The following is a 56,072-nucleotide window of genomic DNA, read 5'->3' as shown; positions in this document are numbered from 1 at the left end:
AGCTATCAAAATCATTGCAAAGTGTCTTTGAAGCCGTCTGGCACAGGCAGCGGCATGACGGCGATGCCTTCGTCCAAAAGCTCTTCCGTCTGCTGCGGCGTGGCATGCCCGCGGATACCGCGCGCCTCGCACTCACCGTAGTGCATTTTCCGCGCCTCTTCGGCGAAGCGCTGACCGACGTCCTCGGCGCTCGCCATCACGCGCCGCACCACGTGCAGCCACGCCGCCTGCAGCACCTGCGGAGGCAATGACGCCACGTTGTCGGCCGACCCTTCGCGCTGCACCGATGACCCAGTCGCCGCACCAGCCGATTCCGGTGTGCGCTCGCCGCTCTCGTGCCGCGTGCCCGCCGCACCCAGGTTGAGCCGCGGCGCGCTGGGAAGCTTGGTAACCGTGGGGTCGCCGCACATGGGGCAGGCCAAGAGCCCGCTGGAAAGCTGATGCTGGAAGTCGTCCTCGGACGAAAACCAGCCCTCGAACCCGTGGCCGTGCTGGCATTGAAGATTCAGGACCTTCATCTCACGCCGATGGCGGCCGTTGCCAGTCCAGCGCCCAAGCGCCGCTTTGCACGTTCTGTAGCCACAAGGCGCCAATAAGGGTCTTGGCGTCCGTCACCGTGCCGTCGCGGCACCAGCCCTGCAACTCGTCCAGCGTGGCCGCGAAGACATCCAGAAACTCGCCGGCATCAAGCTGCCGGGCACCCGCAGTCAAGCCGCGCGCAAACCAGATCTCGATGAACTCTGTGGAATAGGCAACCAAGGGATGCAGCACACCGGCGCGAGCCCATTGCGCCGCGGTGTAGCCCGTCTCTTCGCGCAGTTCGCGCTGTGCGCAAGCGAGGCCCGCTTCACCCGGGTCGAGCTTGCCTGCGGGAAACTCAATGATGGTCTGACCGACGGGGTAACGAAACTGCCTTTCCATCACCAGACGCAGGGGGCCCGCCCCGTCGTCGAGCAAGGGCACGATCATCACGGCGCCGGGGTGTACGACGTATTCGCGGGTGGTCACCGCGCCATCGGGCAATTCGACCTGGTCGCGGCAGACTTTGAGGAAATTGCCCTGCACCAGCGTTTGGCCGTCAAGACGGCGCTCCAGCAGCTTTCCGTCAGGCATTTCAACGCCCCTTGAGCAGCAGATAGCGGTAGACAAACCCCGGGAATGCGAAGGTCAGAAACAGCGCGCCGGTGACGGCGTAGAACTCCCAGCCCTGCACCTGGTTCTGCCCCAGAGCCCTTTCCATCGCCATGCCGATGGCACCGACAATGGCATACCAAAGGATGAGCTCCAGCGCGCGCCAGGCCAAGTTTTTGTGGCCGCCCGGCACCGGCAGCGCCAGCATCAGTCGCTGGCTGACGAAGGGCAAATTGGCTGCAATCAGCGCGAGCGCCAATAGAACGGCAATGGACAGACTTTGAGACACAACCGAGGCAGCGTCAGGTGCCCAGCATTTGGACGATGGCGCGGGCGCACAAAGTCATCAAGGCCCCGGGCAGGATGCCGAGCACCAACAGCATGGCGCCATTCACCGTCAACAGCGCGCGCATGTCCCAGGGTGCCTGGATTGGCGCCACCGTCGTGGGTTCGTCGAAGTACATCACCTTCACCACACGCAGGTAGGCGAAAGCGCCGATGAGCGACATGAGGACGGCAAACACCGCCAAGCCCAGATGGACCACATAGCCCGTGCTGATCAAGGCCTGCAGCACCGACAGCTTGGCCTGAAAGCCCACCAGCGGCGGAATACCCGCCAGTGAGAACAGGCAGACCGCCATGATGGCTGCAAAGAGTGGGCTGCGTTGGTTCAAGCCGGCCAGATCGCTGATTTCCTCGCTCTCGAAGCCTTCGCGCGACAGCAGCAAAATGATGCCGAAGCTGGCCAGCGTGGTCAGAACGTATGTCACCACATAGAACATCGCCGAGCTGTAGGCATTGGCCGCGCCCAGCGCTGTACCACCGGAAACGCCCGCCATCAACCCCAGGAAGATGAAGCCGACCTGCCCGATCGTCGAGTAGGCCAGCATGCGCTTCAGGTTGGCCTGGGCCACGGCAACCAGGTTACCAATCAGCAGGGAGGCGATCGCCAGCAAGCCGAACATCTGCTGCCAGTCGATGGCCAGCGGAAGCAGGCCTTCCACCAACAGGCGGATTGCCATGGCGAAGGCAGCCAACTTGGGCGCCGCGCCGATCATCAATGTGACGGAAGTCGGCGCGCCTTGGTACACATCCGGGATCCACATATGGAACGGCACAGCACCAAACTTGAACGCGACGCCGGCCACCACAAACACCAGGCCGAACACCAAAACCTGGTGCTTGATCTGGCCTGTGGCCACGGCGCGGAAAACCGCCGAGATGTCGAGCGTGCCCGTGGCGCCATAAAGCATGGACAGACCGTAGAGCAGGAAGCCGGATGCCATGGCGCCAAGCACGAAATACTTCATAGCGGCCTCGACCGAGGTCACGTGGTCACGGCGCAGCGCCACCATGGCGTAGCCGGCCAAGGTCATGCACTCCAGGCCCAGGTAGATCAGCAGGAAGTTGTTGGCCGAGATCATCACGAAGACCCCGAACAACGAGAACAAGCTGAGAACGTACCACTCACCGCCGCGAAGCATGCCACGCAGGCCAACATACGTGCGCCCGTAAACGAAGGCGACCGCCACAGCCACAGCAGAGAAGCATTTCAGCCAGTTGGCCATCTGGTCACTGACGACCAGACCGCCAAAGCCATAGATGGTCTGGCCGGCAGCGGCGTTCATCCCGGTCAGCGCAATCAACACGACCAAGGTCAACAAGGAAAGGACGTAGGCAACGATGCGCCCGCGGCTGCGGTCAAACAGGTCCAGCAAAGCGATGGCGCAAGCCATCACCAGAAGCACTACTTCTGGATAAATCGCCACCCAACTGAATTTGTCAATCATCTGCACACCCTCAATTCAGCTTGGAAACAGCGACCTGCTTGATCAGGTTATCGACCGAGGCCTGCATGACATCGGTGAACGGCTTGGGATAGATGCCCATCCAGAGCACGGCAACCGCCAGGACCGACAGCATGAAAAACTCACGCGCGTTGATGTCTTTCAGCTTGCGCACGTTGTCGTTGGTGACCGGGCCGAAGTACACGCGCTTGAACATCCACAGCGTGTAGGAAGCGCCCAGAATCAAGGCGGTAGCGGCCAGCAGGCCAATCCAGAAATTGAACTTTACGGCGCCCAGGATCACCATCCATTCGCCGACAAACCCAGCGGTGCCGGGCAGACCGCAGTTGGCCATAGCGAACAGCAGCGCGAAGGTGGTGAACCGGGGCATCTTGCTGACAACGCCGCCATACGCGGATATTTCACGCGAATGCACGCGGTCGTACAACACCCCAATGCTCAAGAACATGGCACCCGAGACGAAGCCGTGCGCAATCATCTGCACCAAGCCGCCGCTGATTCCGAGGTCGTTGAAGATGAAGAAGCCCAGGGTCACGAAACCCATGTGGGCAACGGACGAATACGCCACCAGCTTCTTCATGTCCTGCTGGACGAGCGCCACCAGGCCGACATAGATCACCGCCACCAGAGACAGACCGACCATCAGCCACGCCCATTCGCGCGACGCATCCGGGAGGATGGGCAGGGAGAAGCGAAGGAAACCGTAGGCACCGAGCTTCAGCATGATCGCCGCCAGCACGGCAGAACCACCTGTAGGCGCCTCGACGTGGACGTCAGGCAACCATGTGTGAACCGGCCACATCGGCACTTTTACAGCGAACGCGGCGAGCATGGCGAAGAACAACATCGTCTGCTCGGTGCCCGTCAGCGGCAGGGCGTGCCAGGTCAGGATGTCGAAACTACCGTCGGCACGCGCGTACAGGTAGATGAAGGCCACCAACATAAGCAGCGACCCCAGCAACGTGTACAGGAAAAACTTGAACGCGGCATAAATGCGGTTCGGACCACCCCAGACGCCGATGATGAGGTACATCGGGATCAGCGTCGCTTCGAAGAAGACGTAGAACAGGACGCCATCCAGTGCGCAGAACACGCCGATCATCAACCCCGACAGGATCAGGAAAGCGGCCATGTACTGGTTGACGCGCCGCTCGATCACCTGCCAGCCCGCGATCACCACGATCACGGTCATGAAAGCGGTCAAGAGCACGAACCAGAACGAAATGCCGTCCACACCCAGGTGGTAATTCACGTTGAAACGCGCTATCCACGAGTGATTCTCGACAAACTGCATCTCGGGCGTGCCGAGACGGAAGCCTCTGTAGAGCGGTAATGTGACCAGGAAGCTGACCAGCGACCCGATCAGCGCAATCCAGCGCACCAACTGCACTTGGCTTTCCCGGCCCAGCAGCAGCAGCAAGGCGCCGATCGCAATCGGCATCCAGATGGCAAGGCTCAACCAACCCATTGTCTTTCTCGCAATCCCTAATTAGTTGAGCACAACGAAGTACGTCATGAGCACGAAGATGCCCAGGATCATCAACAGCGCGTAGTGGTACAGGTAGCCGGACTGCATCCAGCGCACCACGCCCGCCATCCAGCCCACGAGCTTCCACGAACCGTTGACGACCAAGCCGTCAATCAGCGCGCGATCACCCACTTGCCAAAGCCCTGTACCCAGCATGCGCGCACCGCGGGCAATGATGTTCTCGTTGATCCAGTCGAGGTAGTACTTGCTTTCCAGCAACTTGTAGACCGGCTGGAAGGCCTGCTTGATCCGCGCCGGCAAGGCCGGGTTGATCATGTACATGTAGTACGACAGCGCCACACCCGACAGGGCCAGCCAGAACGGCATGGTGACAAAGCCGTGCAAGCCCATGGGCAGCCACCCATGAATCTCTTCAGCCAGATGCGCCATCGCCGGGTGACGGGCAGAGTCGATATGAATGACGCCCTTGAAGAAATCACCAAAGAGCATCGGCATCAGCGACATAGCACCGATGAAGACGGATGGAATTGCCAGCAAGACCAGCGGCAGCCAAACCACCCAGGGCGACTCGTGCGGCTTTTCGTCGTGGCCAGGACTATGCCCATGGTCGTCGTCGTGGTGTGCATCCGGGTTCTGGTCGTAACGCTCCTTGCCGTGAAAGACGAGGAAGTAGAGTCGGAACGAATAGAAGGCCGTCACGAAAACGCCAGCAATCACGGCAAAGTATGCAAAACCCGAGGCGGACTGGTGGCTGGCGTGCACGGCCTCAATGATGGAGTCTTTGGAGTAGAAGCCCGAAAAGAACGGCGTTCCGATCAATGCCAGCGAACCAAGCAGGAACGTGATCCAGGTGATGGGCATGTACTTGCGGACGTTGCCCATCCAGCGAATGTCCTGGTTGTGGTGCATACCCATGATGACCGAGCCCGCCGCCAAGAACAGCAGCGCCTTGAAGAACGCGTGGGTCATCAGATGGAACACCGCGGCCGAATAGGCAGAGGCGCCCAATGCCACTGTCATATACCCGAGCTGGGACAGTGTGGAATAGGCGATAACGCGTTTGATATCGTTCTGGATAATGCCCAGAAAGCCCATGAAAAGCGCCGTGATCCCGCCGATGATCAGGATGAAGTTCAGCGCAGTGTCGGAAAGCTCAAACAAAGGCGACATGCGCGCCACCATGAAGATGCCCGCAGTCACCATGGTCGCCGCGTGGATCAGCGCGGAAATCGGGGTCGGGCCTTCCATCGAATCGGGCAACCAGACATGCAGAGGAAACTGCGCCGATTTGCCCATAGCCCCGATGAACAAGCAGATGCAGATCACGGTGACAAGCATCCAGCTGGTGCCGGGCATTGTCATCGAGGCCAATTCGCCTGCCTTGGCAAAAGTCTGGTCGTAATTCAGCGTGCCGGCAAAAGCGACGATCAAGCCAATGCCCAGGATGAAGCCGAAATCGCCAACGCGGTTGACCAGGAACGCCTTCATGTTCGCGAAGATTGCGGTGGGGCGGTCGTACCAGAAGCCGATCAGCAGGTACGAAACCAAGCCCACCGCTTCCCAACCGAAGAACAGCTGGAGGAAGTTGTTGCTCATGACCAGCATGAGCATCGAGAAGGTGAACAACGAGATGTACGAGAAAAACCTGTCGTAACCATCGTCTTCCGCCATGTAGCCGATGGTGTAGATGTGCACCATCAACGACACGAAGGTCACCACGCACATCATCATCGCCGTGAGGCTATCGACAAGGAAGCCGACCTCCATCTTCAGCGAGCCGATGGTCATCCACTCGTAAAGCGTCTGGTTGAAGTGCGCACCGTCCACCATCACGCTCCAGAGCGTCATGGCAGAAATCAGGAACGCGACGAACACGCCCAGGATGGTGGCCGATTGCGAGGCGAAACGCCCAACGCGGTTGCCCCCGAAAGCGGTGCCGAGAATACCGGCGAGCAGTGAGCCAGCCAGTGGTGCCAAAGGCACCGCGATCAGGCTGGCGGCAGAAAGGGTCTGACTCATTGTTCTCGTTAACCCTTCAGCGAGTTGAGTTCGTCGACGTTGATGCTCGACTTGTTACGGAACAGCAGCATCAGGATCGCAAGGCCGATGGCGGACTCGGCAGCCGCCACGGTCAAAATGAAGAACACGAAGACTTGGCCGTGCATATCGCCCAGGTAATGGGAGAAGGCGACGAAGTTGAGGTTGATGGCCAGCAGCATGAGCTCGACCGCCATCAGCAGCACAATCAAATTCTTGCGGTTAAGGAAGATGCCGACAACGGACAGTGCGAACAGAATCGCGCCCAAGGTCAGGTAATGAGCCAGCGTCAAAGTCATTTCTTGGGCTCCTCAGCCACCACTGCCACCGCAACCGGCGCCTGAGTTGCCGCCAGCTTCACCACCTCCATTCGGTCGCGCGCACGTACGCGGACCTGGTCGGAAGGATCGATTTTCTTGGTGTCCTTGCGCTCACGCAACGTCAGGCCAATCGCGGTAATCATCGCTACCAGCAAAATCACCGCCGCAATTTCGATCGGGTACAGGTATTCCGTGTACAGAATTGAACCAAGCTCCTGGCTGTTCGAATACTGAACGACCTGACCAGCTGCATTCGTCACGGTTTCGGGAACGACAGGTGCGTCACCCGCACGGAAGCCGCCGAAAAGCACCACCGCCATTTCCAGCGAGATCAATGCCCCCATCGCCAGGGCCAGCGGGAAATGACGCCAAAAACCTTGCCGCAGCGTGTCAATGTGGATGTCCAGCATCATCACCACGAACAAGAACAGCACCATTACCGCGCCGAGGTAAACCAATACCAGCACGATCGCCAGGAACTCCGCCTTCAACAGCAGCCAGATACCTGCGGCTTGCGAAAACGTGAGCATCAAATAAAGCACGGCATGCACAGGGTTGCGCGCCGTGACCACCCGGAAAGCTGCGAACAGCATGACCAGGGCGAACAGATAAAAGAAACCAGTCTTAACGTCCATGGGTCGTATCTTCTTTGGTGCCCACCGACTCAGCGGTACTTGGCGTCTGCCGCCTTGGTTGCCGCGATTTCGGGTTCGTAGCGATCACCCACCGCCAGGAGCATGTCCTTGGTGAAGTAGAGGTCACCGCGCTTTTCGCCGTGGTATTCGAAGATCGGCGTTTCGACGATCGAATCGACGGGGCAGCTCTCTTCGCAGAAACCACAGAAGATGCACTTCGTCAGGTCGATGTCGTAGCGGCTGGTACGGCGCGAGCCATCAGAGCGCTCACCCGCTTCGATGGTGATGGCCACTGCGGGACACACCGCCTCACAGAGTTTGCAGGCAATGCAGCGCTCTTCGCCGTTTTCATAGCGACGCAGCGCGTGAAGACCACGAAAACGCGGCGACAAGGGCGTTTTCTCTTCCGGGTATTGCACCGTCACCTTGCGGCTGAAGGCGTAGCGCCCGGTCAGGGCCATGCCCTTGAACAATTCCACGAGCATGAAGCTCTTGAGGAAGTCCTTGATAGAAAAAGGTGAAGCAGCTAGGGAAGCCATGATGAAGTCCTGTGCCGTTCAATCAATGCCAGATGTTCCACGGGCTGTTGAGCCAGATGCCCACCAGCACCAGCCAAAACAGCGTGACCGGAATGAAGATCTTCCAGCCCAGACGCATGATCTGGTCGTAACGGAATCGAGGGAAAGTGGCACGAATCCAGATGAACATCGAGACCACCACGAAAGTCTTCAGCGCCAGCCAGATCCATCCGGGGATGAAATCCAATGCCGCTATCGGTGACAGCCAGCCGCCAAGGAACATGGTCACGGCAAGAATCGACACCAGCCACATGCTGGCGTATTCGGCCAGAAAGAACACTGCGAAGCCCATGCCCGAATACTCGACCATGTGACCGGCGACGATTTCAGCCTCGCCCTCCACCACGTCAAACGGGTGGCGGTTGGTTTCAGCAACGCCCGAGATCAGGTAGACCAGAAAAATGGGCAGCAGCGGCAGCCAGTTCCATGAGAGGAACCCCAGGCCCATGTCGGCGAAGCGCCCATCGCCCTGCGACAGCACGATTTGCGTCATGTTCATGCTGCCGGCCACCATGAGCACGACCAGGAAGCAGAAGCCCATGGCGATTTCATAGCTCACCATCTGGGCAGATGCTCGCAGCGCACCGAGAAAGGCGTACTTCGAGTTGGAAGCCCAGCCGGCGATGATCACGCCGTACACCTCGATGGATGTGATGGCCATCACCAACAACAAGCCTGCGTTGACGTTGGAAAGCGCCACTTCTGGGCCGAAGGGGATCACCACCCACGCGGCCAAGGCCGGCATGATCGCCAGCAGCGGCCCCAGGAAGAACAAGCCTTTCGCGGCAGCGGTGGGACGAATGATCTCCTTGGTCAGCAGCTTCACCGCATCGGCGATCGGCTGCAGCAAGCCCATAGGCCCCACGCGGTTGGGCCCGTGGCGCACCTGCATGAAGCCAAGCAGCTTACGTTCCCAGAGCGTCAGGTACGCCACGGCGCCCATCAAAGGCAGCAGCAACACGACGATCTTGAGCATGTTCCAGATCACGGGCCACGCAATGGCGGACCACCACGTCGCCCCGACCAGGTTCAGGCCGGCTTGATAGAGCGTATCGATCATGTCGAAGCTCCTTGACGCGCGTCGGCAGTCTCTTGCAGCGACGGTGCACGACGGACGATGCCGTCCAGTTGGTAAATGTTGACTGGTGCCAACGCCACGGCCTCACTGCGCAACTGAATCCCAGCGCCGGTTTGATTGCTCAGGCGCGAACGATCGACCTGCGACGAAGCACCCAATCCCCCCAGCGCCTGTCCAAGCACCTCTTGCGAGGATTCGTAGGGTGGCTGAACCACGCCCAGCATGTCACCCAGCACCCGCAACACCTTCCACGCGGGCCGGGTTTCGCCGAGCGGCCGCACCACTGCATGGAAACTCTGTGCACGCCCTTCAGCGTTGACGAAAGTGCCGGAAGTTTCGGTGAACGGGGCGATGGGCAACAGTACGTCGCTGATGTCCATATTGGCTTTGAAAGGACTGAGCGTGATCACCATGTCGCTGGCCTGCAGGGGCGCCGAGGTGTCGTAACCCGGCTCGCAATTCAGCAGCAGCACGGCTTTCAAGCCGCCAGCCAGCATCTGCCCGGCGTTTTGGCCGCCGCGCGCAGGCAAGGCCCCCACCAGCTGGGCGCCAACCGTGTTGCCAGCTTCTGTCAGGTAACCCACCGTGGCACCCGTCTGCCGACCGATCCACTGGCTGAGTGCCAGAAGCGACGATGCATTGGGGTGATGCGCAGCCATGTTGCCCAGCAAGATAGCCTTGCGCTCGCCAGACAGCAGCAGTTGGGCAATGGCCTGGCCTTCGGCCGTGGCCTCGCCCTCCACGGGCGCAGCCACACCTTGCGATTGAGCGACACTGGCGGCGACGTTGGCCAGCAGCGCCAACCATTCCCCCGCCTCGCCCAGAGACCGTACAGCCACAGGCATCGCCCAGGCATGTTCATCGCGTAGATTTGCTACCGAAGTGATAGCTGCCACCGCAGCACCACGGCGCGCTGCCTGGCGAATTCGCTGAGCAAACAGCGGATGGTCCTTGCGCAGATTACTGCCCACCACCAAGGCCGCCTGGAGATCGGACAACGATGCGATGGACGTACCCAACCAATGGGCGCCCTCGGTTTGCGCAAACTCAGTGTGGCGCAGACGGTAGTCGATGTTGTCGCTGCCCAGGCCGCGCACCAACTGGCCCGCCAGATACAGCTCTTCCACCGTGCTCTGCGGGCTGACCAGCGCGCCAATCGCACCTGCACCGTGCTCGGCCTTGATCTGGTTAAGGCCGTTGGCCACGTACTCCAACGCGGTCGCCCAATCCACTTCCTTCCATTGCCCGCCTTGCTTGAGCATGGGCTTGGTCAGACGCTGCTCGGTGTTGAGTGCCTCATAGGAAAAGCGATCGCGGTCGGCGATCCAGCACTCGTTCACGGCTTCGTTTTCGAGCGGTACCACACGCATGACCTGGTTGTTCTTCACCTGAACAATCAGGTTGGCGCCCGTGGAATCGTGAGGGCTGACGCTCTTGCGGCGCGACAGCTCCCAAGTGCGGGCGCTGTAGCGGAAGGGCTTGCTGGTCAGCGCACCGACCGGGCAAATGTCGATCATGTTGCCGGAGAGCTCTGAGTCGACGGTGTCGCCAACAAACGTCTCGATTTCGGCATGCTCGCCGCGGTTGGCCATGCCCAATTCCATGACGCCGGCGATCTCTTGACCGAAGCGTACGCAGCGGGTGCAGTGGATGCAGCGGCTCATCTCTTCCATGGAGATGAGCGGGCCCACATCCTTATGGAACACCACACGCTTTTCTTCGTGATAGCGCGATGCAGAGCCGCCGTAGCCCACCGCCAAGTCCTGCAGCTGGCATTCGCCGCCTTGGTCGCAGATGGGGCAATCCAGCGGGTGGTTGATCAGCAGAAACTCCATCACGGATTTCTGCGCCTCTACCGCCTTGGTGCTTTGCGTGCGGACGATCATGCCCTGCGTGACAGGGGTTGCGCACGCCGGCATCGGCTTGGGCGCCTTCTCCACATCCACCAGGCACATGCGGCAATTGGCCGCGATGGACAGTTTCTTGTGATAGCAGAAGTGCGGAATGTAGGTGCCCGCCTTGTCGGCCGCATGCATCACCATGCTGCCCTCAGGCACCTCTACCTTCTTGCCATCGATCTCGATTTCAACCATGTCGATTCTTTCGGACAGCCTCAGACGTAGGCCGGCACCACACAGCGCTTGTGCTCGATGTGGTGTTCAAACTCGTGTCGGAAATGCTTCAACATGCCGCGCACAGGCATGGCGGCCGCGTCACCCAGCGCGCAGATGGTGCGCCCCATGATGTTGCCGGCAACGGAATCCAGCAACTCCATGTCGCTCGGACGGCCCTCGCCTTTTTCAATACGTTCCACCAAGCGCCACAGCCAGCCCGTGCCTTCTCGGCAAGGGGTGCACTGTCCGCAGGATTCGTGCATGTAGAAGTAGGACAGGCGCAGCAACGACTTGACCATGCAACGCGTGTCGTCCAGCACGATCACCGCGCCGGAGCCGAGCATGGAGCCGGCCTTGGCGATGCTGTCGTAGTCCATCGTGCAATCCATCATGATGGATGCAGGCAGCACCGGCGACGACGAACCACCCGGGATCACCGCCTTAAGCTGCCGCCCATTGCGCACGCCACCTGCCAGCTCGAGCAAAGTGGAAAACGGCGTCCCCATCGGGATTTCGTAGTTCCCAGGACGCTCGACGTCGCCACTGATCGAGTAGATCTTGGTGCCGCCGTTGTTGGGCTTGCCACACTCGAGGTACGCTTGGCCGCCATTGCGAATGATCCACGGCACCGCGGCAAAGGTCTCGGTGTTGTTGATCGTGGTGGGCTTGCCGTACAGGCCAAAGCTGGCCGGGAAAGGCGGCTTGAAGCGCGGCTGGCCCTTTTTGCCTTCAAGCGATTCCAGCAGACCGGTTTCTTCGCCGCAAATATAGGCACCAAAACCATGGTGCGCATGCAGCTGAAAATTGAAGCCGCTGCCCATGATGCCGTTGCCCAGGTAGCCCGCAGCACGCGCTTCTTCCAAGGCGGCTTCGAAGCGTTCGTACACCTCGAAGATCTCGCCGTGGATGTAGTTGTAGCCCACGCTCGTGCCCATCGCGTAGGCGGCAATGGCCATGCCTTCGATCACGATGTGTGGGTTGAACATGAGGATATCGCGGTCCTTGCAGGTACCGGGCTCGCCCTCATCCGAGTTGCAGACCAAGTACTTCTGCCCTGGGAACTGGCGAGGCATGAAGCTCCACTTCAAACCCGTGGGGAAGCCCGCACCACCACGCCCGCGCAGCGCAGATTCCTTGACCGTGGCGATCACTTGATCTTGCGTCAAGCCGGCGCCCCCGTCCTGACCCAGAATCTTGCGCAGCGCTTGGTACCCGCCGCGCGCTTCGTAGTCCTTCAAATGCCAGTTGGTGCCGTCCAGATCGGCGTAGATCTGTGGATTGATGTGGCGCCCGTGAAAGCAGGTTTGCACACCGGTGGCGGCAAACTGCGAAAGCACTTGCGAGGCGTTCATTTGGCGCCCTCCGCCTGGTTGAGCTCGTCCACCAGCTGACGCAGCTTGTCGTCGCTCATGAAGCTGCACATGGTGCGGTCGTTGACCAGCATCACCGGCGCATCGGCGCAAGCGCCCAAACACTCGCACTGTTGCAGTGTGAAGCGGCCGTCGGGCGTGGTTTCGCCCGCATGAATCGAGAGCTTGTTCTCGAGATACTCCAGCGCCGCCTGTCCACCCCGCAGCTGGCACGGCAGGTTCGTACAGACAGCGAACTTGTAGCGCCCCACCGGCTGCTGGTTGTACATGTTGTAGAACGTCGTGACTTCGTGCACGGCGATCGGCGGCATATCCAGATAGGCCGCAATAGCAACTTCGCTTTCAGGGCTGACCCAGCCCTGCTCCTGCTGCACGATCGACAGACAGGCCATCACGGCCGACTGCTTCTGGTCGGCCGGGTACTTAGCGACCTCGCGCGCAAAGCGCTCGCGCGTCGCATCCGACAGCGGCGCGGCGGCCGTGGTAGAGGCGTTGGCGCTCATCGATCAATTTCTCCAAACACAATGTCCAATGTGCCAATGATGGCCACAGCGTCGGCCAGCATGTGCCCACGCGACAGCTCATCCAATGCAGCCAAGTGCGCAAAGCCCGGCGCGCGAATGCGCATGCGGTAAGGCTTGTTGGCGCCGTCGCTCACCATGTAGATGCCGAACTCGCCCTTGGGATGCTCGACCGCGGCATACGACTCGCCCGCAGGAACGTGCATGCCCTCCGTGAAGAGCTTGAAGTGGTGGATCAGCTCCTCCATGTTGCTCTTCATCGCTTCGCGCGAAGGCGGCGCCACCTTGTGGTTCTCCACGATGACAGGCCCCGGGTTCGCACGCAGCCAGGTAACGCACTGCTGGATGATGCGGTTCGACTCCCGCATTTCCTGCACCCGCACCAGGTAGCGGTCGTAGCTGTCACCCGTCTTGCCGACCGGGATGTCGAAGTCCATCTTGTCATAGACCTCGTAGGGCTGCTTCTTGCGCAAGTCCCACGCAATGCCAGAGCCACGCAACATGGGCCCGGTCAGTCCCAAATTGAGAGCACGCTCCGGCGTCAGCACGCCGATACCCACCGTTCTTTGCTTCCAGATCCGGTTGTCGGTGAGCAGGGTCTCATACTCATCCACCAAGCGGGGGAACCGTTTGGTGAAGTCTTCAATGAAGTCCAGCAGCGAACCCTTGCGGTTGCCGTTCAGCTCGTCCAGCGCCTTGGCGCTGCGGATCTTGCTGTACCGGTACTGTGGCATCGCGTCCGGGAGGTCGCGGTAAACGCCACCAGGGCGGAAATACGCGGCGTGCATGCGCGCGCCAGACACCGCCTCGTACACGTCGAACAAATCTTCGCGCTCACGGAACGTGTAGATCAGGATGGTGGACGAGCCACAGTCGTTGCCATGCGAACCCAGCCACATCAGGTGGTTCAAAAGGCGCGTGATCTCGGAGAACATCACACGGATGTACTGCGCTCGGATCGGCACCTCGATGCCCAGCAGACGCTCAACGGCCAGGCAGTAGGCGTGCTCATTGCACATCATCGACACGTAATCCAGCCGGTCCATGTAAGGCAGCGACTGGATGTAGGTCTTGTGCTCGGCCAGCTTTTCGGTAGCGCGGTGCAGCAGGCCGATATGGGGGTCGGCGCGTTGAAGCACCTCGCCATCCATCTCGAGAACCAGGCGCAGCACACCGTGCGCAGCCGGGTGCTGTGGCCCGAAGTTGAGGGTGTAGTTCTTGATCTCAGCCATGTCTGGAAAACCGACGCGCCGGCGGGCGGATCAGTGCAAGCCCCCGTAGTTTTCTTCGCGGATCACGCGGGGCGTGACTTCGCGCGGCTCGATCGACACCGGTTCGTAGACCACGCGCTGGCGTTCGGCGTCATAGCGCATCTCGACGTGGCCGGAAAGCGGGAAGTCCTTGCGGAACGGGTGGCCGATGAAACCGTAGTCGGTCAGGATGCGGCGCAGGTCGTCGTGGCCTTCGAACATGATGCCGTACAGGTCGAACGCCTCGCGCTCATACCAGTTGGCGCCGTTCCAAACATCCGTCACCGTCGGCAGAACCGGGAATTCGTCATCGGCGCAGAACACGCGCAAACGGACGCGCTGATTCAAGCTGACCGACAGCAACTGCAGCACTGCAGCGAAGCGAGGCCCTTCCCAGCGCCCGTCCCCGTATGCAGAAAAATCCAGTCCGCACAGGTCGATCATCTGCTCGAACTGGCAGCCCGGCGCGTCGCGCAGAATCAATGCGGCGGCGTGGTAATCGCTCGGGGATACGGTCAATACCACCTCACCCAGGGCGACTTCCACGTTCAGCGCCTTGGCGCCCAGCGCGGCGGCGATAGTGTCCCGAATGGCTTCTGGGGCAATTGCAACATCAGCCATGGTCATACCCGCGCAATCGTGTTGGTGCGGCGCACCTTCTGCTGGAGCTGGATAATCCCGTACAGCAGCGCTTCCGCTGTGGGCGGGCAGCCAGGGACGTACACATCCACCGGAACGATGCGGTCACAGCCACGCACAACGGAGTAGCTGTAGTGGTAGTAGCCACCGCCGTTGGCGCAAGAACCCATCGACAACACCCAGCGCGGCTCGGCCATCTGGTCGTAAACCTTGCGAAGCGCCGGCGCCATCTTGTTGCACAGCGTGCCGGCCACGATCATCAGATCGGACTGGCGTGGGCTGGCGCGAAACACTTCGGAGCCGAAGCGACCGATGTCGTAGCGCGCCGCAGCCGCATGCATCATCTCAACCGCGCAGCACGCCAGACCGAAGGTGACCGGCCACAAGGACCCGGTCTTGGCCCAGTTCACTGCCGCATCGACGCCAGTGAGCAGAAAGCCTTTTTGCTGAAGCTGTTCATTCATGAGCGAAATTCCTTGAGCAACACGCGCGGCGCTGCGTTACTCCCAATCCAGGGCGCCTTTTTTCCACTCGTAGACGAAGCCGACAAGCAGGATGCCGAGGAAGATCAAAACGGCAACAAAGCCGGTCATACCCACTTCGCGCAACGACACCGCCCAGGGGAAGAGGAAGGCGATTTCGAGATCGAAAAGAATGAAGAGGATAGCGACGAGGTAGTAGCGCACGTCGAACTTCATGCGCGCATCTTCAAAGGCCTCAAAGCCGCACTCGTAGGGTGAGTTTTTGGCGGGGTCGGCCTTGTGGGGCGTCAAAAAAGAGCCCATTGCCAAACACAGCGCCCCGACCGCCAATCCAACCAGAAGAAACAGGAGGACAGGAACGTATTCGGTGAGATTCATCGTAGGCTCTGTGTCGTTTGCGGCCCGCCCGGCAAGGCGTGACCGCAACTTGTGCTTGGTGCCGTCGGCGAGACTCGAACTCGCACAGCTTTCGCCACTACCCCCTCAAGATAGCGTGTCTACCAATTTCACCACGACGGCAATCGTGTCAACCAACCGCCCTGTTTTTGTCGATCGTCAATACGGCGATCACACAGGGCTTAGCAGCAACTAGGAGTTTACCCTGAAAACGCCCGGTTACAGAGCCCGCAGCATGGTTTTTCAGGGTTGTAAGCCACGGCTCAGCCGGGCTCAGTTGGTCGGGATCTGTGCGGCGCCCGTGCGCGACGCTGCTGGTACCGTCGACGACGCTGCGCCGCTGGCCGCAGGAACCGCACCCGTCGGGATGCCAGCTGCAGCGCCAGCGCCCGCTGCCGACGCCGCGCCAGAGGCTGGGGTGGCCGGCGCAGTCACCGCAGGACGGTCGAACACGCTGCTGCCGCCCGACGCAGGCGCCGTGCGCACGCTGAAGCCGAAATAGGCCAGCGCCAGCGTACATGCCAGAAAAACGCTGGCAAGCACTGCGGTCGCGCGCGACAAAAAGTTGGCGCTACCCGAGGCGCCGAACAAACTACCGGAAGCGCCGCTGCCGAAGGCTGCACCCATGTCGGCACCCTTGCCGTGCTGCATCAGGATCAGGCCGATCATGGCCAGCGCCGACAGGATCTGCACGACCAACACCAGGTTAAGGACAATGTTCATTCAATCACTCCAAATTCAATAGCAGGCCACGCAGCAGCATCAAGCGGCAGAGGCAATAATCTTCAGAAAATCAGGCGCCTTCAGCGAGGCACCGCCAATCAGGCCGCCGTCAATATCGGGCTGCGCGAGCAGTTCGGCCGCGTTGGCCGCATTCATGCTGCCGCCGTACAGGATCGGGATCCGCTCGCCATGCTCGGTCGCCGCCTTGAGCTGCGCACGGAGCACCGCGTGCACCGCCTGCGCTTCTGCCGGTGTGGCGGTCTTGCCAGTGCCGATGGCCCAGACAGGCTCGTACGCGACAACGATCTCGCTGATGCAGTGGCCGTTCAGGTGAATCACCGCCGACAGCTGGCGCTTGACGATGAATTCCGTCATGCCCTCCTCGCGCTCGCGCAGGGTTTCGCCCACGCAAACGATGGGGGTAATGCCGGCAGCCAGCGCCCGCTTGACCTTCAACGCCACGTGCACGTCGGTCTCGCCCTGGTACTGGCGGCGCTCGCTGTGGCCAGCGATGGCGTAGCGCACGCCAAAGTCGCGCAGCATGTTGGCCGATACCTCACCGGTGTAGGCACCGGCTTCGTGCATTGAAACGTCTTGCGCGCCCAGATCCAGCCGCGCGCGGCCGGAAGCATCTCGGCTGCGATCCTGGTAGGCCTGTACCTGCGCCAGATACGGCGCCGGCACGCACACGGCCACGTCGCAGCGCGGCGCAGCGGTTTGCATGCCCGCCAACACTTCGTCCAGCAACTGCTGGTTGGCCGCCAGCGAGCCGTTCATCTTCCAGTTGCCAGCGATCAATTGTTTGCGGGTCATGCTGCTCTCCAGGTCAGAACGATCTTGCCGACGTGGTCGCCGCTTTGCATCAGTGCGTGCGCACGCGCCGCGCCGCTGGGCAAACCGTCGCCCGCCTCATCGGCCGGAAACACGCTGTGGATGACCGGCTGCACGCGCCGGCTTTCCAGCCAAGGCCAGACCTTGAGCTTCAGCGCCTGCGCAATCGCGCCCTTGAACGCGACCGACCGCGCCCGCAGCGTGGAACCCGTGATGGTGAGGCGCCTGCGCAACACCAAGCCGGCGTTGAAGTCGGACTTGACGCCCCCTTGCACGGCGATGATGACCACACGGCCATCTTCAGCCAGGCATTCCACATCACGGCGGATGTAGTCGCCCGCGACCATGTCGAGGATGACGTTCACGCCCTGCCCGCCCGTCAGCTGCATGGCCTGCTCGACAAAGTCGGCAGTCCGGTAGTTGATGGCGTGGTCGGCGCCCAGCTTCAGGCACGCGGCGCACTTCTCGTCGCTGCCTGCCGTGACGATCACCGTGGCCCCAGCCGCCTTGGCCAGCTGGATGGCCGTGACGCCGATACCACTCGTGCCGCCATGCACCAGCAGCGTTTCGCCCGCTTGCAAACGCCCGCGGTCGAAAACGTTGCTCCACACCGTGAAGAAGGTCTCGGGCAGCGAGGCTGCTTCCACATCGCTCCAGCCGGCTGGCACGGGCAGGCACTGCGCAACAGGAGCCACGCAATACTGGGCGTAACCACCGCCCGCAACCAGGGCGCACACGCGGTCGCCCACGGCGAAGCCTGCCTGAGCCATGGCTTGCGCGTCACCCGATTCGATGACGCCCGCCACTTCAAGGCCAGGCAGGTCGGATGCACCGGGCGGCACCGGGTAGTGACCGGTTCGCTGCAGCACGTCCGGGCGATTCACGCCCGAAGCGCTGACGCGAATCAGCAACTCGCCCGCGCCGGGGACCGGCACGGGCCGCTCGGCCAGCACCAGCACCTCGGGGCCGCCGTACTCACGGATCTCAATACACTTCATAGTCAAATCGGCCGCCAGCGCTGGTGGCACCTGCGCCGGCAGCTATCAAAAACAAAGCGCCCTTATTGTTGCTGCTGTTGTTGCTGTTGCTGCGACTGGCCTTCGTCGGCACGCACCGCAGGAGCAAGCGCAGCGCCATCGGCCACGTCGCTGCGCGGCTCGCGCTCAGCACGGGGAGGACGATCGCCACGGTCTTCACGCGGGCCACGGTCACCACGCGGGGCGCGGTCACCTCGGTCGCCACGCGGCTCGCGGTATTCACGCGGCTCGCGCGGGGCGCGGTCTTCACCCTCTTCGCGCGCCGGGCGATCCAGCAGCGCTTTCATCGACAGCTTGATACGGCCCTTTTCGTCGGTCTCAAGCACTTTGACTTTCACGACCTGGCCTTCTTGCAGGTAGTCGCTGACTTTTTCGACGCGCTCGTGCGCGATCTGGCTGATGTGCAGCAGACCGTCTTTGCCAGGCAGGATGTTGACCAGCGCACCAAACTCCAGCAGCTTGGTGATCGGGCCTTCGTAGACCTTGCCGATCTCGGCCTCGGCCGTGATCTGCTCGATGCGGCGCTTGGCGTCGTCGGCCTTGGCGGCGTCGTTGCTGGCGATGGTGATGGTGCCGTCTTCGCCAATGTCGATCGTGGTGCCGGTTTCTTCCGTCAGCATGCGGATGGTGGCGCCGCCCTTGCCGATCACGTCGCGGATCTTCTCGGGGTTGATCTTCATCGTGTAAAGCTTAGGCGCGTAGCTGCTGATCTCGGCCTTGGCCTCGCCCATCGCTTCTTGCATCTTGCCCAGGATGTGCATGCGCGCTTCCTTGGCCTGCGCCAGGGCAACCTGCATGATCTCTTTGGTGATGCCCTGGATCTTGATGTCCATCTGCAGGGCGGTGATGCCGTTGGTGGTACCGGCCACCTTGAAGTCCATGTCGCCCAGGTGATCTTCATCGCCCAGGATGTCGGTCAGCACGGCAAAGCGGTTGTCTTCCTTGATCAGGCCCATGGCGATACCGGCCACGTGCGCCTTCATGGGCACGCCAGCGTCCATCAGCGACAGGCAGCCGCCGCACACCGAAGCCATCGACGAAGAGCCGTTCGACTCAGTGATCTCCGACACCACGCGGATGGTGTAGGGGAACTCGGCGCGATCCGGCAGCAGCGGGATCAGCGCGCGCTTGGCCAGGCGGCCGTGGCCGACTTCGCGGCGCTTGGTCGTGCCCATGCGGCCTGCTTCGCCGGTGGCGAAGGGGGGCATGTTGTAGTGGAACAGGAAGTGGTCTTCAAACTCGCCGGCCAGCGCGTCGATGCGCTGCGCATCGCGCTCGGTGCCCAGGGTGGTGACCACCAGAGCCTGCGTCTCACCGCGCGTGAACAGCGCCGAGCCGTGGGTGCGCGGCAGCACGCTGTTGCGAATTTCGATAGGGCGCACGGTGCGGGTATCGCGGCCGTCGATGCGCGGCTCGCCCGACAGGATCTGGCTGCGCACAATGCGCGCTTCGATGTCAAACAGCAGGCCATCCAGCTTGGCACTGTCGAACTCGACACCTTGCTCGGTCAGCGCAGCCTTGATGGCAGACGATGCCTCGCGCAGCGCTTGCGTACGGGCTTGCTTGCTACGAATTTGATAGGCCTCGCGCAGCTTCGGCTCAGCGATGGCGCCCACTTTTTCAATGAAGGGCTCATCCTTGGCTTCGGGCGCCCAGGTGCCGTCGTCGGCCCACAAGGGCTTGCCGGCTTCGCGCACCAATTCGTGAATGGCGTTGATCGCGATCTTGCCCTGCTCGTGGCCGAACACCACAGCGCCCAACATGACGTCTTCGGTCAGCTGGTAGGCCTCGGATTCGACCATCAGCACGGCGGCTTCGGTGCCGGCAACCACCAGGTCCAGCTGGCTGTTCTTGCGGGCGCTGGGGCCGGGGTTCAGCACGTATTCGCCGTTGACGTAGCCGACGCGGGCCGCGCCGATGGGGCCGTTGAACGGAATACCGCTGATCGACAGCGCGGCGCTCACGCCGATCATGGCGGCGATGTCGGCATCCACCTCGGGGTTGAGCGACAGCGTGTGAATGACCACGTGCACTTCGTTCAGGAAGCCTTCGGGAAACAGCGGGCGAATCGGGCGGTCGATCAGGCGGCTGGTCAGCGTTTCGAGTTCGCTGGGCTTCGCTTCGCGCTTGAAGAAGCTGCCGGGAATCTTGCCAGCGGCGTACGTTTTCTCGATGTAGTCGACCGTCAGCGGAAAGAAATCCTGGCCAGGCTTGGCCTTTTTGCTGGCGGCCACGGTGGCCAACACCACGGTACCGTCGATGTCGACCAGCACGGCGCCGGTGGCCTGGCGAGCGATTTCGCCGGTTTCCATCACAACGGTCTTGTCGCCCCATTGGAAGGACTTGGATACTTTATTGAACAGGCTCATGTTTGCTCCTATTTGAGTAGCTGGCGCCGCACGATGGGCGCCGGGTGGAGGCCGTTTTGACTCAGAACACGATGCCATTCCAGAAGCCCCGAGCGTGCGCCGCGCGCGGGACTGTTGGAATGACACAGCTTCGCTCTGAAATCAGGCAACTCCCGAGAAAAAAGACAAAAACGCCTGAACCCGCTGGGGGATCAGGCGCTTTGTCGTGCCATGGGGTTTACTTGCGCAGACCCAGCTTGGCGATCAGGGCCAGGTAGCGGTCAGCATCCTTGGCCTTGAGGTAGTCGAGCAGCTTGCGACGGCGGCTAACCATGCGCAGCAGGCCACGGCGGCCGTGGTGATCCTTGGCGTGCTCTTTGAAGTGAGGCGTCAGCTCGTTGATGCGGGCCGTCAGAAGTGCCACTTGCACTTCAGGGCTGCCAGTGTCGTTGGCCGCACGTGCGTTGTCTTTAACTACGGCGGCTTTTTTCTCTAGAGAGATCATGACGAATCGTCCTACGTTCCAAATGATTTGACTTGCGTGGCGCGCCGGAACTGCACACCACGTGCGCTTTGCGAGATGCAAAACCTTGTGATTATAGCCAGCCGAGCGCGAGCCGGTTGAGCAGGTTCGGCCTGATCGGTAGGGCTGCTGATCCGCAACGCGTTTTGCAGTGCCTGCGATCTCCCCATGGAGCCGCTCTACTCCTGCATAACTAAGCGGCGCAACGCGAATCGCCCAGTGCAAGGCGGCGCCGATGCGCATTGCAGCTTCGCCAAAGACCGCCGTTGGTCGATCACCACATCCCGGACAAGCGGCCCCGGTGCGCTGAGCCAGGCTGCTAGACTTTGCTCGTAACAATGATTTTCATTGGATGCAGAAAATATTTTCGTCACAAGGAGGCGTATGCGCGATCTAACTAAATTGGCCTTGCTCAGTTCGCTGATGGCCCTGGTAGCCTGCGGCGGCTCTGACGAGGGCCCGTATCCACTGAACCCACCGGGCAATCCGTCGACGCCCGCCCCCGCGCCTGCACCGGGCACCGCGCCACCTCCGTGGCCCACGCCTGCGCCAGGAACGGAGCCCACGCCGATGACACCCCCTGCGCCAGCGCCTGCGCCAACCCCCACACCGCCACCGCCGCCGCCGGCACCCTCGCCATCACCATCGCCCACGCCGGCACCGAGCACGAACCATGCGCCCGTGGCCAATGCCGGCGCGAATCAAAGCACGACCGACGGGGTGCCGGTTCAACTGGACGGCTCGGCCTCTACCGAACCCGACAACGATCCGATGACCTACATCTGGACGGTCAGCGCCAAGCCCACTGGCAGTACGGCAACCATCACCAGTCCTTACGACCAAAAGCCTACGTTCAAGCCCGATGTCATCGGCACCTACAAGATCCAGCTGGAAGTGCGCGATGGAAGAGGCCTGAACGGAACGTCCGAAATGACGGTGACCGTGACAGGCCCGGCGATCGCGCTGACATCGTCCGCTTTTGCGAACGGCGGCCAGATTCCGATTGCCTACGGTGGTCGACAAGGCGAGAGCAACCAGTCGCCTCCGCTCACGATCACCAACAAACCCACTGGCACGAAGCAATTCGCCATCATCATGGACGATGAGGGTTGCGGCACTGGCGCGAGCGCCTGTGTTCATTGGGGTGTGTTCAACCTGCCGCCCGGAAAAACCAGCATCGCAGCAGATGAAAATCTGACGCTGTTGAACGGTGTCGTACTGGGTAAGGCGTACAACGGTGCGACGGGTTACCAAGGGCCAAATCCACCAGCCGGCCCCGCGCACACCTACAAGATCACGGTGTACGCCCTGGGCGGCCTCGCTCCGGTCGAACCCGGCAGCCCGGTGCCGCAATACACCCGCGCCAGCTTTGAAGCCAAATACGGCCAGTACATCCTGGCGCAGTCCACCATCTCGGGTACCTACCCCTGAACGAGGCTGCTTACTGGAAAGGAAAAGCCGGCGAATGCCGGCTTTTTTTGATCCCGGTCTTGGCGAAATGCAGCCATTGAGACGCCTGGATGACACGCAGGCTCCAGTGGCACGCTGATCCTAGACAAGACCAATCAGCTTCACATTCGATAGCACGCAGCGCAGGAGCAGCTTGCGCAAGACGCCGATTCGACCAGAACTTTGCTTTCGCACCACCTACGGCAAACGGCCGTTGAATTTTTGGCCGGCTAACAGCCATTGGCGCCAAGCCGCTGATCCAGCCCAGCACCCGGCGATTGACCTCCTTCAACGCCCCGATGGCGCCGAAAGCCAATCACGCAAGCGCTGCACGCCCTGCTCCAGGCGCCCCATGTCTTTGGACGCGAAGCACCAGCGTAACCAGCCTTCGGCCTCGGGCGCAAACGCGGCGCCGGGCGCGAGGCCCAGGCCGGCCTCGGCCACCAGGCGCTTGGCCAGTTGTAGCGAATCGGCAAAGCCCGCCACGCGAAAGAAGGCGTACATGCCACCGGGTGCCGCGCTGGTCTCCACACCCGGCACGGCCTGCAGCAAGGGCACGAGCGTGTCGCGGCAGGCGCGCAGGTGGCCGACGATGTGCGGCGTGATGGTTTCGGCCTGCGCCAGGGCTGCCAGTGCGCCGCGCTGCGCGAACACCGGCGCGCAGGACGTGTTGAACTCGATCAGCTTGCCGACGTGCAGCGTCATCTCGGGCGGAAGAATCAGGTAGCCCAGGCGCCAGCCGGTCATGAGGAAGGCTTTCGAGAAGCTCTGCGCGACCACCAGCCGGTCATGCGGCTGGGCGACGTCCAAAAAGCTGGGCGCCGCGCGGGTGGGCGTGTCGTCGCGGTAGTACAGGCGCTCATACACCTCGTCCGCGAGGATCCACGTGCCCGTGGCGCGGCAGTGCGCCAGGATGGCCGCCTGCTCTTGGTGCGTCAGTGTCCAGCCGGTGGGGTTGTTGGGCGAATTGATGATCAGCAAGCGTGTGGCCGGCGTGATGGCGGCCAGCAGCGCAGGCAAGTCCAGCTGCCAGGCCCCCTGTGCGTCGGGTTGCAGCGGCACGCAGCGCAGGCGCGCCCCCATGATCAGCGGCTGCGCGGTCAAGTTGGGCCAGACGGGCGTGACGGCCACCACCTCATCGCCGGCGTCGACCAACGCCTGCATGGCGACGATCAAGGCGTTCACGCCACCCGAGGTGATGGCGATGCGGTCGGCCGAAACGGCATGCCCGTACGGCCCGTGCAGGCCGGTGCTGTAGGCGGCCACGGCATCGCGCAGCGCCGGCAGACCCAGGTTATGGCTGTAAAAGGTCTCGCCCGATTGCAGCGATGCGATGGCCGCGTCGCGCACCGCGTCGGGCGTCGCTTCGTCGCTCTCGCCGAACCAGAAGGGCAGCACATCCGCGCGACCCATGCCTGCGTTGGCCACTTCCCGGATCTTGGACTCTTCGAGGTTGAGAACGGTTTGACGCATGAAGCGGATCTCTGACAACTGGCCCGCGAAAGCGCGGCAAGGGCACACGCGGGCAGAGAATGGAAAGTCAAACGCTACATATTCAATAGCTGCCAGCGCCCGTCCATTGTGCGCTGGAGGCCATTTTCTATAGAAGCGGAGAAGTGGGCGGGCGCCCTCATCAGAACTGGCGCGCGAACTGCCGCTGCCAGCCCGCCGCGCACGGCTTTGGTATTAGCTGCCCTGCTGCTCAATGCGCCGGTTGATGCGCAGCGCCAACAGCGTGCAGATCACGCCCGACAAGAGGTAGGCCGATACGGCCACCACGCCAAAGCGTGCTGACAGGGCCAACGCCACCAACGGGGCAAACGCCGCGCCGATCAGCCAGGCCAGATCGGTCGACAACGCAGCCCCTGTGTAGCGGTAAAGCGCAGAAAAGTTGGAAGTCACCGTACCAGAAGCTTGGCCGTACGACAGGCCGAGCAGGACGAAACCGATCAACAGAAAGAGCGTGTTGCCCCCGTCGGCGCCACTCAACAGCCACGGCGCCGCCAGGCTGAACACGCCGATCAGCACCGCCATGGAGCCCAGCAGCGTGCGGCGCCCCACCCGGTCGGCCAACCAGCCCGAGACGATCACCGCCACGCACGCCAGGATGGCGCCAAAGATCTGCACGATCAGCACCTCGTTGATCGACTGCTGGGCATTCAGCGTGATCCAGGAAAGCGGAAACACCGTGACCAGGTGGAACAGCGCAAAACTGGCCAGCGCGGCGAAGGCGCCCAGGAATACGTGTCCACCCTCGTGGCGCAGCACTTCGGTGACGGGCACGGGCTGCAATTCGCTCTCGTCCATCAGGCGCGTGTAGTCTTGGCCGACCACCAGACGCAGCCGTGCGAACAGCGCCACCACGTTGGCCGCAAAGGCCACGAAGAATGGGTAGCGCCAGCCCCAGCTCAGGAAATCGTCGGTGGTCAGCTGCGAATGCAGGTAGGCGAACAGCCCGGCTGCGGTGATGAAGCCCAGCGGCGCGCCCAACTGGCCGATCATCGCGTACCAGCCGCGGCGCCCTGGTGAGGCCGACATCGCCAGCAGCGACGGCAAACCATCCCACGCACCGCCGAGCGCCAGACCCTGGCCCAGACGCAGCGCCAGCATGGTCACGATCGCCAGCTTGCCCGCCGTCGCATAGGCCGGCATGAAAGCCATGCCCACTGTGCAACTGCCCAATACGAACAGCGCCAGCGTCAGTTTTGTACCACGGCCCCAGCGCCGCTGAACGGCCATGCCCAGCGCAGTGCCAATGGGGCGGGTGATGAAAGCCGCCGCGAGCAAGCCAAACGCCGCCAGGGTGCCTTGCAGCGGAGGAAGAAACGGGAAGAGCAGCGCCGGAAAAACCAGCACGCAGGCGATGCCGAATACGAAGAAATCGAAGTATTCGGACGAACGCCCGATGATCACGCCAACGGCAATGTCGCCGGAGCTGACTTCTTCGTGGGTGTCCGCGCGGGAAAGCGCGCTTTCCAACTCGGGAAAGCCGCGGGGGTGTTGGGCGGCGGCGGCGTGACTGCTCATCTACTCTCTCCAGGGGCGTGCGTGACGCCGGGCACAGCGCAGTCATCACGAAAGCGCACGGGGTCAAAACAGTACATCAAAACACGCCCATCGCCGCAATGGCCTTCACCGTTACCCGTATTTCGCGGTAGGGATTGCTTATTTTGGTAACCTCTGCCCCCCTCGGTGTCCCTCCCGGGACTACCGACCAATTCGATCATGCTGTTTACCCGACCTGCCTCACACTGGCGCCCACTGACTGGGCTGATATCGGCAACCGGGCTGGTTGCGCTGACGGGCTGTAGTCAATTCGTCGTCCTCAATCCGATGGGGGACGTGGCATCGCGAGAAGGGCAGATGGTGATGCACGCCACGCTGCTGATGCTGATCATCATCGTGCCGGTGATCGCCCTTACGCTTTGGTTTGCCTGGAAGTACCGCCACAGCAACCCGGCCGCCGCCGACTCCGACTACGAACCCGACTGGCACCATTCCACCCAGCTTGAGCTGGTCATCTGGACAGTGCCGTTGATGATCGTCATCGCGCTGGGCGCCATGACCTGGATCGGTACGCACAAGCTCGACCCTTACCGGCCGCTGGAACGCATCTCTGCCACCCAGGGGCTGGAAGACGTCAAGCCGCTGGAAGTGCGCGTCGTCGCGCTCGACTGGAAGTGGCTGTTCATCTACCCCGACCAGGGCGTCGCCACGGTGAACGAGCTGGCCGCGCCCGTCAATCGCCCCATCCGCTTCCTGCTGACGGCATCGAACACGATGAACGCGTTCTACGTGCCTGATCTGGCCGGCATGATTTATTCCATGCCTTCCATGCAGACCGAGCTGAACGCGGTGATCAACCAGCCGGGCGTGTACCACGGCATGGCCTCGCACTACAGCGGCTCGGGCTTCTCGGGCATGACGTTCAAATTTCACGGCCTCGGCGACGACGAATTCGCCCAGTGGGTTGCCAGAGCCAAGGCCGGCGGCAAAACACTCGACCGCGCCGGCTACATGAAGCTGGTTACCCCCAGCGAACGTGACCCGGTGCAGTACTTCGCCGCCGTCGAGCCGGACCTGTACGACCGCATCCTCAACCGCTGCGTGGAAGACGGCAAGATGTGCATGCACCACATGATGGCCATCGATGCCAACGGCGGCCGCGCCAACGCGGTGGCCAAGGGGCTGAGCCAGCAGGCGGACGTCTGCACCGTGCAAGAGTCCGTGTCCACCGTGGCTGCGCTGGACAAGGGCGTGTTCCTGTCTACCCGTTACCGGCCCTGAACCTCACCGTCTCGAGCAGGCCGCTGATCGCCTGCGGGCCACTGCTTCAAGTTTTTACACCATGACCACTGCCGCAACCATCGACGGACACTGGGCCCTGGGTCGCCTCACATGGGATTCGATTCCCATGACGCATGAGCCGATCCTGCTGTGGACGTTCATCGGCGTGGTGCTGGGCGGCATTGCCGTGCTGGCGCTGCTGTCCAAATTCCGCCTGTGGGGCCCTCTGTGGAAAGACTGGTTCTGCAGCATCGACCACAAGAAGATCGGCATCATGTACATGGTGTTGGGCGTGGTGATGCTGCTGCGCGGCTTTTCCGACGCCATCATGATGCGTGCTCAGCAGGCGGTCGCCTTTGGCGAGAACATGGGCTACCTGCCGCCGCACCACTACGACCAGATCTTCACCGCCCACGGCGTGATCATGATCTTCTTCGTGGCGATGCCCTTCGTCACCGGGTTCATGAACTACGTGGTGCCGCTGCAGCTGGGCGCGCGCGACGTGGCGTTCCCCTTCCTGAACAACTTCAGCTTCTGGATGACGACTTCCGGCGCCGTGCTGGTGATGATGTCGCTGTTCGTCGGTGAGTTTTCGACATCGGGCTGGCTGGCGCTGTCCAACCTGGGTGCGCAGAACCCCGGGGTCGGGCTGGACTACTACATCTGGGCGCTGCAGCTTGCGGGGGTGGGTACCACGCTTTCAGGCATCAACCTGATCGTGACCATCATCAAGATGCGCGCCCCAGGCATGAGCCTGATGAAGATGCCGGTCTTCGTGTGGACGTCGCTGTGCACCAACGCCCTGATCGTGGCTTCGTTCCCGGTTCTGACGGCTGCCCTGGTGCTGATGTCGATGGACCGCTACCTCGGCACGCACTTCTTCAGCAACGACTTCGGCGGCAACGCCATGTTGTATGTCAACCTGATCTGGATCTGGGGCCACCCCGAGGTGTACATCCTGATCCTGCCCTGCTTCGGCATCTTCTCTGAAGTGGTGGCCACCTTCTGCGGCAAGCGTTTGTTCGGCTACACCTCGATGGTCTACGCCACGGTGTGTATCACCATCCTGTCGTACATCGTGTGGCTGCACCACTTCTTCACGATGGGCTCAGGCGCCAGTGTGAATGCCTTCTTCGGCATCACGACGATGATCATCTCGATCCCCACGGGCGCGAAGATCTTCAACTGGCTGTTCACGATGTACAAGGGCCGCATCCGCTTTGAGCTGCCCATGCTGTGGACCGTGGCCTTCATGGTGACCTTTGCCATCGGCGGCATGACGGGCGTGCTGCTGGCGGTGCCACCTGCCGACTTCGTGCTGCACAATAGCCTGTTCCTGATCGCGCACTTCCACAACGTGATCATTGGTGGCGTCGTGTTCGGCGTGTTCGCCGGCATCAACTACTGGTACCCCAAGGCTTTCGGCTACAAGCTCGACCGCACCTGGGGCCTGCGCTCGTTCTGGCTGTGGGTGGTGGGCTTCTACCTCGCCTTCATGCCGCTGTACGTGCTGGGCCTGATGGGCGTCACGCGGCGCGTCAATCACCTGGAAGACGGTTCGCTGCAGCCTTGGTTTGTGGTGGCGGCGGGCGGTGCCCTGCTGATCGCCCTGGGCATTGCATGCTTCCTGATCCAACTGGTGGTCAGCTTCCGCAAGCGCGCGCAATTGCGCGACCTGAGCGGCGACCCTTGGGATGGCCGCACACTGGAATGGGCCACCTCGTCGCCGCCGCCCGACTACAACTTTGCCTTCACGCCCGTCGTGCATGAAATCGATGCCTGGTGGGACATGAAAAAGCATGGCTATCAGCGGCCCCTGGGCGGCTTCCAGCCCATCCACATGCCAGCCAACACCGCTGCAGGCATCGTCATCGCGGGCGTGTCCACGGTGCTTGGCTTTGCACTGATCTGGCACATGTGGCTGCTTGCCGCAGCGTCGTTCGCTGCGGTGATCGTGATTGCCATCGTGCATACCTTCAACTACCGGCGAGATTTCTACATTCCCGCCACGCAGGTCGCCCAGACGGAGAGCCTGCGCACCCAACAGCTGCAGGCCAGCCATGTCTGAATTGAGCGCCCACGCGGCCGCCACGCCCATCCCTAGCGCAGCGCACGCCGCCGGGTCAGTCCCGCGCGCGTACCACCTCGAGCACGAGCCCCATCCCGAGAACGGCACGGCCCTGGGCTTCTGGCTGTATCTGATGAGCGATTGCCTCATCTTCGCAGCGCTGTTCGCCACCTACGGCGTGCTGGGCCGCAGCTATGCGGCGGGCCCTACGGGTGCCGAGCTGTTCGATCTGCCGCTGGTTGCCCTGAACACCGCCTTCCTGCTGCTGTCTTCGCTGACCTTCGGCTTCGCGATGCTGCGCAAGCAGCTGAACGACGTGAAGGGCACCCTGTTCTGGCTGGCCGTTACCGGCTTGTTTGGTCTGTGCTTCCTTGGCTTGGAGCTCTACGAGTTCAACCACCTGATCCACGAAGGCGCCGGCCCTGGGCGCAGTGCGTTCCTGTCGGCCTTCTTCACGCTGGTGGGCACGCACGGCCTGCACGTGACGTTTGGCCTGATCTGGCTGGTGGTCATGATGACCCAGATCGCCAAGCACGGCCTGATTGCCGAGAACCAGCGGCGCCTGATGTGCCTGTCGATGTTCTGGCACTTTCTGGACCTGATCTGGATCGGCGTCTTCACGTTTGTGTACCTGATGGGGGTGCTGTAAATGAGCGCGTCACACGCTGAACATCACCACGACGGGCACGGGCACGCCGCAGACGCCGGCCCGCACAGCTCGCTGCGCGAATACCTGATCGGCTTCGGCCTGTCCGTGGTGCTGACCGCCATCCCCTTCTGGCTGATCATGGCCAAGGTCATCACCGACCGCAGCACCGGCATCCTGGTGCTGGGCGCTTTCGCCTTGGTGCAGATGCTGGTGCACATGGTGTACTTCCTGCACATGAACGGGCGCCTGCAGGGCGGCTGGACGATGCTGTCGACCATCTTCACGGTCATCTTCCTCGGCATCGCCATCGTGGGCACGCTCTGGGTCATGTACAACATGAACGCGCACATGATGCCGCAGCACACCACGCCCAACCCGCCCGAGTTGTCCAACGAGCCCAACAACCAGGCAGCGCAGCCCGCGCGCTGACGCATGCACGCAGCAGGCAGCCCGGCCCTGCGCCGCGCGGCGGTTTGGGCGCTGCTGGCAACGCTTTTTGTCGTTTTTCTCAGCCTGGCCGCCTGGCAGGTTCAGCGCCGCAGCTGGAAGCTGGCCTTGATCGAGCGGGTCGAGCAACGTGCCCACGGCCAACCCCAACCGCTCTCCCCGCCAGCAAGCTGGCCCGACTTGACCGCCGCTCAGGCCGAATACCAGCCCGTCGCGGTCAGGGGCACATGGCTACCCCAGCATACGATCTTGAGCCAGGCCGTCACCGAACTGGGCGCAGGCTTCTGGGTGATGACGCCCCTGCAGCAGGCGGACGGCAGCCGTGTGTGGATCAACCGGGGCTTCGTGCCTGAAGACCAGCGCGCGACTTGGCTGCCCAGCGGCGCCCGGCCTGCAGACAACGCGCCCCTGCAAGTGCAAGGCCTCTGGCGCGCGAACGAGCCCGACGGCGGCTTTCTGCGCCACAACGATCCAGCCACCGGGCGCTGGTATTCGCGCGACGTGGTCGCCATGGCGCAGGCGCAGAAGCTGACCAACGCCTCGCCCTTCTTCATTGATGCCGGCTTGCCCGGCGCCCCGCGCGACGCGGCCAACAGCCCCGCGTGGCCGCGGCCGGGCCTGACGGTGATCCGCTTTCACAACAGCCACCTCGTCTACGTGTTGACGTGGCTGGCCCTGGCCGCGCTGACGGCTGTGGCGGCCGTGCTGGTTCGGCGCCACGAGAAGGCCGCGCACCTTGCGGGCACGGATGCGCCGGGCTGATAAGGCCCGGCGGCACCACCCGAACAAGCGCGCCAGCCAGCTTTCTTCACGAAACCTGCCCAACCGAGCCGTCCATTCGGCTTGACGCCGACAGCGGCCCCTTCTGTAATGGGCGGCACGGTGCGCCAACTTCGGCCGCCACGCTTCTGACCAGAAAGGGAGAAAACCTCATGAAGACCGCCCTGCGCCACACCACCATGGCCATCGCCGCCATCGGCATCTGCCTGAGCCTGTCGCTGTCCGCCCAAGCCAAGGGCGCTCACAGGGCGAAGGGCGCCAAGTTGAAGCCCGCGCCCACCAGCACGTACGCCAACGGCCAGACCGCAGCGCAGCGCGAAAAATCCGAAGAAGCGCGGCTGCGGCGCGAATGCCAAGGCCGGCCCAATGCGGGCGCCTGCCTGGGCTATACGCGCTGATGGCGCGGTGCCGGGTGCGGCGAGACCTGCGCCGCCTTGCCCTCGCCCTAGCACCGCCTTGGGTGTCAGCTGCCTGACCACAGCAACTCCGCCGTAAAACTACATTTTTGATAGCTGCCAGCGCCGTAACACAGGGCGCCACAGGCCGATTTGACTCAAAAAGAAGCCGATGACCACGCGGGCCACCGGCTTTCTGAGGAAGGCCTTAGAGATCGGTAAGGCCTTGGAGGAACCGTTGCGGCAGCTGCACTGACGGCGGTCAGCCCACGTTCACCGGCACGAAGAGCTGCTGCCCGTCGCGTTGCACCAGCAGCGCGACCGATTTGTCGGCCTTGGCGACGATGCCGCGCACCTGCTCGATGTCCTTCACGGGCTGGCCGTTCACCGCCACCACCACGTCGCCCGGCTGCACACCGGCGCGGGCGGCGGCACCGCTGGCCTGCTCGACCACCAGCCCGCCATCCACCTTGGCTTCGCGCTTTTCGTCCGGCTGCAGCGGGCGCAGCGCCAGGCCTAGGCGGCCCTGCGGCGCGGCGTCGTTCTTGGCCACCGTGGCGGCTTTGCCTTTGGCGCCGCCCAGCTCGGCCGTCAGCTGCTCGGCCTTGCCCTGGCGCCACACTTCCAGCTTGACGCGGTCGCCCGGCTTGGCCAGGCCAATGGCCGCCGGCAGGTCGCCCGAGGCCACCACCGGTTGCCCATCCACCTTGGTGATGACGTCGCCGGCCTTCAACCCGGCGCTGGCGGCCGGGCCACCGGCTTCCACGTTGGCCACCAAGGCGCCCTCGGGCCTAGGCAGCTTGAAGGAATCGGCAAACGCCTGGTTCACGTCTTGCACCGTTACGCCCAGGCGGGCGTGGTCCACCTTGCCGGTGGCCACCAGCTGCTGCTGCACGTGCGTGGCCAGCTCGATGGGAATCGCAAAAGACAGGCCCTGGTAACCGCCCGAGCGGCTATAGATCTGCGAATTGATGCCCACCACCTCGCCGCGCGCGTTCAGCAGCGGGCCGCCCGAGTTGCCGGGGTTGACGGGCACGTCGGTCTGGATGAAGGGCACGGCGCTGTCGTCGGGCAGCGAACGGCCCTTGGCGCTGACCACGCCTGCGGTCACGCTGTTCTCAAAGCCAAAAGGCGAGCCGATGGCCATCACCCATTCGCCGGGCATCAGCGCCTGGCTGCTGCCCAGCGGCAAGGTGGGCAGGCCGGTGGCGTTGATCTTGATCACGGCCACGTCGGTCTTGTCGTCGCGGCCCAGCACCTTGGCCTTGAATTCGCGCCGGTCGGTCAGCTTCACCGTCACCTCCTGAGCGCCGCGCACCACGTGGGCGTTGGTCAGAATCAGGCCATCCGGGCTGACGATGAAGCCAGAGCCCTGGCCGTGCATCGGCTGCTCTTGAGCGGGGCCTCGCCCACGGCCGGGCATCTGCCCCAGCATGCCGGGCGGAAAGCCAAACTGGCGCATGAACTCCTGCAGCTGCGCGTCGGGCCCGGCGCCGCGCTGGGCAGCGGCGGGCGCGCTGTCGCTGTCGTCCCCGTCGTCATCGTCGCCGTTCATCGACACCTTGCGCGTACCGCTGACACTGATGTTGACCACCGCCGGGCCGTACTTGGCGGCAATGGCGCTGAAGTTGGGCAGCCCCATCGCCGGCGCCACATTGGCACCAGCGGGCGCGGTGGCGGCCTGCACCACCGCTGGCGCCGCCTGCGCATGCGCCTGGCTTTGCAGGCGGTCCACCGCCGTGGCGCCCACGCCGCCCAATACCCCTGCGGCGAGCAATGCAGCCACGAGTTTTTTCGATTTCAGTTCCATGGTGTTCATTTCCCGATCCTTGTGTCATGGCCGCCGTTGTGGCGGGATGGTGCGAATGTGCGGCACGACAATTAGGGGAAACTTAGGCTGGGCTGTTGCAGCCATGCGCCTGGGCTGAGGCTGGGCTGGAGTGGGCCTAACCCCCTCCGGGTGGCACCCTGAAGTTCGCTGTAATGCGGGCTTCGGCGCGCTGAAGCAGATCGTGCAGCGCGTGCATCCAACGGCGCGTGGGCGGCGTATCTGCCGCAGTCGCCGGGGCGCTCGTGGGCGTTGCGGACGCGTTCAGCGCGCGCTCGGTTGGGCTGGGGCGATCGTTGGCGGGTTGAGCATCGGGCAGTGGCATGGGGCGATGCTCTCGCCCGCTCGGGGTTACGTAAAGTTGAATTTACTGAGCGTTCAGTTCATCATTGCTGATGCGTGAACTGAACCTGGATCAACTGCGCACCCTGATCGCCATTGCAGATCTGGGCACCTTCGCTGCCGCTGCGCAGGCGCTGCACCTGGCGCCGCCCACCGTCAGCCTGCACGTGAAGGAGCTGGAAAGCTGGCTGGACACGCCGCTGGTCATCCGCGGCAGACGCTTGGCAGAGCTGACGCCTGCCGGCGCCGTGCTGGTGCAGGACGGGCGCAAGCTGCTGGCCGCTGGCGATGATCTGGTGGACCGAGTGCGCCGCCGTGCGACTGGCCGGGCGGGCATGGTGCGGGTGGCCGTGTCGGCGGGCGTGAGCACGCAGCTGCTGCCGCTGATGCTGCAGCGGCTCCATGCGCAAACCCCGACATCGAGCTGCGGCTGGAGGCCGTGGGCTCGGCCGAAGCCATGCGCCGCCTGAAGGCGGGCACGCTGGACATCGCCATCGTCGCCAGCCCGCAACCGGCCACGCCCGAGGTGCGGCTGCAGCCCTGGCGGCAGGACGCCATGGTCGTGCTGCTGCCCGCCGCGTGGGCGCCGCCGGCCGCCATCACGCCCGAATGGCTGGCGCAAAGGCGCTGGGCCAGCTTCACGCCGGCCACGCAGATGCATGGGCTGATCGCCGGGTGGTTCGGTCAGGCCGGCCTCAGCCCCCGGCCCTACCTGGCCTTGAGCTATCCCGGCGCCCTCAAAAGCCTAGCCGCCGCCGCGCAAGCCGCGGCCATCCTGCCCTGCGAAGAGGTGGCCGATCTGGCGGATGCGCAAGGCGTGTGCATTCGCCCCATGAAGCCCGCGCTGATGCGGCCGATGGCCGTGGCCAGCCGCCAGGCGGCGGCAAGCGATCTGGCTGTCATGGCGGTGCTGGAGGTGATCGAGCAGTTCAAGTCCTAGCACGGCGCCTGGGCTCTCACGTGGGTTGCGCGGGCCAGCCGCGCAAGCGCCGTTGCAGATGGGGGCACCCTGCGAGTGCCACGCACGCCTTCAGCGGCGCCTGCCTACCAGGCCAGCGTCACACGCAGGCCGCCGAGCGTGGGCGATTCATCCAGGCGCAGGGCAGCGCCGTGCTGGTCGGCCACCGACTTGACGATGGCCAGCCCCAGGCCGCTGCCGTGGCCCAACGCGCCAGGCGCGCGGTAAAAGCGGTCCAGCACGCGCTGGCGCTCTTCGGGCGGCACGCCCGGGCCGGCGTCTTCCACCGTCAGCACGGCGCGGTCGGGCGCGGCGTTTTCGCCCGTCAGGGCCTGCACCTGCACCACCCCGCCCGGCGGCGTATGGCGGATGGCGTTGTCGAGCAGGTTGCGCAGCAACACGGCCAGCGCGCCCGCCTGGCCCTGCAGCGGCACGGGCGCGGGGGCGATCAGTGCCAGCTGAACGCCGCGTGCGGCGGCGCTGGGCGCGGCGTCCTGCACGGCGCTTTGGGCCAGCGCGGCCAGATCCAGCTCGGTCAGGTCTACCTGCGCGGCGCCGTCTTGCCGGGCCAGCGCCAGCAGTTGCTCGACCAGCCGCGTGGCGCGGTCGATGCCCGTCAGCAGGCGCTCGGCCGCCACGTCGCGCGTGGCCACGTCGGGGGCGCGCTGCAGGCTTTGCACCTGCAGGCGCAACGCGGCCAGCGGCGTGCGCAGCTCATGGGCCGCATCGGCGGTGAAATGGGTGAGCGTGTCCCACGCGCGGGCCAGGCGCGCCAGCAGCGCATTCAGCTCGTCGATCAGCGGGCGCACTTCCAGCGGCACGCCGTCGGTGGCGATGGGCGAAATATCGCCCGGGCGGCGATCGGCCAGCTGCTTGCGCACGCGGTTCAGGGGGCCCAGCGCCCGCGCCACGACGCCCCAGACGATCAACATCAGCAGCGGCGCCAGCAGCGCGATGGGCAGCACGGCCCGCAGCGCCAGCTGGCCGGCAATCTGGCGGCGCATGGCCGTGTCTTGCGCGACCTGGATCACCTGGGTGCTGGTGCGCAGCGCGTACACGCGAAAGTCGGCGCTGCTGGCGCGGACGTTGGAAAAGCCGATCACCGTTTGCGGCGGCAGCAGCTGCTCGCTGGGCGAGCGGTACAGCATCACGCCGTCGGCGCGCCAGATCTGGATGATCAAGTCGCGCGCGCCGCGCTCCTTGCTGTTCAGCGCATCGTCGCCCAGCACGCTGGCCGCCATACCGCCAGTCAGCGACAGGGCTATGCGCTCCATCTGCGCGTCAAAGACGGATTCGGTCTCGGCCAGCGCGGTGCGCCAGGTGACCAGCGCCTGCAGCACGGCGATCACCGCCACGGCGGCCAGCAGAGAACGGATCAGCCTGCCTCGAAGGGAGGGGCCTGTCTTTTGCAAGCCAAATTGGCCTTCAGCGCCCGCTGCTCCAGCGCTGGCAGCTATCGTATTCATAGTATTCATCGGTGCTTGGGGTGGTCGGCTTCACCGCCGCCAGCTTGGCCAGGCGCTGCCGGGCGATCTTGCTGCGCGGCGGCCTGATCCGCCAAGGCGCCAGGATGGCCTGGCGCTGCGGTTGGCCGGGCCATTTCCTGCGCCGGCACCAGGTAGCCCAGGCCGCGCACGTTCTGGATCAGCTCGGCCCCCAGCTTTTTGCGCACGCCGTGGATGTACACCTCTACCGCGTTGCTGCTGACCTCGTCGCGCCAGGAATACAGCTTTTCCTCGAGCTGCTGGCGCGACAGCACCCGCCCTGGGCGCGCCAGCAGCGGCTCCAGCACCGCCCATTCGCGCGCCGACAGCACCACGGGCACGCCAGCCTGGGTGACTTCGCGCGTGGCCGGGACGATGCGCACATCGCCCCATTCGTACGCTGGCTCGGCCCGGCCGTCGGCGCGGCGCAGCAGGGCGCGGATGCGCGCCAGCAGCTCGTCCAGGTCGTAGGGCTTGACGATGTAGTCGTCCGCCCCCGCGTCCAGCCCCGCCACGCGCTGGCCCACGGCGTCGCGCGCGGTGGCGATCAGCACCGGCAGGCGCTGGTGGCGGCCGCGCAGGGCGCGTAGCACGTCCAGCCCGTCCTTGCGGGGCAGGCCCAGGTCCAGCAGCAGCAGGTCGTAATCGGCGGTGGTGAGGGCCGTGTCGGCCATGGCGCCGTCCTTGACCCAGTCCACGGCGTAGTGCTCGGCGCGCAGCGCGTCGAGCACCACCTCGCCAATCATCGTGTCGTCTTCGGCCAGCAGGATGCGCATGCGGCAATGGTAGCGGCGCCCTGGCGGCGCATCACGCAGGCAGTCAAAAGTGCTCACGATTTGCTAGCTGCCGGCGCTGATGGGGCGGACGTGTCAGCTTCAAACAATCGTGACTTATTATTGGGGTGCTTTGGCCTCGGGGCGCATGGCCCCGCCCTCCCCTGACAACCTCTTCGTCACCCGGAACCGCGCCCGCCGCGCCGCTCCGCGCTGGCGTGAACCCGGTGCTTTTTCTGGATGGATCTGGTTTACCTGCTTTTGCTGCCCTTTGTCGGCAGCCTGGTGGCGGCGCTGATGCCGACGCACGCCCGTACCGCTGCGGCGGTGTGGGCTGCTCTGGTGGGTGCGGCGGCGCTGGCCTGGGTGGCATGGCAGTATCCGGGGCTGAGCGAGGGCGCCGTGCTGCGCGAGGAACACCGCTGGATTCCCTCTGCCGGCATCAACTTCGTGGTGCGCATGGACGGGTTTGCCTGGATGTTCGCCATGCTGGTGACCGGCATCGGAACGCTGGTAGCGGTGTACGCGCGCTACTACATGTCCAAGAACGACCCGGTGCCGCGCTTTTTCTCGTTCTTCCTGGCATTCATGGGCTCCATGCTGGGCGTGGTGCTGTCGGGCAACCTCGTGCAGATGGTGTTCTTCTGGGAGCTGACCAGCCTGTTCAGCTTTTTGCTGATCGGCTACTGGTACCACCGCAAAGACGCCCGCCGGGGCGCCCGCATGGCGCTTACCGTGACGGGCGCGGGCGGCCTGGCGCTGCTGGCCGGGGTGTTGATGCTCGGCCACATCGTGGGCAGCTACGACCTGGACGTGGTGCTGGCCAGCGGGGCCGAGGTCACCGCCCACCGGCTGTACACGCCCACGCTGGTGCTGATCCTGCTGGGCGCCTTCACCAAAAGCGCGCAGTTTCCCTTCCAGATCTGGCTGCCGCGCGCCATGGCCGCGCCCACGCCGGTGTCCGCGTACCTGCACTCGGCCACCATGGTCAAGGCCGGGGTGTTTTTGCTGGCGCGCCTGTGGCCGGCGCTGGCAGGCACCGAGCAGTGGTTCTGGCTGGTAGGCGGCGCGGGGCTGATCACGCTGGTGCTGGGCGCCTACGTGGCGATGTTCCAGAATGATCTGAAGGGCTTGCTGGCGTATTCCACCATCAGCCACCTGGGGCTGATCACCCTGCTGCTGGGCCTGAACCGCGAACTGGCGGCCGTGGCGGCGGTTTTCCACATCATGAACCACGCGACCTTCAAGGCATCGCTTTTCATGGCGGCGGGCGTCATCGACCACGAAACCGGCACCCGCGACATCCGGCGCCTGGGCGGCTTGTGGAAAGCCATGCCGATCACCGGCACGCTGGCTTTCGTGGCCAGCGCCGCGATGGCCGGCGTGCCGCTGATGAACGGCTTCCTGTCCAAGGAGATGTTCTTTGCCGAAACCATCGATTTGAGCTCCTACCCCTGGCTGGACGTGGGCCTGCCGATTGCCGCCACCGTGGCAGGCGTGTTTGCGGTGGTTTATTCGTTGCGCTTTTCGGTCAGCGTGTTTCTGGGCCAGCGCCGGTCTGAGTTGCCGCTGGCCCCGCATGAGCCGGTGCGCTGGATGCGCGTGCCGATCGAGGTGCTGGTGCTGCTGTGCCTGGTGGTGGGCATCTTCCCGCAATGGTCGGTGGGCCCTGCCCTGGCACTGGCCGCGCGCCCGGTGGTGGGCGGCGATCTGCCCAGCTACAGCCTGGCGATCTGGCACGGCGTGAACCGCCCGCTGGTGATGAGCCTGGTGGCGCTGGCCGGCGGCGTGCTGCTGTACCTGGCGCTGCGCAAGCGTTTGCTGACGGGCAAGCTGCGCCATGTGCCGCTGATCTACTGGCTGGACGGCCAGCGCATCTTCCAGAGCACGCTGTACGCGCTCGACCGCGGCAGCCGCTGGGTGCTGGGCGTGCTGTCCAGCGGGCGGCTGCAACCGCAGCTGCTGCTGCTGGTTCTGTGCGCCGTCGCGGCGGCCACGGCGTCGTTGTGGCGCGGCGGCGTGACCTGGGGCGACCGCGAAAGGGTGCCCGGCTCGACCGAGTTCGCCCTGCTGTGGGTGATGGGCTGCGTGTGCGCGCTGGCAGCGGCCAACCAGGCCAAGTTCCACCGCCTGGCCGCGCTGATGATGGTCAGCGGCGTGGGCCTGGCCACCATTCTCACCTTCGTGTGGTTCTCTGCCCCCGACCTGGCGCTGACGCAGATCACGGTTGAGGTGGTGATGACCGTGCTGTTCCTGCTGGGCCTGCGCTGGCTGCCCAAGCGCCTACCCTATGAGGCTTCCCACCTTGCGCCGCGCGTGCACCTACGGCGTTTCCGCGACTTGATCGTGTCCGTGGTGGCTGGCGCCGGGCTGGCCGCCCTGGCCTACGCCATGATGACCCGGCCGGCGCCGCAAAGCATCTCGCCCTTCTACCTGGACCGCGCGCTGCCCGAAGGCGGTGGCACCAACGTGGTCAACGTGATGCTGGTGGACTTCCGCGCGTTCGACACCTTCGGCGAAATCACCGTGCTGAGCATCGTGGCGCTGACGGTGTACGCGCTGCTGCGCCGCTTCCGCCCGCCGCGCGAGGTTATCCAGCTGCCGCCGCAGCAACGCGCCATTCCGGCCGACCTGGCCACCGACCTGATCAACCCGCGCACCGCGCAAGACACGGCACTGGGCTACATGATGGTGCCCGCCACGCTGGTGCGCCTGCTGATGCCGGTCGCCGCCGTGGTTTCGGCCTACCTGTTCATGCGCGGCCACAACGAGCCGGGGGGCGGCTTCGTCGCCGGCCTGGTGCTGTCCATCGCTTTCATCACGCAGTACATCGTGGCCGGCACCCATTGGGTGGAGGCGCACCTGCAGCTGCGCGTGGTGCGCTGGATCGGGGTGGGCCTGCTGATGGCGCTGGCCACCGGTATCGCCTCGCTGTGGTTTGGCTACCCCTTCATGACCACGCACACGGCGCACCTCACGCTGCCGGTGGTGGGCGAAATCCACATTGCCAGCGCGCTGTTCTTTGACATTGCGGTGTTCGCGGTGGTGGTCGGCTCCACGCTGCTGATCCTGACGGCACTCGCCCACCAATCGGTGCGAAGCCACCGCAAGGCGCCCGACAAATCGGCAGCGGCCACCGCCGCCGCCAGCGCAGGAAAGGTCGACTGATGGAAACGATCATTGCCATTGCGATCGGCGTGCTGGGCGGCTCGGGCGTCTGGCTGGTGCTGCGGCCCCGAACGTTTCAGGTGCTGATGGGCCTGACCCTGCTGTCCTACGCGGTCAACCTGTTCATCTTTGCCATGGGCAGCCTGTCCATCGACCGTGAACCCATCGTGCAGACGGGCCTGTCGCCCAACCTGGTCAACTACACCGACCCGCTGCCCCAGGCGCTGGTGCTGACGGCCATCGTGATCGGCTTTGCGACATCGGCGCTGTTCCTGGTGGTGCTGCTGGCCTCGCGGGGCCTGTCGGGCACCGACCATGTGGACGGCCAGGAGCCGGACGACGGCACGCAAGCCATCCTGCCCAACGGCGCACCGGCGCAGGAGCCGCGCCCATGACGTTTGCCCAGTTGGTAGAGCGGCTCATGCCGCACCTGATCATCGCGCCCATCCTGCTGCCCATGGCCACGGCCGCGGTCATGCTGCTGCTGGGCGATACGCGGCGCCCGCTGAAGGCGGCGGTCAACGTGGCTTCTTGCGCGCTGGGCGTGTTCTGCGCCGCCGCGCTGGTGTACTGGGTGCAGCACATGGGCGCGCCGCAGGCGGTGGGGGTGTACATGCCGTCCAACTGGCCGGTGCCCTTTGGCATCGTGCTGGTGGTCGACCGCCTTTCGGCCATGATGCTGCTGCTGTCCAGCGTGCTGGGGCTGGCGTCGGTGCTGTACGCCTGCGCACGCTGGGACAAGGCCGGAGTGCATTTCCACCCTCTGTTCCAGCTGCAGCTGATGGGCCTGAACGGCGCTTTCCTCACGGCCGACCTGTTCAACCTGTTCGTGTTCTTCGAGATCATGCTCACCGCCTCTTACGGGCTGTTGCTGCATGGCTCTGGCTGGGCGCGCGTGCGGGCCAGCCTGCACTACATCGCGATGAACCTGATGGCTTCTTCGCTGTTCCTGATCGGCGTGGCCATGCTCTATGGCGTGACGGGCACGCTGAACATGGCGGACATGGCCATCATGGTGCCCGCCATTCCCGAGAACGACCGCGGCCTGCTGCACGCGGGCGCCGCCATCCTGGTGGTGGCGTTTCTGGTCAAGGCGGCGGCTTGGCCGCTCAACTTCTGGCTGCCATCCACTTACTCCAGCGCCAGCGCGCCGGTGTCGGCGCTGTTCGCCATCATGACCAAGCTGGGCCTGTATTCGATCCTGCGGATGTGGACGCTGCTGTTCCCGCAGGATGCGGGCGTATCGGCGTACTTTGGCGGCCCGGTGCTGGTCGGCCTGGGGCTGATCACCCTGGCATTTGGCGCCATCGGCATCATCGCCACCCAGCACCTGGGGCGCATGGCCGCGTTCTGCGTGATCCTGTCGTCGGGCACGCTGCTGGCCGCGCTGGGCTTTGGCCAGCCCGATGTGACCGGCGGCGCGCTTTACTACACGCTAGGCTCCACGCTGGCCATCAGCGCCTTCTTCCTGCTGGTTGACCTGATCGACCGCACGCGCCAGGTGGAAGACCGGCCAGACTACGTCAACGAAGCCGACCCCGATGACGAGCCCTTTGCCTACCCGGTGGACCTGATGCCCGTGCGCGACGTCAACCTCGACGAGGACGAGCAGGCGCTGTTCGGCCGCGCCATTCCCGCGGCCATGGCCTTTCTGGGCCTGTCCTTCATCGTGTGCGGCCTGACGATTGCCGGCCTGCCGCCCCTGCCCGGCTTTGTTGGCAAGGTGGTGATTCTTTCCGGGCTGCTCAATCCCAACGGCTTTGGCCACGACGCGCAGGTGTCCACCGGCGCGTGGCTGTTGCTGGCGCTGCTGGTGATCGGCGGCCTGCTGACGACCATCGCCGTGTCGCGTGCCGGTGTGCGCTATTTCTGGGCGCCCGAAGGCCGCCCGGTGCCACGCCTGCGGGTGATTGAAACCCTGCCCATCGGCGCACTGCTGCTGCTGCTGGGTGTGCTGGTGTGGCAGGCCGATGCCGTGCTGCGCTACGCCAACGCCACCGCGCTCAGCCTGCACGACCCGAAGGACTACATCGGCACGGTGGTATCGACCAAGCCGGTGCCGTCGCCCACCGCCACGGGTGAAGGAGGGCTGCGCCGATGATCCGCCGCCTGCTGCCCTCTCCGCTGCTTACGCTGGCGCTGATCGTGCTGTGGTTGGTGCTGAACCAATCGGTCAGCCCCGGCCAGATCATTCTGGGCGTGGTGTTCGGCGTGGCCGCGCCTGCGCTGCTGGCGCCGCTGCGGCCCGCCCGCCCCCGCATTCGCCACCCCCTGGTGCTGGCCAGGCTGATCCTGCACGTGGGCTACGACGTGATCGAGTCGAACCTGCAAGTCTTCTGGACCCTGCTGCGCCACCCCTCCCAGCCCGTGCAAAGCAGCTTCATCCAGATCCCGCTGGACCTGCGCGACCCCAGCGGCCTGGCTTCGCTGGCGATGATCACCACCGTGGTGCCTGGCACCGTCTGGTGCGAACTGGCGCGCGACAGCAGTGCCGTGCTGCTGCACGCATGGAACGCCCCGGACCCGGACGCCTTCATCGCCATGTACAAGGAACGCTACGAACGGCCCTTGATCCAGATCTTCGAGTCCGCCCCATGATGAGCCCGCTGCTGTCCTACGCCGTCACCACCACGCTGATCCTGTACGGCGTGGCCATTCTGCTGGCGCTCTGGCGCGTCCTGCGCGGCCCGTCGGCGCAAGACCGTGTGCTGGCGCTGGACCTGATCTACCTTCTGGGCATGCTGATCATCCTGGTGATCGGCCTGCGCTACGGCAGCAGCATGTATTTCGAGGCCGCGCTGCTGATCGCGCTGTTCAGCTTCGTCAGCTCGGCGGCCATGGCCAAGTTCCTGCTGCGCGGCGAGGTGATCGAATGAGCACGTCGGCGTCTGTGCCCATTTGGGTGGAAGTGGTGGTGGCCGTGCTGCTGCTGGCCAGCGCCGTGTTCTCTGTGGTGGCAGCGATGGGCCTGGTGCGCCTGAAAGACTTTTTCCAGCGCATGCATCCGCCGGCGCTGGTGTCTACCTGGGCGGCGTGGTGCGTCACGCTGGCCTCCATCGTGTATTTCTCGGCGCTGGACCAGCGGCCTGAGCTGCATGTGTGGCTGATCATCATCCTGCTGTCGATCACCGTGCCGGTGACCAGCATCCTGCTGGGCCGCGCGGCCCTTTTCCGCGGCCGCCAGGCGGGCAACAAGGCGCTGCCGCCCGCGTTGATGCCCAAGCAGACCGGCTCGGCCGACAACACGACACCAGACGACGCTGGCTGAGCGGGTCGCGCGCGCCCTGGGCGGCGGCGCTTGCAATTTCAAGTCGAAAACGCCTCCAACGCCCTACCCACCAGCGCCGGCAGCTCGTTTTTTGATAGCAAATTGCTTATCAAACCTTGGCGGCGTCAGGCCGGTCAACCTGTGCGCGCCTTCGCTTTCAACCAGCGGCGTTCAGCCCGGCCGCTTCATCTGGCAGGTGGTGGCCATGGCCGCGTCGCTGGCGCTGATCTGACGCACCACGCGAAAACCGTAGCCCGAGCCTTCCACGTCAAACGGCACGCCCGGCGCGCCCTGGCGGTCCATCACGCCCACCACCAGCGGCTGCTGGAACTGGTGATCTGCCGCGCGCATGGTGCCGCGCTGGCCAGCCAGCGTGACGTCGGCGCGCTCCAGCTGGCGCGCCACGGCCAGCGCGTCGTCGCTGCGGGCGCGGTCGATGGCCTGGGCCAGCGCCTCGATCATCAGCTGCATGCGCATGTGCACGTAATCGTCCTGCGGGCGCGGAAAGCGGGTGCGGAAGGCGCGGTAGAACTCGGCGCTTTCGGGCGTGGGCGTGTTGGGCAGCCAATCGGCCACGGCCACCACCTTGCCAATGCCCGCTTCGCCCATGGCAGCGGGCGCGCCCAGGGCGTTGCCGTAAAACGTATAGAAGCGGCCGTCAAACCCGGCTTCGCGCGCCGCCTTGACCAGCAGCGTCAGGTCGTTGCCCCAGTTGCCGGTGAGCACCGCCTGTGCGCCGCTGGCCTTGATCTTGGCCGCGTAGGGCAGAAAGTCCTTGATGCGGCCAATCGGGTGCAGCTCTTCGCCGGCGATGGCGATGTCGGGCCGCCGCTCGCCCAGCTGGCGCCGCGCCTCGCGCAACACGGCCTGGCCAAAGCTGTAGTCCTGGCCGATCAGGTACATGCGCTGCAGTTGCTTGTCTTCGGCCACCAGCTGCATCAGCGCCGTCATGCGCATGTCGGCGTGCGCATCGAAGCGAAAGTGCCAGAAGCTGCACAGCTCGTTGGTCAGGATCGGGTCGACGGCGGAGTAGTTCAGGAACAGCACGCGCCGCTGGGGCTCGCGCTCGTTGTGCTTGTTCAGCGCATCGATCAGCGCCGCCGCCACGGACGACGAATTGCCCTGCAGTACGAAATGCGCGCCGCTGTCGATGGCCGAGCGCAGCATCAGCAGCGATTCTTCCGTCTGCCCCTTGTTGTCAAAGCGCTCCAGCTGCAGCAGGCGCTTGCCTTGCGCGGTGGTCACGCCGCCCCGGGCGTTGACCCGCTCGATCGCCCACATCAGGTTGCGGTAAACGGCCTCGCCGGTGTTGGCAAAGGGGCCGCTGAGCGATTCGATCAAGGCCAGCTTGACCGGCGCCAAGCCCGCGGACTTGCCAGCGCTGGCGGGCTGCGCCATGGCGGCCAGCGGCGCGGCAGCGGCAGCGGCAGCCAGCAGTGAAGCGGTTCGGACGAGGGCCTGGCGACGTTGGATGGGGTTCATGACACTCAAAAGAAATCAGGTGAGGGGCGATGCCAACGCACGCGTCGGCATCTGACTGAAGCGCCCCGCTTCGCAAGAGGCTGCGCACCAACCCAACAGTGGGGGCGATGGCGCTGCCGACAGCCGCTAGGGCTTGTCTTCGTGCGAAGGGGCGGAGGCGGCGTCTTCGGCCGCCTTGGGCGGAACGGCTTTGCTCAAGAAGCCGCCCAGCAGGTCAAAGAAACGCTCGTACAGATTCGGCTCGGTGACGGTGTTGCTGGCCACCTTGACCAGCGAATCCAGGCCGCCTTCCACCGGCAGCGACAGCGACCCGAATCCGCCCACGCCCAGCGACGCCGACTCCTTGACCTTGCGCACCACGTACTGCTCTTTCAGGCCGCTCACGAAGACCACCGCACGGTCGTTGTCGCCCTGCTCGGGCGCGCAGACCACGCGAAACTCCATCTCCACGTGGTGTTCAGGTGCGGGCTGGAAATACTTGCGGCCCGACACCTGCTCAGGCTTGGTCGAGGTGACCACGTAACCCTGGCTGAGCAGCGTGCGCCGCGCCGCCTCGCAAGCCAGCGCAGGGCTGGTGGCGAAATGGCGGCTGTGGGCCGTGGAATCGAAGGTTTCGGGCTGGAAATCCACCAGCTCGACGGGCTTTCCGGGCAGGTTGGCGCAGGCTGCCAGGGTGAGGGGCACCAGCGCCCACACAGCGCGACGCCCGATTGAAGCAAGGCTCATCCGAAAACGCGTTCGCTATCAAAAGAAGAACGTGGATGTTAATGCCTGGCGCCCGTGCGGCCACCGCCAACGCCCACGTTTTTGTAACTTGACGCAGGATTTCGCGCGGTGAAATGGCCGCACGCATGGGCGCAGAAAAGAGCTTGAAATCCGCTGGCGCGCGCTCAAGTGTGGTGGCAAGCGACCGGGCGCAGCGCCGCTGACGAAGGGTCGCCATCCACACCACTCTGAAGGAATACGCACCATGATTTTCACCTCTGCCAACCCCAACCTGCGCCGCTCTGTCTATGGCCCCGCCCTGCGTTCGCTCGACCGCTTTCTGGACGACGCGGTGGCCGTTGCCAAGAACGCCGGCACGCAGCTGAAGGAAGAAGAAAAGCACTGGGAACTGAGCATCGACGTGCCCGGCGTGTCGCGCGATCAATTGAACATCGCCATTGAAGGCGCCACCGTGCGCGTGACCACCGTGGAAGGCGCCCCGCGCGAATACCGCAAGGCGTATGAATTCGCCCAGGAAGTGGACACCGCCGCCAGCCACGCCAAGCTGGAAAACGGCGTGCTGACCCTCACGCTGGCCAAGCTGGTGCCGCAAAGCAAAGCCACGAACCTGAACATCGACTGACGCGGTCTGCGGATGCGTGCGGCCAGCGTGAGAGCCGCATGCAAAAAGGGAAGCCCCGTGCTTCCCTTTTTTGTGCTTGCCGCGCGCGCCCTGCCAGAACCAAGGCTGGCCAGAGTCGCTCAGGCGGCCACGGCCAACTCATGCAGCGGCCAACGCGGCTTCACGTCGAACGCGTAATTCTGGCTGGGCTGGGCCGCGCCCGCCTGCACCCGCATGGCGGCCGCCAGCGCGATCATGGCGCCGTTGTCGGTGCACAGGTGCAGCTCGGGGTAGTGCACACGCACGCCGCGCGCGGCGCAGGCGGCGTTCAGCTCTTCACGCAGGCGGGCGTTGGCGCCCACGCCGCCGGCCACCACCAGCCGCCGCAGGCCCGTGGCTTGCAAGGCTTTGAGCGACTTTTTCACCAGCACTTCGACGATGGCCGCCTGCGTGCTGGCAGCCAGATCGGCGCGCGGCTGTTCGCAGGCCGCACCTTCCAGCCGACGCGCCTGGGTCAGCACCGCGGTTTTCAGGCCCGCAAAAGAGAAATCGAGGTTGCCGCTGTGCAGCAGCGGCCGGGGCAGTTTGTAGGCGGTGGCGTCGCCAAATTCGGCCAACCGCGCCAGCGCCGGGCCACCGGGGTAGCCCAGGCCGAGCAGCTTGGCGGATTTGTCAAAGGCCTCGCCCGCGGCGTCGTCAATGGTTTCGCCCAGCAGCTCGTACCGGCCAACGCCATCCACGCGCATCAGCTGCGTGTGGCCGCCGCTGACCAGCAACGCGATGAAGGGGAATTCGGGCGGGTCGGCGCTCAGAAACGGCGACAGCAAATGCCCCTCAAGGTGGTGCACGCCCAGCACGGGCTTGTCCAGCGCGGCGCCCAGCGCGCAGGCCATGCCCGCGCCCACCAGCAGCGCACCGGCCAGGCCAGGGCCGCGGGTAAACGCTACCAAATCAATAGCTTCCAGCGCTTGCCCAGCCTGCGCCAGAACCTCTTTTGTCAATGGAACGACGCGGCGGATGTGGTCGCGGCTGGCCAGCTCGGGCACCACGCCGCCGTAGTCGGCGTGCATGGCCACTTGCGTGTGCAGCGCGTGCGCGAGCAACTGCGGCACGCCTTCGCCCTGCACGCGCACCAGCGCCACGCCGGTTTCGTCGCAAGAGGATTCGATGCCCAGAACAAGGTGCGCCATGGCGCGCATTATCGGCGCCCGTGCCGCAAAGCGCGGCGCAGCGCCGCCGGGCCTCAGCCGATGCCGCCGCCGATGTAGCTTTCCATCTGGGCGATGATGAAGCGCTGCTCGGCCAGCTCGGCATTGACCAGGTCGCCGATGGACACCAGCCCCAGCACCTGCCCACCTTCGACCACCGGCAGGTGACGCAGGCGCGCCTGCGACATGATGCCCATGCATTCCTGCACGGTCTGGCGGGGGCTGACGACGTAGAGCTTGGACGTCATGACGTTGGCCAGCAGCGTGTCGGCCGAGGCCAGGCCCTTGAGCGCCAGTTTGCGGGCGTAGTCGCGCTCGGTGAAGATGCCCAGCAGCGCATCGCCCTGCATGATAAGCACCGAGCCGACGTTGCGGTCTGCCATCAACTGCAGCGCGTCGCGCACCGTGGCTTCGGGCGGCAGCGCGGCCAGGACGCGTTGGTCACGGTGGGCAAGGATGTCGGACACGTTGGGCATGGGCGGCTCCTCAAGGGGTGGGCGTGAAGTTGTTCACGCATCGTGCCAGAACCTGCCGCCCAGCGCCACCTGCGCGGCGGCGGTTTGCAGGCCGCGCCCGCCACCCTGAGCAGCGAATGCGCGAAGGCAGCGGCGACTGCGCCGTCGCACAATGGGCGCTGCGCGGCCCGGCGTTGCGACGTGCGGCCCCCACCCGTCCGCTACGTTTAACATAGCTGCCAGCGCTGGATGCACCTGCACCAGAGCCATTTTTTATCACCAATTCTCTCTGCCCCTCATGACCGCCGAATCTCTCGCGCTTATCTCATCCAAGGCCACCCAGAAGCTGCTGGGCGAGTTGCTGGGCCAGTACCGGCAGGCGCACCCCGGCGTACCCGTCACGCCGGAATCGGTGGGCGGCGTGGATGCGGCCAAGCGCGTGCAGGCGGGCGAGGCGCTGGACGGCGTGCTGCTGGCCAGCGACGCGATCGACAGACTGATCGCCAGCGGCCACGTGCTGCCGGGCAGCCGCGTCGACTGGGTGCGCTCTGGCGTGGCGGTGGCCGTGCCGGCGGGCGCGCCGCACCCGGACATCGGCACCGAAGCCGCCGTGCGCCAGGCGGTGCAGGCCGCGCGCACCATCGGCTATTCAACAGGTCCGAGCGGCGTGGCGCTGGCCCAGCTGTTTGCCCGCTGGGGCCTGGCGGACGAGGTGACCGCCAAGCTGGTCACCCCGCCACCGGGCACGCCCGTGGGCCAGCTGATCGCCCAGGGCGAGGTGTCGCTGGGCTTTCAGCAGCTGAGCGAGCTGATGGACTTGCCGGGCATCGACGTGCTGGGCCCGCTGCCGGATGCGGTTCAGATCACCACCGTGTTCTCAGGCGGCGTGGCGGCCACGTCGCGCCAGCCGGACGCCGTGCGCGCGCTGCTGGCGTTTCTGGCGTCTGCACCCGCCGCCCCAGCCAAGCTGGCCTGCGGCATGGCGCCGTTGTGATCTGCGGGCCGTGGCAGCCACCTGCACCCTGGCCTGCGCTCCCCTGCGCGGCAAGCCCGGCGGTGTGACAATCGCCTGTTAATGAGCCATTCCCTGACCGACCCTGACCTGCTGGCCCTGCTGTCCGACACGCTGAATGGCGCGGCCGCGCCCGCGGGAGCGGCGGGGGCCGTCATCTGCCTGTGCGCCCAGTGGTGCGGCACCTGCCGCGAATTCGCCACCGGCTTTCAGCAGGCGGCCCAGGCCCACCCCGGGCTGGTCTTCCGCTGGGTGGACGTCGAGGATGAATCCGCTGCTGTGGGCGATCTGGACGTGGAAACCTTCCCCACCCTGGTGATTGGCGCGGCCGACGGCGGCGTGCGCTTTGCCGGGCCCGTGCTGCCGCAGGCAGCGCAAATCCCCCGGCTGCTCAAAAGCCTGGGTTTGTAAGCCATCGCTCGCTGTGGATGCCGCCATGTGACAAGGTGTGTCAGGCTTGATACTTGCATATCTGCAAGTACAGGTCAGAATTTGACACTCACTTTGGCTGCGGCCAAGCACTGAACCACAATACCCCATGGGAATCAGCCCCTACCTGAAAGTGATCGGCCGCGGCCGCGATGGCGCGCGCGCCCTCACGCGCGAACAGGCCGCCGACTTGCTGGGCCAGGTTCTGGACGGCTTTTGCACCGATCTGGAAATCGGCGCCTTCTGCATCGCCATGCGCGTCAAGGGCGAAACGCCGCAAGAGATGGCCGGCTTCCTCGACGCCGTGGCCGCCCGCATGAAGCACGTGCCCGCCAGCGACCGCCCCGTGGTCGTGCTGCCCAGCTACAACGGCGCGCGCAAGCTGCCGGTGCTCACCCCGCTGCTTGGCATGATGCTGGCGCGCAAGGGCCTGCCGGTGCTGATCCACGGCACCCCCACCGAGGACGCGCGCGTCACCTCGCTGGAAGCGCTGTCGGTGATCGGCATCACGCCGCAGCGCCCCGACAGCGTCATCGAATCCGGGCGCCTGCACTACGTGGACACGCGCGAGCTGCTGCCCGGCCTCAAGCAACTGCTGGACGTGCGCCGCACGATCGGCCTGCGCAACAGCGGGCACAGCCTGGTCAAGCTGATGAACCCCGTGGCCGGCACGGCGCTGGTGGTGGGCAGCTACACGCACCCCGAATACTTCGAATCCATGGCCGCCACGTTCGAGCTGATGGGCAGCAACGCCATGCTGCTGCGCGGCACCGAGGGCGAGCCCGTGGCCGACCCGCGCCGCACCCCACGCATGGACGTGTACATCAACGGCCAGGTGCGCCTGGTGGACGAAGGGCGCAGCGGCCCGCTGGCCAGCCTGCCCTCGCTGCCGCGGCTGATCGACCCGATCACCACCGCCACCTACATGCGCGGCGTGCTGGAAGGGCTGGTGCCCATTCCCGAGCCCATCGTCATCCAGACCGACCACATCGTGCGCGCCTGCAAGGCCATCGAAGCGGCGGGCGACCCATCTCTGCTGGGCCCGCTGACCGCATGAGCGATGCGACCCAAGACCCGCCCAGCGCCCCCGCCGTGCCGCCCAAGCGCCTCGGCCGGGTCGCGCTGGTAGGCGCCGGCCCGGGCGACCCGGATCTGCTCACCTTCATGGCCGTCAAGGCCCTGCAGGCCGCCACCGTGGTGCTGGTGGACGACCTGGTCAGCGACGCGGTGCTGGCCCTGGTGCCCCCCAGCGCCCGCATCACCTACGTGGGCAAGCGTGGCGGCTGCCGCAGCACCCCGCAGCCCGCCATCGAGCGGCTGATGATCGACGCCGCGCTCGCCGGTGAAAGCGTGGTGCGCCTCAAGGGCGGCGACCCCTTCATTTTTGGCCGCGGCGGCGAAGAGGTGGAAAGCCTGCGCGCGGCGGGCATCGAGCCGGAAGTGGTCAACGGCATCACCGCTGGCCTGGCGGCCATGACCAGCCTGGGCGCACCGCTGACGCACCGCGAGTACGCGCAGGGTGTGGTGTTCGTCACCGGCCACCCGCAAAAGAACGGCCCCGGCATCGACTGGCCGCAGCTGGCCGCCGCAGCGCAGGCGCTGCACCTGACGCTGGTGATCTACATGGGCATCCGCAACGCCGAGCACATCCAGCACGGCCTGCTGCACGGCCTGCCCGCCAGCACCCCCGTCGCCGTGATCGAACGCGCCAGCCTGCCCACACAGCGCCAGTGCCTGACGACGCTGGGCGCGTTGGTGCATGCGCTGCACGAACACGGGCTGGGCAGCCCGGCGGTGGTGGTGGTGGGGGATGTGGTGCGGGGTGTGAGGGCGGCTTTGCGGGAAGGTAGCGCTTCGGCGGGCTGAGGCGGGTTGCGGCCTGATCGTGCGGTGGCGCTTTTTCTTGATTAAAAGTGGTTCTGGCGCTGGTTTGCCCTGCGGTGGCAGCTATCTTCTTTGATATTTGGTTGGGGTTGCTGAAGGCAGAGGCCGGGTCTCGGCCCGGCGGCCGACCTGCTTTCTTTTGCTTCGCCAAAAGAAAGTAGGCAAAGAAAAGGCGACCCCACTGGGCGTGTCCCTTCGCTTCGCTGCGGGCAACCTGCGATGCTCGGTCGCGGGGCGGTGCTGCGGAACTCACTTTGCTGCTTCGCAGCGCCGTTCAGACAACCGCAGCAAGCTAGAGCACGAAGCTGAGGGCATGCTGCGCTGCCCTCAGCCCGCCCCACGCCCTGCGCTTCTCGGCACGTCCAGAGGGGATCAAAGCCCAACTCGGGCCATCGCTGCGCTCGGCCTGGGTGCAGGGGTGTGCGGTCCGCGTTTGGGCGCATAGCCTCTGCTGGGGCCGCCTCCCATGTTGGCTCTCCCCACCCGCGCGTCTCCTTCTGGGACTGAAGCCAGCGCCGGGGGGGCGATCGGGCAGGTTCGGTAAGGTCGAGTTCAGGCGGGTCAAGTGGCGTCGAGTTCGCCAACCAATTGCATCGCATCCTGTGGCACCCAACACCGAGGGCCGAGCGAAGCGATGGCCCGTATGGTTCCCTACACCCTTCTGGATGCGCCTGGGGCGGGGTGCTGGTGGGGTGGCTCGTGCACCGAAGGATGCACGAGCTTCGTGCTCTAGCTGGCCGCAGTTGTCCGAACGAAGCTGCGCAGCAGCGAAGTGAGTTCTGCGGCCCACCCCGCCAGCGCCCCGACACAGGTTGCCCCGTAGCAAAGCGGAGGGGTCGCAGCCAGCAGGGTCGCCTTTCTTTTGAGTCCTTTTCTTTGGCGAAGCAAAGAAAAGGACTTCGGCCGCCGGGCCGAGACCCGGCCTCTGCCCTCAGCAACTCAAGCGAACATCAAAAAAGATAGCTGCCAGCGCAGTCATGACAAGCGCCAGAGCCCCTTAGACCCCATCAAAACCCAAGCAACCCCCACACCCCACGCAACCCGCGACAATCCCCCCGTGCCACCCTCCCCCACCCCCACCTACGACGCCATCATCCTGGGCGCCGGCGCCGCTGGCCTGTTCTGCGCCGCGCAAGCCGGGCAGCACGGCCTGCGCGTGCTGCTGATCGACCATTTCGACCGCGTCGCCGAAAAGGTGCGCATCTCCGGCGGCGGGCGCGCCAACTTCACCAACCGCGACCTGGACCCGGCCGCGCCGCAAAAACACTTCCTCAGCGCCAACCCGCCCTTTTGCCGGTCGGCGCTGGCGCGTTTTCAGCCGGCCGACTTCACCGCGCTGCTGGAGCGGCACGGCGTCGCCTTTCATGAAAAGCACAAGGGCCAGCTGTTTTGCGACCGCTCGGCGGGCGACCTGATCGCGCTGCTGCTGGCCGAATGCGATGCGGCGCCCGCCGCCGGTGGCCGGGTGGATCGCTGGCAGCCTTGCGCCGTGCGGGGCGTTCGGTTTGAAGCCGAATCGCCCTCTGGCGCAGGCTCCACCAGCGCTGGCAGCTATTTTGTTGATAGCGATCGGGGCGCGGTGACAGCCCCCGCGCTGGTGGTGGCCACCGGCGGGCTGTCCATCCCCAAGATCGGCGCGAGCGACCTGGGGCTGCGCCTGGCGCGGCAGTTTGGCCAGAAGATCATCGACACGCGGCCCGGCCTGGTGCCGCTGACTTTCGACGGCGCGGCCTGGGCGCCGTACGCGCAGCTGGCGGGGCTGGCGCTGCCGGTGCAGATCAGCACGGGCGACAAGAAAAACCGCACCGTGTTTGCCGAAGACCTGCTGTTCACGCACCGGGGCTTATCTGGCCCGGCGGTGCTGCAGATCAGCAGCTATTGGCGGCCGGGCACGCCGATCCGCACCAACCTGCTGCCGGGTGTGGACGTGGCGGCGGCGCTGCTGGCGGCCAAGGCCAGCTCGCGCCGGCTGATCGCCAAGGAACTGGCGCAGTGGCTGCCCAACCGCCTGGCCGAGGCGTGGGCGGGGCTGGACGAAGCCTGGCAGCGCCCCATCAACGAGGCCAGCGACAAAGCGCTGCTGCGCCTGGCCGAGCGCCTGACGCAGTGGGAACTGGTGCCCACCGGCACCGAGGGCTACGCCAAGGCGGAGGTGACGGTGGGCGGGGTGGACACGCGCGGGCTGTCGTCGCAGACCATGGCCGCCAAGTCGCAACCGGGCCTGTACTTCATCGGCGAGGTGATGGACGTGACCGGCTGGCTGGGCGGCTACAACTTTCAGTGGGCCTGGGCCAGCGCGCATGCGTGTGCGCTGGCGCTGGAGGCGCAGGCTGGCTCAGGCGAGGACGCCAAGGCGCATGCGCACACGCGCGCGAATTCGCAGGGGCATTCCCAGGCGAATTTGCACGCGCGTTCCGATGCGGCAAGCTGAATTGCGGCTTAAAGCGCGGTCGAGATCAGTGCAAATGCTGCCTGTCAACACGGTTTTCCTGCGTTGGCGCAGCACATGGGGGCTTGGAGAGGCGTACAGTTGTATCGAGAATCATTCTTGTTAACTTCCGCCTTCACACCATGACCTTCTCCAAACTGATCGCCTCGGCCGCCCTCGTTGCCGCCGCCTATCCGCTGACCGCGCTCGCCGCTGAAACGCCCATCGGCAAGCCGCATACCGAAAACGGCATGGAAGTGGCCGCCGTGTACCTGCAGCCGATCGAGATGGACCCGCCCGGCATGATGCGCGAGGCCAAGTTGTCCGACATTCACCTGGAGGCCGACATCCGCGCCGCCAAGGGCAACACCAACGGCTTTGGCGAAGGCGACTGGATGCCTTCCCTGGTGGTCAAGTACAAGCTGACAAAGGCGGGCAACGCCAAGCCGCTGGAAGGCGTGCTGATGCCCATGGTGGCCAGCGACGGCCCGCACTACGGCGACAACGTCAAGCTGATGGGCCCCGGCAAATACACGCTGGTGCTGACCGTGCTGCCGCCCAGCCAGAACCCGCAGGCGCACTTTGGCCGCCACGTGGATAAAGAAACCGGTGTGGCCCCGTGGTTCAAGCCGTTCACCGCCAGCTACGACTTCACCTACGCCGGCACCGGCAAGAAGGGCGGGTATTGATGCCATCCGGTGTCACCGCGCGCTGGGCGGGCCTTGGCCTGGCCGCGCTGCTGTGGGGCGGTGCGGCGTGGGCCGACGACGTGCCCACTTTCAAGGTCGTCGTGAACGATGGGGTGATCAGCACCCAGCGCATCGAAGTGCCTGCGGGCCAGCGCTTCAGGGTCGAAGTGACCAACCAGGGCAAGACCCCGGCAGAGTTTGAAAGCCTGCCGCTGGGGCTGGAGCTGGTGGTGGCCCCCGGGCTGACGCGCACGCGCGTGCTGCCGGGCAAGTCGGCTGGCAGCTACCCGTTCTACGACGAATTCCACATGAAGACGACGCAGGGCGTGTTCATCATCAAGTAGGGCGCCAGCCCTTCAGTTTTTTTCGCATCAGAGAAAGCCGGCCATGGGCCAGATTGTGTTCATCCTTTGGCGCGAGAGCGTCGAGGCCTTGCTTGTCGTAGGCATCTTGTACGCCTGGTTGTCGCGCACGCCTGAAGCGCAGGGCGGCAAGCGCTGGCTGTGGGCCGGCGTGGTGCTGGGCCTGCTGCTGGCCGGGCTGCTGGCCCTGGGCATCTACGCGGCCGAGGGGCTGCTGGCCGAGCACCAGGACTTGTTCCAGGCGGTGATGGTCTTCGTGGCCGCCGCGCTGATCGTGCAGATGGTGCTGTGGATGCGCTCGCATGGGCGCACGCTCAAGCGCGACCTGGAATCGGGCCTGTCCCGCCAGGCGCAGCAGCGCAACTGGTGGGGCGTGCTGGTGCTGTCGGCGCTGGCCATCGCGCGCGAGGGCAGCGAGGCGGTGGTCTTCCTGTACGGCACGCTGGCGGCCGCGCCCGCGCAAGAGCTGCCGATGATGGGGCTGGCTGCGCTGGCGGGCATCGTGCTGGCGCTGGCGACCTTCGGGCTGCTGCAGCTGGGCGGCAAGGTGCTGAACTGGCGCAGTTTCTTTCGCGTGACCGAAATCATGCTGCTCTTCCTGGCGGCCGCGCTGGTGGTCACCGGCGCTGAAAAACTGCAGGCCATGGATTGGCTGCCCGCGCTGCGCGACGGGCTGTGGGACACGTCCGCCGTGCTGAGCGACATGAGCACCGTGGGCGGCGTGGTGGCGGCGCTGACGGGCTACCGCGCCCAGCCGTCGCTGATGACGGTGCTGGTGTTCGTCGGCTACTGGGTGCTGGTGTGGGCGCTGATGCGCTGGCGCTCGGCGGTGGCCGCATCGCGCCTGCCATCGGCCGCGCACGGCATGGCGGGCAAGCTATGAGCAGCCCTGCCATGGGGTGCGCCGTGCACGCGCGCGCGCCCATCACGCTGACGGGCGGAGGCAAGGCGCAGCGCGCGCTGGCCGCCGTGGGCGAATGGCTGCGCACCCACGCGCGGCTGATTCGCGCGCTGCAGTGGGTGGTGGTGCTGGTTTACGCGGTGCTGCTGGTGGTGCCGGCGGTGCTGCCGCTGCCCGACCGCACGGCGCACGCGTGGAACAACCTGACCATCGCTGCCGAATTCGCTTTTTGGGGCATCTGGTGGCCGTTTGTGCTGGTCAGCATGGTGCTGTTCGGACGGCTGTGGTGCGGCGTGCTGTGCCCCGAAGGCGCACTGACGGAATGGGCCGCCAAACACGGCCGCGGCCACGGCGTGCCGCGCTGGATGCGCTGGGGCGGCTGGCCTTTCGTGGCGTTTGTCTGCACCACGGTGTACGGCCAGATGGTCAGCGTGTACCAGTACCCCAAGGCCGCGCTGGTGGTGCTGGGCGGCAGCACGGTGGCGGCGATGGTCATCGGCTACCTGTACACGCGCGGCAAGCGCGCCTGGTGCCGCTTTCTATGCCCGGTCAACGGCGTGTTCTCTCTGCTGTCCAAGCTGGCGCCGATGCACTACCGGGTGGACGACGCAGCCTGGCGCCTGTCGCTGGAAGACGAAGCGCACGCCTCGGCGCAGCGCACCATCCCGATCCACGCGGCGCCGGCGGTG

General features: G+C 64.9%; 53 protein-coding genes, 1 tRNA gene and 2 pseudogenes (1 of these 56 cut by a window edge). 24 read left to right on the top strand and 32 right to left on the bottom strand.

Annotation, left to right across the window (positions count from 1 at the left end):
* Window positions 1-11: 11 nt before the first annotated feature.
* The 23 genes from C6570_RS09630 to rpsO all read right to left on the bottom strand — a co-directional run bounded on the left by C6570_RS09630 (window position 12) and on the right by rpsO (window position 21,292).
* Window positions 12-518 (bottom strand): DUF1178 family protein, encoded by a 507-nt coding sequence (locus C6570_RS09630; protein WP_106703008.1) that lies wholly within the window; start codon window positions 516-518, stop codon window positions 12-14.
* Window position 519: 1 nt separating this feature from the next.
* Window positions 520-1,113: an NUDIX domain-containing protein gene (locus C6570_RS09625; RefSeq protein ID WP_106703007.1), complete on the bottom strand. Its 594-nt coding sequence runs from the start codon at window positions 1,111-1,113 to the stop codon at window positions 520-522.
* Between the two features lies 1 nt (window position 1,114).
* Window positions 1,115-1,420 (bottom strand): DUF2818 family protein, encoded by a 306-nt coding sequence (locus C6570_RS09620; RefSeq protein ID WP_106703006.1) that lies wholly within the window; start codon window positions 1,418-1,420, stop codon window positions 1,115-1,117.
* A gap of 13 nt (window positions 1,421-1,433) precedes the next feature.
* Window positions 1,434-2,921, bottom strand: coding sequence for an NADH-quinone oxidoreductase subunit NuoN (gene nuoN, locus C6570_RS09615; protein ID WP_106703005.1), 1,488 nt, complete (start codon window positions 2,919-2,921; stop codon window positions 1,434-1,436).
* 10 nt (window positions 2,922-2,931) lie between these two features.
* Entirely contained in the window at window positions 2,932-4,407 is a 1,476-nt protein-coding gene (locus C6570_RS09610; RefSeq protein WP_106703004.1) for an NADH-quinone oxidoreductase subunit M, read from the bottom strand.
* Window positions 4,408-4,428: 21 nt separating this feature from the next.
* Window positions 4,429-6,447: an NADH-quinone oxidoreductase subunit L gene (gene nuoL / locus C6570_RS09605; RefSeq protein WP_106703003.1), complete on the bottom strand. Its 2,019-nt coding sequence runs from the start codon at window positions 6,445-6,447 to the stop codon at window positions 4,429-4,431.
* An 8-nt stretch (window positions 6,448-6,455) separates the two neighbouring features.
* Window positions 6,456-6,764 (bottom strand): NADH-quinone oxidoreductase subunit NuoK, encoded by a 309-nt coding sequence (gene nuoK, locus C6570_RS09600; RefSeq protein ID WP_106703002.1) that lies wholly within the window; start codon window positions 6,762-6,764, stop codon window positions 6,456-6,458.
* Entirely contained in the window at window positions 6,761-7,420 is a 660-nt protein-coding gene (locus C6570_RS09595; RefSeq protein ID WP_106703001.1) for an NADH-quinone oxidoreductase subunit J, read from the bottom strand. Before C6570_RS09595 ends, nuoK begins: the two co-directional genes overlap by 4 nt.
* A gap of 29 nt (window positions 7,421-7,449) precedes the next feature.
* On the bottom strand, window positions 7,450-7,959 hold the full coding sequence (gene nuoI, locus C6570_RS09590) for an NADH-quinone oxidoreductase subunit NuoI (RefSeq protein ID WP_106703000.1): 510 nt from the start codon (window positions 7,957-7,959) through the stop codon (window positions 7,450-7,452).
* 22 nt (window positions 7,960-7,981) lie between these two features.
* Window positions 7,982-9,058: an NADH-quinone oxidoreductase subunit NuoH gene (nuoH, locus tag C6570_RS09585; protein WP_106702999.1), complete on the bottom strand. Its 1,077-nt coding sequence runs from the start codon at window positions 9,056-9,058 to the stop codon at window positions 7,982-7,984.
* The gene (nuoG, locus tag C6570_RS09580) at window positions 9,055-11,169 is read right to left on the bottom strand and encodes an NADH-quinone oxidoreductase subunit NuoG (protein ID WP_106702998.1); all 2,115 of its coding nucleotides are present in this window, start codon (window positions 11,167-11,169) and stop codon (window positions 9,055-9,057) included. The genes nuoH and nuoG overlap by 4 nt, the downstream gene beginning before the upstream one ends.
* A gap of 20 nt (window positions 11,170-11,189) precedes the next feature.
* Window positions 11,190-12,542, bottom strand: a complete 1,353-nt coding sequence (gene nuoF, locus C6570_RS09575) for an NADH-quinone oxidoreductase subunit NuoF (protein ID WP_106702997.1) — start codon at window positions 12,540-12,542, stop codon at window positions 11,190-11,192.
* Window positions 12,539-13,063 carry an NADH-quinone oxidoreductase subunit NuoE gene (gene nuoE, locus C6570_RS09570; RefSeq protein ID WP_106702996.1) on the bottom strand — a complete coding sequence of 175 codons (525 nt, stop codon included), beginning with the start codon at window positions 13,061-13,063 and terminating at the stop codon, window positions 12,539-12,541. Before nuoE ends, nuoF begins: the two co-directional genes overlap by 4 nt.
* A complete protein-coding gene (locus tag C6570_RS09565) occupies window positions 13,060-14,313 on the bottom strand; it encodes an NADH-quinone oxidoreductase subunit D (protein ID WP_106702995.1) in 1,254 nt (417 codons plus the stop codon). Before C6570_RS09565 ends, nuoE begins: the two co-directional genes overlap by 4 nt.
* A gap of 30 nt (window positions 14,314-14,343) precedes the next feature.
* Window positions 14,344-14,952: an NADH-quinone oxidoreductase subunit C gene (locus C6570_RS09560; RefSeq protein WP_106704622.1), complete on the bottom strand. Its 609-nt coding sequence runs from the start codon at window positions 14,950-14,952 to the stop codon at window positions 14,344-14,346.
* 2 nt (window positions 14,953-14,954) lie between these two features.
* The gene (locus C6570_RS09555) at window positions 14,955-15,434 is read right to left on the bottom strand and encodes a NuoB/complex I 20 kDa subunit family protein (RefSeq protein ID WP_106702994.1); all 480 of its coding nucleotides are present in this window, start codon (window positions 15,432-15,434) and stop codon (window positions 14,955-14,957) included.
* 36 nt (window positions 15,435-15,470) lie between these two features.
* Window positions 15,471-15,830, bottom strand: coding sequence for an NADH-quinone oxidoreductase subunit A (locus tag C6570_RS09550; RefSeq protein WP_106702993.1), 360 nt, complete (start codon window positions 15,828-15,830; stop codon window positions 15,471-15,473).
* A gap of 56 nt (window positions 15,831-15,886) precedes the next feature.
* A tRNA-Leu gene (locus C6570_RS09545) sits at window positions 15,887-15,971 on the bottom strand.
* A 150-nt stretch (window positions 15,972-16,121) separates the two neighbouring features.
* On the bottom strand, window positions 16,122-16,571 hold the full coding sequence (gene secG / locus C6570_RS09540; protein ID WP_106702992.1) for a preprotein translocase subunit SecG: 450 nt from the start codon (window positions 16,569-16,571) through the stop codon (window positions 16,122-16,124).
* 39 nt (window positions 16,572-16,610) lie between these two features.
* Window positions 16,611-17,384, bottom strand: a complete 774-nt coding sequence (gene tpiA / locus C6570_RS09535; protein ID WP_106702991.1) for a triose-phosphate isomerase — start codon at window positions 17,382-17,384, stop codon at window positions 16,611-16,613.
* Window positions 17,381-18,400, bottom strand: a complete 1,020-nt coding sequence (locus C6570_RS09530; RefSeq protein WP_106702990.1) for an NAD(P)H-quinone oxidoreductase — start codon at window positions 18,398-18,400, stop codon at window positions 17,381-17,383. The genes tpiA and C6570_RS09530 overlap by 4 nt, the downstream gene beginning before the upstream one ends.
* Before the next feature lie 62 nt (window positions 18,401-18,462).
* Window positions 18,463-20,808 carry a polyribonucleotide nucleotidyltransferase gene (gene pnp / locus C6570_RS09525; protein ID WP_106702989.1) on the bottom strand — a complete coding sequence of 782 codons (2,346 nt, stop codon included), beginning with the start codon at window positions 20,806-20,808 and terminating at the stop codon, window positions 18,463-18,465.
* A 217-nt stretch (window positions 20,809-21,025) separates the two neighbouring features.
* Complete coding sequence (gene rpsO / locus C6570_RS09520) at window positions 21,026-21,292, bottom strand: 30S ribosomal protein S15 (RefSeq protein ID WP_106702988.1); 267 nt, start codon at window positions 21,290-21,292, stop codon at window positions 21,026-21,028.
* Between the two features lie 699 nt (window positions 21,293-21,991).
* Here rpsO and C6570_RS09515 point away from each other — a divergent pair.
* A complete protein-coding gene (locus C6570_RS09515; protein ID WP_164675521.1) occupies window positions 21,992-22,741 on the top strand; it encodes a YbhB/YbcL family Raf kinase inhibitor-like protein in 750 nt (249 codons plus the stop codon).
* Between the two features lie 306 nt (window positions 22,742-23,047).
* Here the strand turns inward: C6570_RS09515 and C6570_RS09510 are convergent, their stop codons facing one another.
* Entirely contained in the window at window positions 23,048-24,232 is a 1,185-nt protein-coding gene (locus tag C6570_RS09510; protein ID WP_106704621.1) for a pyridoxal phosphate-dependent aminotransferase, read from the bottom strand.
* Window positions 24,233-24,445: 213 nt separating this feature from the next.
* The gene (locus C6570_RS09505; protein WP_106702986.1) at window positions 24,446-25,786 is read right to left on the bottom strand and encodes an MFS transporter; all 1,341 of its coding nucleotides are present in this window, start codon (window positions 25,784-25,786) and stop codon (window positions 24,446-24,448) included.
* A gap of 198 nt (window positions 25,787-25,984) precedes the next feature.
* Here C6570_RS09505 and cyoA point away from each other — a divergent pair, with 198 nt between their 5' ends.
* From cyoA to C6570_RS09475, 6 genes are all read left to right on the top strand, one after another.
* Window positions 25,985-27,046: a ubiquinol oxidase subunit II gene (cyoA, locus tag C6570_RS09500; RefSeq protein WP_106702985.1), complete on the top strand. Its 1,062-nt coding sequence runs from the start codon at window positions 25,985-25,987 to the stop codon at window positions 27,044-27,046.
* Between the two features lie 127 nt (window positions 27,047-27,173).
* Window positions 27,174-29,114, top strand: a complete 1,941-nt coding sequence (gene cyoB / locus C6570_RS09495; protein WP_245896461.1) for a cytochrome o ubiquinol oxidase subunit I — start codon at window positions 27,174-27,176, stop codon at window positions 29,112-29,114.
* The gene (gene cyoC / locus C6570_RS09490) at window positions 29,107-29,763 is read left to right on the top strand and encodes a cytochrome o ubiquinol oxidase subunit III (RefSeq protein WP_106702983.1); all 657 of its coding nucleotides are present in this window, start codon (window positions 29,107-29,109) and stop codon (window positions 29,761-29,763) included. Before cyoB ends, cyoC begins: the two co-directional genes overlap by 8 nt.
* Window positions 29,764-30,192 carry a cytochrome o ubiquinol oxidase subunit IV gene (cyoD, locus tag C6570_RS09485; protein ID WP_106702982.1) on the top strand — a complete coding sequence of 143 codons (429 nt, stop codon included), beginning with the start codon at window positions 29,764-29,766 and terminating at the stop codon, window positions 30,190-30,192.
* A 3-nt stretch (window positions 30,193-30,195) separates the two neighbouring features.
* A complete protein-coding gene (locus C6570_RS09480) occupies window positions 30,196-30,972 on the top strand; it encodes an SURF1 family protein (protein WP_106702981.1) in 777 nt (258 codons plus the stop codon).
* Window positions 30,973-31,142: 170 nt separating this feature from the next.
* Window positions 31,143-31,388: a hypothetical protein gene (locus C6570_RS09475; RefSeq protein ID WP_245896149.1), complete on the top strand. Its 246-nt coding sequence runs from the start codon at window positions 31,143-31,145 to the stop codon at window positions 31,386-31,388.
* A 259-nt stretch (window positions 31,389-31,647) separates the two neighbouring features.
* Here C6570_RS09475 and C6570_RS09470 read toward each other — a convergent pair whose 3' ends face one another.
* The gene (locus C6570_RS09470) at window positions 31,648-33,204 is read right to left on the bottom strand and encodes a DegQ family serine endoprotease (protein WP_106702980.1); all 1,557 of its coding nucleotides are present in this window, start codon (window positions 33,202-33,204) and stop codon (window positions 31,648-31,650) included.
* Between the two features lie 404 nt (window positions 33,205-33,608).
* Between C6570_RS09470 and C6570_RS09465 the strand changes: the two are divergent.
* A pseudogene (locus C6570_RS09465) lies at window positions 33,609-34,495 on the top strand (LysR family transcriptional regulator).
* Window positions 34,496-34,599: 104 nt separating this feature from the next.
* Here the strand turns inward: C6570_RS09465 and C6570_RS09460 are convergent.
* Entirely contained in the window at window positions 34,600-35,988 is a 1,389-nt protein-coding gene (locus C6570_RS09460; protein ID WP_245896148.1) for an ATP-binding protein, read from the bottom strand.
* 134 nt (window positions 35,989-36,122) lie between these two features.
* A pseudogene (locus C6570_RS09455) lies at window positions 36,123-36,773 on the bottom strand (response regulator); the annotation flags it as partial.
* Between the two features lie 237 nt (window positions 36,774-37,010).
* Between C6570_RS09455 and C6570_RS09450 the strand changes: the two are divergent.
* The 6 genes from C6570_RS09450 to C6570_RS09425 are packed head-to-tail and all read left to right on the top strand — an operon-like array spanning window position 37,011 to window position 43,206.
* Window positions 37,011-39,938, top strand: a complete 2,928-nt coding sequence (locus C6570_RS09450; RefSeq protein ID WP_106702977.1) for a monovalent cation/H+ antiporter subunit A — start codon at window positions 37,011-37,013, stop codon at window positions 39,936-39,938.
* Window positions 39,938-40,333, top strand: coding sequence for a Na+/H+ antiporter subunit C (locus C6570_RS09445; protein WP_106702976.1), 396 nt, complete (start codon window positions 39,938-39,940; stop codon window positions 40,331-40,333). Before C6570_RS09450 ends, C6570_RS09445 begins: the two co-directional genes overlap by 1 nt.
* Window positions 40,330-42,039, top strand: coding sequence for a monovalent cation/H+ antiporter subunit D (locus C6570_RS09440; RefSeq protein ID WP_245896147.1), 1,710 nt, complete (start codon window positions 40,330-40,332; stop codon window positions 42,037-42,039). The genes C6570_RS09445 and C6570_RS09440 overlap by 4 nt, the downstream gene beginning before the upstream one ends.
* Window positions 42,036-42,536: a Na+/H+ antiporter subunit E gene (locus C6570_RS09435; RefSeq protein ID WP_245896146.1), complete on the top strand. Its 501-nt coding sequence runs from the start codon at window positions 42,036-42,038 to the stop codon at window positions 42,534-42,536. Before C6570_RS09440 ends, C6570_RS09435 begins: the two co-directional genes overlap by 4 nt.
* On the top strand, window positions 42,536-42,814 hold the full coding sequence (locus C6570_RS09430) for a K+/H+ antiporter subunit F (protein ID WP_106702975.1): 279 nt from the start codon (window positions 42,536-42,538) through the stop codon (window positions 42,812-42,814). Before C6570_RS09435 ends, C6570_RS09430 begins: the two co-directional genes overlap by 1 nt.
* Window positions 42,811-43,206, top strand: coding sequence for a Na+/H+ antiporter subunit G (locus C6570_RS09425; RefSeq protein WP_106702974.1), 396 nt, complete (start codon window positions 42,811-42,813; stop codon window positions 43,204-43,206). Before C6570_RS09430 ends, C6570_RS09425 begins: the two co-directional genes overlap by 4 nt.
* A gap of 171 nt (window positions 43,207-43,377) precedes the next feature.
* Here the strand turns inward: C6570_RS09425 and C6570_RS09420 are convergent, their stop codons facing one another.
* Window positions 43,378-44,688, bottom strand: a complete 1,311-nt coding sequence (locus C6570_RS09420) for a branched-chain amino acid ABC transporter substrate-binding protein (RefSeq protein ID WP_106702973.1) — start codon at window positions 44,686-44,688, stop codon at window positions 43,378-43,380.
* A 126-nt stretch (window positions 44,689-44,814) separates the two neighbouring features.
* Window positions 44,815-45,414, bottom strand: a complete 600-nt coding sequence (locus C6570_RS09415; RefSeq protein ID WP_106702972.1) for a DUF2242 domain-containing protein — start codon at window positions 45,412-45,414, stop codon at window positions 44,815-44,817.
* Window positions 45,415-45,658: 244 nt separating this feature from the next.
* Between C6570_RS09415 and C6570_RS09410 the strand changes: the two genes are divergently transcribed.
* Window positions 45,659-46,036 carry an Hsp20/alpha crystallin family protein gene (locus C6570_RS09410; protein WP_106702971.1) on the top strand — a complete coding sequence of 126 codons (378 nt, stop codon included), beginning with the start codon at window positions 45,659-45,661 and terminating at the stop codon, window positions 46,034-46,036.
* A 119-nt stretch (window positions 46,037-46,155) separates the two neighbouring features.
* On the opposite strand, the gene tsaD is transcribed toward C6570_RS09410, so the two are convergent.
* Complete coding sequence (gene tsaD / locus C6570_RS09405) at window positions 46,156-47,205, bottom strand: tRNA (adenosine(37)-N6)-threonylcarbamoyltransferase complex transferase subunit TsaD (protein WP_106704617.1); 1,050 nt, start codon at window positions 47,203-47,205, stop codon at window positions 46,156-46,158.
* Window positions 47,206-47,258: 53 nt separating this feature from the next.
* On the bottom strand, window positions 47,259-47,699 hold the full coding sequence (locus C6570_RS09400; protein WP_106702970.1) for a CBS domain-containing protein: 441 nt from the start codon (window positions 47,697-47,699) through the stop codon (window positions 47,259-47,261).
* A 277-nt stretch (window positions 47,700-47,976) separates the two neighbouring features.
* On the opposite strand from C6570_RS09400, the gene C6570_RS09395 reads away from it, so the two are divergent.
* The 9 genes from C6570_RS09395 to C6570_RS09355 form a co-directional block, all read left to right on the top strand.
* Complete coding sequence (locus C6570_RS09395) at window positions 47,977-48,672, top strand: substrate-binding domain-containing protein (protein ID WP_106702969.1); 696 nt, start codon at window positions 47,977-47,979, stop codon at window positions 48,670-48,672.
* Window positions 48,673-48,753: 81 nt separating this feature from the next.
* Window positions 48,754-49,101 (top strand): thioredoxin family protein, encoded by a 348-nt coding sequence (locus C6570_RS09390; protein ID WP_106702968.1) that lies wholly within the window; start codon window positions 48,754-48,756, stop codon window positions 49,099-49,101.
* 127 nt (window positions 49,102-49,228) lie between these two features.
* Window positions 49,229-50,176 (top strand): DNA-binding protein YbiB, encoded by a 948-nt coding sequence (ybiB, locus tag C6570_RS09385; RefSeq protein WP_106702967.1) that lies wholly within the window; start codon window positions 49,229-49,231, stop codon window positions 50,174-50,176.
* The gene (gene cobA / locus C6570_RS09380; RefSeq protein WP_106702966.1) at window positions 50,173-50,985 is read left to right on the top strand and encodes a uroporphyrinogen-III C-methyltransferase; all 813 of its coding nucleotides are present in this window, start codon (window positions 50,173-50,175) and stop codon (window positions 50,983-50,985) included. Before ybiB ends, cobA begins: the two co-directional genes overlap by 4 nt.
* A 1,075-nt stretch (window positions 50,986-52,060) precedes the next feature.
* On the top strand, window positions 52,061-53,434 hold the full coding sequence (locus C6570_RS09375) for a BaiN/RdsA family NAD(P)/FAD-dependent oxidoreductase (RefSeq protein ID WP_106702965.1): 1,374 nt from the start codon (window positions 52,061-52,063) through the stop codon (window positions 53,432-53,434).
* A gap of 140 nt (window positions 53,435-53,574) precedes the next feature.
* Complete coding sequence (locus C6570_RS09370; protein WP_106702964.1) at window positions 53,575-54,120, top strand: iron transporter; 546 nt, start codon at window positions 53,575-53,577, stop codon at window positions 54,118-54,120.
* Window positions 54,120-54,464 (top strand): cupredoxin domain-containing protein, encoded by a 345-nt coding sequence (locus C6570_RS09365; RefSeq protein ID WP_106702963.1) that lies wholly within the window; start codon window positions 54,120-54,122, stop codon window positions 54,462-54,464. Before C6570_RS09370 ends, C6570_RS09365 begins: the two co-directional genes overlap by 1 nt.
* 43 nt (window positions 54,465-54,507) lie before the next feature.
* Window positions 54,508-55,365 carry an FTR1 family iron permease gene (locus C6570_RS09360; protein ID WP_106702962.1) on the top strand — a complete coding sequence of 286 codons (858 nt, stop codon included), beginning with the start codon at window positions 54,508-54,510 and terminating at the stop codon, window positions 55,363-55,365.
* Window positions 55,362-56,072 carry the 5' portion of a 4Fe-4S binding protein gene (locus C6570_RS09355; RefSeq protein WP_245896145.1) on the top strand. 762 nt of this gene lie beyond the right edge of the window, so only the first 711 of its 1,473 coding nucleotides appear in the window; it begins with the start codon at window positions 55,362-55,364; the stop codon falls past the right edge of the window. The genes C6570_RS09360 and C6570_RS09355 overlap by 4 nt, the downstream gene beginning before the upstream one ends.

Origin of the sequence: Ottowia oryzae (assembly GCF_003008535.1) — a bacterium.
GTDB lineage: Bacteria > Pseudomonadota > Gammaproteobacteria > Burkholderiales > Burkholderiaceae_C > Ottowia > Ottowia oryzae.
The sequence above is the reverse complement of the archived record's forward strand: the minus strand, read 5'-3'. Positions and strand labels throughout refer to the sequence as shown.

Bases quoted from the DNA above. Each gene is read 5' to 3' on its own strand.
- C6570_RS09630 (WP_106703008.1), bottom strand. From the start codon at position 518: ATGAAGGTCCTGAATCTTCAATGCCAGCACGGCCACGGGTTCGAGGGC.
- C6570_RS09625 (WP_106703007.1), bottom strand. From the start codon at position 1,113: ATGCCTGACGGAAAGCTGCTGGAGCGCCGTCTTGACGGCCAAACGCTG.
- nuoN (WP_106703005.1), bottom strand. From the start codon at position 2,921: ATGATTGACAAATTCAGTTGGGTGGCGATTTATCCAGAAGTAGTGCTT.
- C6570_RS09610 (WP_106703004.1), bottom strand. From the start codon at position 4,407: ATGGGTTGGTTGAGCCTTGCCATCTGGATGCCGATTGCGATCGGCGCC.
- nuoL (WP_106703003.1), bottom strand. From the start codon at position 6,447: ATGAGTCAGACCCTTTCTGCCGCCAGCCTGATCGCGGTGCCTTTGGCA.
- nuoK (WP_106703002.1), bottom strand. From the start codon at position 6,764: ATGACTTTGACGCTGGCTCATTACCTGACCTTGGGCGCGATTCTGTTC.
- C6570_RS09595 (WP_106703001.1), bottom strand. From the start codon at position 7,420: ATGGACGTTAAGACTGGTTTCTTTTATCTGTTCGCCCTGGTCATGCTG.
- nuoI (WP_106703000.1), bottom strand. From the start codon at position 7,959: ATGGCTTCCCTAGCTGCTTCACCTTTTTCTATCAAGGACTTCCTCAAG.
- nuoH (WP_106702999.1), bottom strand. From the start codon at position 9,058: ATGATCGATACGCTCTATCAAGCCGGCCTGAACCTGGTCGGGGCGACG.
- nuoG (WP_106702998.1), bottom strand. From the start codon at position 11,169: ATGGTTGAAATCGAGATCGATGGCAAGAAGGTAGAGGTGCCTGAGGGC.
- nuoF (WP_106702997.1), bottom strand. From the start codon at position 12,542: ATGAACGCCTCGCAAGTGCTTTCGCAGTTTGCCGCCACCGGTGTGCAA.
- nuoE (WP_106702996.1), bottom strand. From the start codon at position 13,063: ATGAGCGCCAACGCCTCTACCACGGCCGCCGCGCCGCTGTCGGATGCG.
- C6570_RS09565 (WP_106702995.1), bottom strand. From the start codon at position 14,313: ATGGCTGAGATCAAGAACTACACCCTCAACTTCGGGCCACAGCACCCG.
- C6570_RS09560 (WP_106704622.1), bottom strand. From the start codon at position 14,952: ATGGCTGATGTTGCAATTGCCCCAGAAGCCATTCGGGACACTATCGCC.
- C6570_RS09555 (WP_106702994.1), bottom strand. From the start codon at position 15,434: ATGAATGAACAGCTTCAGCAAAAAGGCTTTCTGCTCACTGGCGTCGAT.
- C6570_RS09550 (WP_106702993.1), bottom strand. From the start codon at position 15,830: ATGAATCTCACCGAATACGTTCCTGTCCTCCTGTTTCTTCTGGTTGGA.
- secG (WP_106702992.1), bottom strand. From the start codon at position 16,571: ATGAACATTGTCCTTAACCTGGTGTTGGTCGTGCAGATCCTGTCGGCG.
- tpiA (WP_106702991.1), bottom strand. From the start codon at position 17,384: ATGACCCGCAAACAATTGATCGCTGGCAACTGGAAGATGAACGGCTCG.
- C6570_RS09530 (WP_106702990.1), bottom strand. From the start codon at position 18,400: ATGAAGTGTATTGAGATCCGTGAGTACGGCGGCCCCGAGGTGCTGGTG.
- pnp (WP_106702989.1), bottom strand. From the start codon at position 20,808: ATGAGCCTGTTCAATAAAGTATCCAAGTCCTTCCAATGGGGCGACAAG.
- rpsO (WP_106702988.1), bottom strand. From the start codon at position 21,292: ATGATCTCTCTAGAGAAAAAAGCCGCCGTAGTTAAAGACAACGCACGT.
- C6570_RS09510 (WP_106704621.1), bottom strand. From the start codon at position 24,232: ATGCGTCAAACCGTTCTCAACCTCGAAGAGTCCAAGATCCGGGAAGTG.
- C6570_RS09505 (WP_106702986.1), bottom strand. From the start codon at position 25,786: ATGAGCAGTCACGCCGCCGCCGCCCAACACCCCCGCGGCTTTCCCGAG.
- cyoA (WP_106702985.1), top strand. From the start codon at position 25,985: ATGCTGTTTACCCGACCTGCCTCACACTGGCGCCCACTGACTGGGCTG.
- cyoB (WP_245896461.1), top strand. From the start codon at position 27,174: ATGACGCATGAGCCGATCCTGCTGTGGACGTTCATCGGCGTGGTGCTG.
- cyoC (WP_106702983.1), top strand. From the start codon at position 29,107: ATGTCTGAATTGAGCGCCCACGCGGCCGCCACGCCCATCCCTAGCGCA.
- cyoD (WP_106702982.1), top strand. From the start codon at position 29,764: ATGAGCGCGTCACACGCTGAACATCACCACGACGGGCACGGGCACGCC.
- C6570_RS09480 (WP_106702981.1), top strand. From the start codon at position 30,196: ATGCACGCAGCAGGCAGCCCGGCCCTGCGCCGCGCGGCGGTTTGGGCG.
- C6570_RS09475 (WP_245896149.1), top strand. From the start codon at position 31,143: ATGAAGACCGCCCTGCGCCACACCACCATGGCCATCGCCGCCATCGGC.
- C6570_RS09470 (WP_106702980.1), bottom strand. From the start codon at position 33,204: ATGAACACCATGGAACTGAAATCGAAAAAACTCGTGGCTGCATTGCTC.
- C6570_RS09460 (WP_245896148.1), bottom strand. From the start codon at position 35,988: ATGAATACTATGAATACGATAGCTGCCAGCGCTGGAGCAGCGGGCGCT.
- C6570_RS09450 (WP_106702977.1), top strand. From the start codon at position 37,011: ATGGATCTGGTTTACCTGCTTTTGCTGCCCTTTGTCGGCAGCCTGGTG.
- C6570_RS09445 (WP_106702976.1), top strand. From the start codon at position 39,938: ATGGAAACGATCATTGCCATTGCGATCGGCGTGCTGGGCGGCTCGGGC.
- C6570_RS09440 (WP_245896147.1), top strand. From the start codon at position 40,330: ATGACGTTTGCCCAGTTGGTAGAGCGGCTCATGCCGCACCTGATCATC.
- C6570_RS09435 (WP_245896146.1), top strand. From the start codon at position 42,036: ATGATCCGCCGCCTGCTGCCCTCTCCGCTGCTTACGCTGGCGCTGATC.
- C6570_RS09430 (WP_106702975.1), top strand. From the start codon at position 42,536: ATGAGCCCGCTGCTGTCCTACGCCGTCACCACCACGCTGATCCTGTAC.
- C6570_RS09425 (WP_106702974.1), top strand. From the start codon at position 42,811: ATGAGCACGTCGGCGTCTGTGCCCATTTGGGTGGAAGTGGTGGTGGCC.
- C6570_RS09420 (WP_106702973.1), bottom strand. From the start codon at position 44,688: ATGAACCCCATCCAACGTCGCCAGGCCCTCGTCCGAACCGCTTCACTG.
- C6570_RS09415 (WP_106702972.1), bottom strand. From the start codon at position 45,414: ATGAGCCTTGCTTCAATCGGGCGTCGCGCTGTGTGGGCGCTGGTGCCC.
- C6570_RS09410 (WP_106702971.1), top strand. From the start codon at position 45,659: ATGATTTTCACCTCTGCCAACCCCAACCTGCGCCGCTCTGTCTATGGC.
- tsaD (WP_106704617.1), bottom strand. From the start codon at position 47,205: ATGGCGCACCTTGTTCTGGGCATCGAATCCTCTTGCGACGAAACCGGC.
- C6570_RS09400 (WP_106702970.1), bottom strand. From the start codon at position 47,699: ATGCCCAACGTGTCCGACATCCTTGCCCACCGTGACCAACGCGTCCTG.
- C6570_RS09395 (WP_106702969.1), top strand. From the start codon at position 47,977: ATGACCGCCGAATCTCTCGCGCTTATCTCATCCAAGGCCACCCAGAAG.
- C6570_RS09390 (WP_106702968.1), top strand. From the start codon at position 48,754: ATGAGCCATTCCCTGACCGACCCTGACCTGCTGGCCCTGCTGTCCGAC.
- ybiB (WP_106702967.1), top strand. From the start codon at position 49,229: ATGGGAATCAGCCCCTACCTGAAAGTGATCGGCCGCGGCCGCGATGGC.
- cobA (WP_106702966.1), top strand. From the start codon at position 50,173: ATGAGCGATGCGACCCAAGACCCGCCCAGCGCCCCCGCCGTGCCGCCC.
- C6570_RS09370 (WP_106702964.1), top strand. From the start codon at position 53,575: ATGACCTTCTCCAAACTGATCGCCTCGGCCGCCCTCGTTGCCGCCGCC.
- C6570_RS09365 (WP_106702963.1), top strand. From the start codon at position 54,120: ATGCCATCCGGTGTCACCGCGCGCTGGGCGGGCCTTGGCCTGGCCGCG.
- C6570_RS09360 (WP_106702962.1), top strand. From the start codon at position 54,508: ATGGGCCAGATTGTGTTCATCCTTTGGCGCGAGAGCGTCGAGGCCTTG.